The following is a 57,671-nucleotide window of genomic DNA, read 5'->3' as shown; positions in this document are numbered from 1 at the left end:
AGTGGTCTTGCCGACGCCACCTTTGGCGGACATCAATGTGATGACTTGCATGCAGGCCCCCGTCAGCTGCGACGCTTACGTTGGCGACGGTAACCCAGCATTGCAAAGGCGGCGATGGCGAGCAGCCCGGAGATTGCAACTGCCAGCGGCTGATCGCGCAGGAACCAACGCACTTTGCTCACAACCGGCAACCCGCCCAGATAATACGTCGGAGTGACCTTGGCCGTTTCAATGTTCTGATTAGTGATCAGTGAGAAGTCTCCGCGAATCTGATTCCAGCGATCGGGATCACTCATCGCAGCCGAGATTTTTGCCAGATCCTGCGCCCGATCGGCATACAGGAACACGGCATTGCGGCCCTTCTTTAACGGCGACTCAAAACCCATCGCCACGGCAATGGAACCGGCGCGTGCAAGGTTAATTGAACCGAGCGGTGAAAGCTCCCGATCGGTATCGGACTCTTCCCAGCGGTACTGCGGACGCCAGCTACCGACGGCTTCACGTAAGCGACGTTGTCCGGCCACGTTGGAGATCGGCAGCTTCTCGGACCATTGTGCGATCAGGGGCTGACTGTTGCCGGAACCAATGACGAGCAAGTCCTTGTCAGCCACCTTGTCCACACCGGTGGTATCCGTTACCACGTGGCGGAGCACCGGATAACCGGTAGACTCACCCATCAGCTGCATCGTCTTAAGGTAGAGGCCGAGTTCCGCCTCGTTCGGGTTTGACGGCAACACGACGGCGGTCTCAGACAAGTCCGCCATCTTCGTAAACGGGAAACCCATGCTGCTGAACATCTGCAGATCGGGCATGGCGGCGTAATGGGGGAAGCCGGAGAAGTCCACCCACGATTCGCTGTCTACCGAACCGACCATTGCTGCCAACGGCACATTCTGGCAATCGCCACCGCCGCGAATATCGAAGTTGAAGCCAAAGGTCAGCTGGTCGCGGCCTTGCGTTGCATAGGCAGGCAGATGGAAGTCGAGTGTGCGCAAGGACACCCCGTCGATCGGCTTGAGCAGTCGCGCGTTCGGTAACGGTGCCGGCTTGCCCTCTTCGGTTTTTTGCTTGATGGTGCGGTCGGTGAAGGTGTGATCCGCCAGCGAAATGCTCTGCAGCGCCTGTCGGTTCAGCGCGATATTGAGATTGGAGTTGTCGAGCGTCGGCAACTGCGTTGCGCGATAGCGGATCTCTGCCGGTGCACCGAGCGTACGCCACGTAAAGATATCCGGTGGCACGCGGTAATTTACGCGCACGATACCGGCAATCTGGTTTTCCAGGTTCAGATCGTTCTTGGCAGCCAGCTCGCCGAACTTGACCTTGCGATTGGTTGGAATCCATGTCGGCGCATCGTAAGGCTTGCGCGCGGCTGGCAGGTGGTCACCCGTTACGATGACGCTGGTGCCGGACAGACTACGCGAATCGGTAGCCAGCGCACGAGCGGCACGAACCAGACCTTCGTCATCGGCACCACTGACGACCAATACCCGGGCCGCGGGATTGTTTGGGTTCGGAACCAGCGAGATACCGGAGCCGGAAGTCGAACTGATGCCGGCAAGCATTTCGCCACCGCGCAGGAACAGAATGGCATTGGTCGGCGGTAGCGAATTGCGCAGGGCCTGCAGATCTACCGTACGCGAGGCCGAAGCCGCACCGACCCAGGACGCCACGATGCCCGCAGCACGCACCGTTTCGGGGCCCGGGTTGGTCGCAAAGACCATCGGAATCCGAACCGGCTCAAAACTTCCGCGCGGCGCGAACAGATCGGCGATCTGACGCAAGTCGTTGATGCCCGGATTACGCGGCACCACATCGAGTTCCAGGCGGGTCTGCTCGTGGATAACCATCCACAGCGTACTGTTGTACGGGTTTTCGCACTCGAGCGTGTAGTGGCCGACGAACTGGAACCGCAATTCGTTGTTGCGCGCAAAGATCGAAGGCGGAATCGGAATCTCACGCTGATTATTGAGGTTCTGTCCCGGCGGCGTGCCGAACAGTCCCACGTTCTGACCGTTCACGGCAACGACCAAATGACTCAACTCCGGTAGCAGCGCCGGCGAGTAGTCGTAGCCCATTACCAGACGTGCACCGACCACGGCTTCATCGGGCCGCAGGCGGAAGGTAAAGTAGCGATCGGTTGCGGTACCGGTTAGCCGCGGAGCGCCCCAAGCACCCAGCTCCCTCAGGCTGATGGACACCGTGCGATTGCCGGGCACGCCCGGCCATGCTGGTACCGCTTCGGTAGTCCCGCTTGCTAGTGCCGAAGGCGCAGCCAACGCCGGCGAGACTGCAGGCGCATTCACGCTCGCATCTGTCGCCACCGGTGGCGCCGTCGCTGCGTCCGCTGTTGCGGTCGGCGTCGGAACGGCTTGCGCCGCGGCCGTTTGCAGAACAAGGCCAATGGCGCAGACCAAGGTGGCCATCCCTAAAACGGGGGCGGCAATCTGACGGCGACTGAATTTACGTTTGATGGGCATGGGCAGGAATCAGTTTACGAAGTGGCGCGGGAGGATTGGGAATCGTCGGGCCGCGATAGTGGATCCGTCAGAAATCTCAGACCCATGAGTTGCAGGAACCATTGACCCAAACGGGGTGGCGGCAACCACACCGGCCGGCGAATCGCCTCCCATCGCTGCGCGTATTGCAGATTGCGGAAGGCACTAATATCCTCCGGCTCCGGAGTGAACTCCACGATGCGCCCGGAATCGTCCGGCAATAGTGTGCCGTGAAATGCGGCCTCGTGCGCATTTGGAAACAGGACTTGTACACGTCCCTCCAGGGCAGCGCTGTCGGCCGGATCTCTTAGTGCCAGACGTAGCGGCAATTTGGGAAAGTTCATGGCTCGTGCCCGCAGCAGATGCCCGCCGGCTGTGCGAATCGCTGCCGGCTGGCGCTCAATGCCGTTCAAACCGTCGGCCAGTCGTCCACGCTCGTTGTATACAGCCCAGTCCGCAATTGTCAGCATCAGCAGACTGACACTGCCCAGCAGACTCAGCCACATCCATGGGCGGAACGGACCTTCGACCATGGGTAAACGGATCAGTGTCGCAAAGAAGCAAAAGCCAACCCCGATCGCCATTAGCAGATGGCTCGCCCTAAAGGCCTGCAATTGCGGATACGCATCGTTCAATACAGACCGCGTGGCACTTCTGGCCATGGTCAGCGTAACCAGTGGCGGCAGAATCAGGGCCAGGAATATCAGACGAATCTCGCCCCAAAGACCCCGGTGCAGCGGACCTTGAGAGCGGTTATTGGCAATCAGACCTAATGCCACCAGCGGCAGTAAAAAGGCCAAATAAGACGACAGATGCGAGTTAATCGGAAATATTCCGAGCAGTCCGACCAGCAGTAGATTAGTCAGAACAATGAACCATGCATAGGGCTTGCCCCCTTGCATGATTTCATTGAGTCGATGCAAGCGCTCCCGCGCCCTCAGCGCCTGTTCCGGAACCGACGTTTCCACTCGTGTCCACGAAGGCCCGACTTGTGCGTTCGGGTTATCGAGCACGGACTTACCCACGGTTGCCACCGTGCCACCGGTGTCCTCGAGGGACTTGGCCGCGAACGGCCGGCCGGGCTCCACCTTGGACCACCACAGGCGGCGTACCATCGCCAATTCCTCGCCGTCGCCCGGCTCCATGTTTTTGCGGACCGTGGGCCCGTCGGGTGGCATGTAACGGTGATCCATTGTGTGCAGAACTGCGAGCTTGGGGTCGCGATCCATCCATTCGACCCAATTGCGCAGTACTCGCGGGTCGCCATGCAGTGAACTCACATGATCAGTGAACATGATCGCCACGAATTCGCCGTTGCTCTTGGGCAGGCCGACATAGAAACCGTCGGTCAGCTTTTCAGAGACCGAGCCGCCGTGGACGATCAATGTGGCCCCCGCCTGCGTGATGACTTCGCGGTGACGTAAATCGGAACAGGCGACAAAGAATCGCAACCGATCGGCCGGCCAGTCCTGCTGCCGGAATTCGTGGATCCAACCGCGGACCTGACTCACGCTCAACAGGGTTTCCTGATGTGCGATCAGCACGACATCAATGTAGGGATCCTTGTCCGATGCCGGCAGACGGGGAGCTCGGTCTAGCAGGAACGGAAATGCGGTCTGCACCATCTGCAGGCCGAACGCCACGATCAGAAACAGTTCTGCATCCCACAGCAGCATTGAAGGGATGCCGTAGTAATCATCGGTCAGGGTGAACTGAAGTCGCCAGGTCAGATATCGCAAACCGGCCAACATCGCGAGCCCTGCCACCATCAGGAACGCAAGACGTCCTGCCAGGCGCCGCAGCAGCAATGAAATCACGATACAAATCCCGGCAAAGATCAGCTGACCTTTTACTGAGTAATCTGTGGTCACCGTCAACAGCAGCAGGACGGAGCCGATGACGCCCAGCAGCAGGTTCAGCGGTCCGCCGTAACTGGTCGTATTCCCCACGGCGTGCCTTTGCACCCAGGCATTGATGAAGATCGCTGTGTACTCGCGCGTCGGCGCGAAACGTTGGGCAATTCCCCAGCGCTCCTGCCATAAACGCACCAGTGCCATCGGCGCAATCATCGTTCGAACATTCGCTCCAGTCGAGTTGTCAGTAGATCGAGATCACGACCCGCTTGAGAGTTAGGAGCATAGCTGCGCACAACACGATGAACGGCTAAGGCCTCGGGCACGGACTCGTCACGATGGATCATCATGGGCAGAAGCCTCGAACCGAACCGCGTAACCAGCATGTTGACGAGGTCTGCCGCCAGCGGATCTCCCGCTTCGAACTGATTGATCAGATAGTGGCAACGCAGCTCCGGTCGCCTTGCCTGAGTCTGGGCCACGACCTCTTCCATGTCATTGACGGTCGCAAGCGATGCTAAATCCGGCAACAGAACGGCCAGCAAATGATGCGCGGCCTGCAGGACCTGCTGCAGATAAATGGAGTGACCCGGCGGCGAATCGATCAGGACGATATCAAACCGCTTACTCAGGCGCGCGACGCGCGCGGCCAGACCTTGAGGCCGGCTGCGTAGCAGGTCCTCGAATGCCAGACGCTCGTGTTCTTCGGACCGCCCATACGGGAAAATGCGGATTCCCGTATGTGGAACCGCCCAGCCCTCGCCAATGCCTTTGCCTTGCAGCGCACTTTGAATGATGCCGGGCAGATTGCGATTGTCATCGGCAAAGTGCCATGCCAGACCGTTTTGGGGATCCATGTCGACGACGGCGACACGATGTCCACGCCGATCGAATGCGGCGGCCAGATTTGCGGTCAGCGTCGTTTTTCCAACACCGCCCTTCATGGAAACGACGCCGATAACGTTCATTTTCGCCCGAGCCGTGTCAGAAAGCCGCGCGCTGTCGAGGCACTTGCGGGGGGCGTCGAGGTGGATGGCGCGTTCGGATCGGCAGCAGGTGCTGCCGGTGCGGCACCGCTAATCCGGCGGAACAACGCCGAGAGACTGGATGGCGTCGATGAGGGACTCGGCGTAGGCGGTGATGGCATCGCCGGGGTTATCCGCGGGTCCGCTACCGACGGCGCCGGCGTGCGCATCGGCTCTACGGCCTGGGCTTCCGGCACCGGCACCGGAACTGGGGCTGGGGCGGGCTTTGCAAACGGATTGTGCGGATGGGCAGCGACCGGCGCCGGAGCAGGCTGAGGAAGCGGGGCAGGCCTGGAAACCGGCGCGGGCTGTGCAGATGCCGCGCGCACCGAGTCAGGTGCCGGCACGAACGCAGGCTTTTGCATGAAGTCTGTCCGGGCGGATGTCGCCGAAGCCGTGGACTGCATCGCCGGCAATGGCGTTTCGACCACTTTTTGCATTTGCGTTTGGGTTTGCGGTTCCGGCGCGTCGTTACGCGCGGCCAGGCGGGTTTTCAGCAAGCCCTCAGCCAGCAGATCGCCGCGCGTTTGCTCGTCCTCGACTACTTCTGGCAGCTCAACATCTTCGGGTACAGACCAAGCCGCTTCGCGCTCGGCATCGGAAAGTCGAGGTGCAGCAGGCTGATCTTCGCGCGATAGCGACTGCAGCAGCGGCCAAGCGGGTGCACGCTCTTGCGGTTCGACGGATTGTCGTTCCTCAAGAGGTGGAACAAGACCGAAAAATTCCTTGGAACTGGGCATGAAGTGATTCCTACGCGCCTTTACGCCGACAGACGCAGGGTGAGAGCAAAATGATCATCGGAAGCGCCTTCAATCCGGACTTTCATGGAATCGTCGGCACCAAGCTGCTTAAAGATGGCCTCGTAGAACCCCTCGAGCAAGCCGCAGGACCAGTGCAGATGCGGCGCTGCCTTGTCGTCGGCAATCGGCGCACCATGATGCGTGACAAGCAGGCCGCCCTCGACCTCACTCAGCTGCGCCCAGCCCCAACGGTTTGCAGACCAGAATTTGTTGACCAGCTCGTTTAACGCCGCCAAGTCCTGCGCGGCTGGAAACTGATCTGCCGCATCAGCGGCCCAAACTTTTCCGAACAGATGACACCAGGCGCGTAGCGTACCGGGCTCGGCACGCTGTTCCAGCTCGCGGAAAATAGGCAGGAGTAGCGACTCAGGTAATGCGAAGGCCCGATCTCGAACAAACGCCACCATCAGCGGATAAGCGCCATCTCTGGCGGATGTATCGCTCATTTGGTCCTCCTGGAAAAATTGACCTGATATGCATAATTGCCCGGCTGCAACGTCGGGAAAACGAGCTGGCTGGTGTAGTCATCTACCCGCTTCACAACGGGTTGTACGGCGCCCACCTTAGTGACACGGATGGTTGGCACCGTGCCACGCGCCGGCACCATGACGAGCACGGTGACGCCGCTGACCGGAGCATTTCCCTTAACCGAAATATCCAGTTCCAGGCGCAAGCCCTGCCGACTGCCCACAACCGCGACATTGCGGCGGGCACGCCACCATTGCTCAACTTGAGCGCCACTGGCCAACCACAAATCCCCGGACCGCTGATACTGCAGCAGACGATCAAGATAAGGAGCCATGGCCTGATTTAGCGGCTGCCCGGGCGACATATTCTGGCTGTGCACACTCAAGGTACCCAGACCACCATCGCGCCGGTTGTTGTCCATGTCATCGGTCAGCGCCTTAAGCAAGGCCTGCGGATCTTGAGTGAGGGAAAGCTGGTTGAGGTCATCGCGCTGCGTGCGCGGCATGACCACCAACTCATCGTCCGGACTGACGTCTTTGGCTTTCAGGAAAAACGGGAGTGCCGCTTCGGCCCGCGAAGGATCCACCAGGTGATAACGAATCCCCATCTTTTGCAGGAGTCGCTCGGTGATTGGCTCATAGGCTTCTGTCGGGGCCCGAAACCCGCGCGCTGATCGGGCCAAGGCCGGATCCAGACTGGCCAATTGCTGCCTCATGAGAGTCAGTCGATTTTGCTGCTCGGCCTCAGACTGCTTGGCGAAACCGATATGAATATCACCGTGATAGGCAATATCGAAGCGATCATTTGCCAACCGACGAACCGTCTTAGGATCCTTGATCGCCTCGCTCGTCAGCAGGAAGAACGTGCCGGGAATACCGCGCGCCTTGAGCATGTCGGCCAGTGCATTGGCGGCACCGAAAAGGTGCTCGGTGTCCATTTCAACCAATTGCGCCGCGTGATAGCCATTGGGCCAGTTAGCCAATGCGATCATTGGCTGCCGCTGCAGCCACAGCAATGCATCATCAAGCGTGGGGTAAATCAGATTGAGTGACGCATCCCACGACGTCTCCGCGAACGCAAAGCCAACCGTCCGGCTGGTGCGGGACTCGGTATAGACGACAGCGCCCTCGCTCGGATAGCCGGGCGTCTCTACTCGGTACCAGTCCGTCAGACGGGCGGCAATGTGATCGCCACGGAAGCGCAGCATCGGCTCCGAAGCCGGACTCAGCCACACACGTTGAGCGGGGGCCTGACTGAGCGTCAGCGGCGTCTCTGCGGACATCGTGACTTGCCGCCCGGAACCTTGGAGTTTTTCACGCTCGCCGAGCACCACAATGCCCAGCGACTGCAGAAAATCCCACCCGGTCCACTCGCCATCGGAATTGCGCGTACCGGAGGCCCAGGTCGTCAGGACACTGACGCCCGACTCCTGCAGACCGGCCAGTGTGCGTCGCTCATCAGCGCCAATCGCAATCGCAGACGGCAGGATCACCACGGTATTGGCGCGCGGTCGTACCTGATCCAGATCCGAGATCTCGGTGTATTCGCGGCCGCGCGCCTTAAAATACTTGCGCCACGGCTGAACCAGCACCTCGTAATTGCCGCCGATCGTGTCGTAGTACTGTTTGTTCGTTTCAGAGACGAAAAGATAGACCGTGCCCTCGGCAACGGCGGCGGCATTAGACTGGGCACGATCTCCGAACACCGGAGCACGCCAGCCCAGGTGCGACATCATCAGCAAGTAGACAAGCACAGGCAGTACCAGACCCAAGACCGACAAATAGGGCATCAGCATCCATTGCGGAATGCGCCATTTCGGCGTTCCGATTACAGAGCCCTGACGGGATGGATTCATGACCGCAGCCATCATTCAAATCCCGTTCCCGGCAAATCCAGATCTTTATCCATACGGGCGGGAACGTAGCGGCTAAAGAAAATCGGCTCGTCCTCGGCGCCGGTATTGCCCAGATCGAGATTTAAGGCCCGACCGGGCTTGCGGTTTTCGCGGATCTTGAATGCGGCGTAAGCAACAAAGCCCATGATCACGGTGGCAATGGTGGTCGCCAGGATCACGGTTGCCAGAATGGAAATCAGGTCCACTTACAAATGTCCTTCTCGTTCAAGTTTGCCCCAGGTCATGGTCGTGCCGCGCCATTCCTCAATTGTAGCCAATACCTTGGCCACATCGATGATATTGATGTACAGAAGGCGAAACAAAATGGCATAGGGAATGATTTTCGGATCTTCCTTTTCGATGATTACGCAATAGCTGGCAGCGATCAGGTCCAGCAGGGTCAACTGCAGCCACCAGAAGAACAGCAGCGTGATCAGCCCGTACTCAAAACTGACGTACACGAAGAACAGGTTGGACAGCACGTTGGAGAAGGGCCAGACCACGCCTTCGAACAGCATGTACCAGAGAATCCAGAAGTTGACGCCGGCACGTCGCGGACTCCAGAGTGCCCAGCCATGCCTGGTAGTGGCCTGCAGAATGCCGCGCGTCCAGCGATACCGTTGCTTGAGCAGGTTAAGCAGGCTCGAAGGCGTCTCTACCCAAGCCACCGCTGCGGGCTCATAGACAATGTGCCATCCGTGCATCAGCAGCTTCAGGGTCAGGTCGCAGTCTTCTGCAAAGGTGTGGTGATCATAGCCGCCGACTTCGCGCAGCACCTCTTTGCGGAACATGCCCAAGGGCCCCGGAATAATGTTCACGACATGGGCAAAACTCTGCGCCTTGCGTGCCATTGCCAGGCCCTCGATATACTCGAGTGCCTGGATTCTGGACCATATGTTGTTGCGATTGATGACCTTGACGTTGCCGGCCACAGCGCCGACACGTGCATCGGCAAAGTGACGGACGCAGGCCCGCAGGGTATTGCTGGACAGTTTGGAATCGCCATCCATGCACAGCACGAATTCACCGTGTGCCATGGAAATGCCTTTGTTCAGGGCCTGCGCCTTGCCGGCATTGGGCTGGGTCAGCACGCGAACGGGTACGTCAGCCGAGGTCTCTGAAATCCGCAGAGCTTTGTAATAGGTGTCATCCGACGAGCCGTCATCAACGACGATGATCTCGTAATTCGGGTAATCGAGATTCAGTAGTGCCTTAAGTGCTGCCTCAATGAGAACGCCTTCGTTATAGGCAGGCACGACCAGCGAAATCATCGGCAGCGAAAGATCGTTGGCCTCGGTGGCACTCGAATCGCGGCGTGACACGATGTTAATGTGCTCAAGATACGAGAGCAAAATGGTGATGCTGTAGCGCAGGATCAGCACTACCAGAATAAACAGCAGGTAGATGGCCACCATGCGCAGCACGGTGTTTTCGAGGATGATGGTGAGCGAACCGCCGTCGCGCTGCAGGGTCAGAATACTGAATCCCAGTACCAGCAGGGACGACAGCACGATAAGACCAATGAAACCGAACGCGATCGTGCGTTGTCGCCTCACCAGCGCCGCTCCAGGAACAGCATGCCCGTGTGGGCGCGATACGGCTTCGCGTCACGGGTATTGGAGATGGCCCATGCACGCATGCCGGTGGACCAGTCTGCATTCAACTTGTAACTGGCATTGAACGAAGCGCCCCAGCTCTTATCGGCCTCACCCCAGAGACGGGTGCCGCGCTGCACGCTGGCCGACAGCGACCAGCGATCATTGCTCCATTCGTAATCGAGGCCGACAAACGCAGTACCGTATCCGTCGGCAGGTGACCAGTACTCGGCTACATTGGTCCTGGCCTCGCGGAATTCCATGCCGATGACCGGCTTGATGTGCTTGGAGATCACATGGAACGGCGGCGCCAGTCGCAAAGTGCCGGCGCTGACATTGTTGCCGTCGGAAACGCGATACTGATCGAACCCAAACGAGAACTGCCCTACTACGCTCGGGAACTGTCCGGTAGCACCGACATTCCAGGCGGTAAGACGCTTATCCAGTGCTCGCGGGTTCAACGACTGATCACCCCAGTTCACCACACCCGCATGCACGCGTAACGGCTTGTCGGGGATAGGCGAAACCGTCACCAGACCGTAGATCCGATCGGATGCCGTGACCTCGATCAGCGGATCCATGGGCAAATCGTGGGCGTGCAGGCGGCCGGTCAATTGCATCTGACTGGCCTGCGGGCCACCCGGCAACTCGGCGCGGACGCCCCGCCCTTCGAGTTCCCAAACTCGAGCCCCGTCTTTCGTATTCCAGCGGTAGTTGACCGTAAGGGCCCGGGTTTCTACGTTGTCAACGTCGCCTGAAGTGTCCAGCGTAACGCGCGTGCGCGGACGCAAGGACTCCTTCGCCAAGGCCATACCTTCGAGCGCGTCGTTATTTTCCGAATCGGTAGCCAACACCTCGCGGTACATTGGCAACGCGCGATAGTCTTTGCCACGCCAGCGCATCACGTTGGCCATGGCGGTTAGCGCAGCCAAACGCATCGGTGTATCCAGCAGGGTCTTGTAGATGGCATCCGCAGCCTCTGTGTTGCCGGTCCATGCCAATGCGTTACCGACAATCAGTCGGAATTCGGGATCTGCATCTGCCGATTTCACTAGCGGCAGGCCCAGCTTGGCGACTTTCCGGTAATCGCCGGCCAGATTGGCGTTCACGACGGCCTGTTGCGGGCGAGTCCGCTTAATAGTCGAGTAGGGATCTTCATGCTGCGGCACGTACTCGAACGCACCCATCTGCATTGGCTTGGGCGCTTCGGTGGCAATGCGAATCGGCGCGGCTTCGGCCGTGACCTTGTAAACCTCGGGCTCGGGGCTATTGCCCTCACTACGTTCCGACACCTGCACCCCTTCGGACCCTGTCAACGCCGAGTGAGTACTGCCGGCCGTTGGCGCGGGGAACGCCGAAGGCGTAGTGGGCACATCCATGATCGATGGCACTGCGCCAACCGTAGCGGGCACATCCATGATCGATGGCACTGGGCCAACCGTAGCGGGCACCTCCATGATCGACGGCACTGCGCCAACCGTAGCGGGCACATCCATGATCGATGGCACTGGGCCAACCGTAGCGGGCACCTCCATGATCGACGGCACTGCGCCAACCGTAGCGGGCACATCCATGATCGATGGCATTGCCGCGGGTGCAGCCGATGGCGTGGCGGGCACATCCATGATCGATGGCATTGCCGCGGGTGTAGCCGATGGCGTGGCGGGCACATCCATGATCGACGGCACTGCGCCAACCGTAGCGGGCACATCCATGATCGATGGCATTGCCGCGGGTGTAGCCGATGGCGTGGCGGGCACATCCATGATCGACGGCACTGCGCTAACCGTAGCGGGCACATCCATGATCGATGGCACTGCGGATGCGGGCGCGGGCGTTGGAATCGAAGCTGCTACCGCGGGCTCCACACGAGTCGCCTTGACAGGCGCATCCACGACGGCTACCGATGCAACAGTCGGCGCTGCAATCGCACGGCGTGCGGTAACAGCCGGAGCGGCTGCAGCGGTCTCTTTGCGAACAACGCGTCGCGCCGCCGATTTCGGCGACAGGGCTGTCACGGCCTTTGCAACGTTCGGCTTCGCCCGCTGTGTGGTGACCGCCTTGGTTTGTTTGGACGTAACAATAGCGCGCGGGCGTGCAACGGAAGCGACCGTGGGCTTACTGACTGCGACCTTTGCAGGCTGAGTTACCGGTGCTGCCGGAGCCACCTTTGTCGGAGTCGCAGAGGCTGCGGGCGTGGCAGCGGTAGTCGCCCTGCTCTTTTTGGAGCGAATCAGCGGCGAGGAAATCGACATGGTGGCATCGGCACCGCCGACTCCGCCATACATACTTTGCACCACCGGCACCACGCGCGAACGTGCACGCGAGTCGGCCTGCGCATACTGCAGACGATATTGCCTGACGTTATCGGCAACCCATTGCTGCTTGGCATCGGCAGAACGCAGACGCGTCGAGCGTTCGGCCACTTGCCCCCGCGGCTTGGCCGAGGGAATCTGACCGTACCACGACTGCACATCCACCGCTTTAGCACCGGCAATCACCGGCGCGGACAGCAGTACCACACCGAAAAACTGCGAAGTTCGGATCGCAGCGGTCGATTGATCGACAACTTTAAGGCGGGTAGTCAACGATTTGTTGTTGCTGTCGCCGATCATTGCGAATCCAGAGTCTCGACTGCGGTGTGAAAAAGCGATGAGGGTATGAAACGTCCTGATAAGTGGTCAGAGAAAGTCGTCAAATTCGGAGCGACGCGCCTTGAGATTGCGGAACACACCCGGCGTCGGTGACGGTCGGGGACTGTTGCGCGTTTCAAACTCACGGATATTGACGACTTGATTCTCGATCGTCGGGTTTGCCGGCAGCACCATGCCGTTGGTTTCCGGATACGGCCCCTCCGCATCGCGTGGAGTGCGCTTCCAACTGGTGACCTCGTAATCGCCTTCGGCATTCAGCTCGATGCGAAAGCTGACACCGGACGCCACACCACCGTTGAACTGCCAGTACGGAAAACCGATGGCCAGGCCGTCGGAGGATTCGCTCAGCGTTGCCATGCCGGACATGCTGTCCAACAGCGCCCGTGGCGTAACCCACTTGCTACCATGCAACTGCGAGAACACCATGATGACGGTCAGGCCATTACGCTCGCCCCACTCGCCAATCGCATCGAGTTGTTGCGTAGCCAGATTCAGGTCATACAGATTCAGCAGCGAGCTGGCGTGATCGAACAGCACCAGACTGCCGTATTCAACGCCGAAACGATCCAGTTCCTCAAGCATGGGACCCACACCGACCTGGAACATCTTTTTCTGAAACTCGGACTGCATGCAGTACACATTGAGCATGCGTCGATCCAACGCGTCGTTCAGATCGAATTTGGGCGGCGTGCAAAGCCGCTCGAGATAATGCTCGGGTCGCGCGGCCTCGATAATAGTGCAGGGAACACCGGCACGAATGGCCTCGGCAATCGTATTGTTCAGTAGCGGATACCGGATCGAAGGCAATTCGGTCACCAGCGAGTACAGATGCCCCGGCTGCATTTGACCCGCCACGGAATGTTCCAGACGACTGACACCGAGCGTCAACCACGAGGTGGCCGCCGGTATGGTTGAATCGTCCGCGGTTGAGTGACTGTTCAAGTTGATCGCCCCACTCTGTGAATTCAACTGTTCAATACAAAAAAGCTAGGTCGAACCCAGGATCCCCGCCGAATTCACCTACTGACACATGGTCATCTTGTTCAATCCTTATGATCATGTCAAGGTTTAATTTACTGGACATTTACAATTGGACCTAAGTCATTGGAATTTCTAACTTTATAGCCGATTTTTTCATCCTAGGCGTCACTGCCGCGTGAAGAGGTCTGAAGGTCCAAAAACGCAGCACGGCGGCTGAAAACTCTCAGCCGCCGTGTCGGGCGTTGATCACCGGCCGAGAGGACAACCGGCCGAATTGCGGAGCAGATTACTCGATATCGAGGAACGAGCGCAGTTGCTCGGAACGGCTAGGATGACGCAGTTTGCGCAGTGCCTTGGCCTCGATCTGACGGATGCGCTCACGGGTGACGTCGAACTGCTTACCGACTTCCTCGAGAGTGTGGTCGGTATTCATATCAATGCCGAAGCGCATGCGGAGCACCTTGGCCTCGCGCGGGGTCAGGCCGGCCAACACGTCACGAACCGTTTCGGTCAGATTGATATTGGTGGTGGCTTCGATCGGGGACTCGACGTTGGTGTCCTCGATGAAATCACCCAGATGTGAATCTTCATCGTCACCGATCGGCGTTTCCATGGAGATCGGCTCCTTGGCGATCTTCATGACCTTACGGATCTTGTCTTCCGGCATCTCCATTTCCTTGGCGAGCTCTTCGGGCGTGGCTTCACGACCGTACTGCTGCAGCATTTGGCGGGAGATGCGGTTGAGCTTGTTGATCGTTTCGATCATGTGCACCGGAATACGAATGGTGCGAGCCTGATCGGCGATCGAACGCGTAATGGCCTGACGGATCCACCAGGTGGCATACGTGGAGAACTTGTAACCGCGGCGGTATTCGAACTTGTCGACGGCCTTCATGAGACCGATATTGCCCTCCTGGATCAGATCCAGGAACTGCAGACCGCGATTGGTATATTTCTTGGCGATCGAGATCACCAGACGCAGGTTGGCCTCGACCATTTCCTTCTTGGCCAGGCGTGCTTTTTCCTCACCGACAAAGAGCTTGCTGAGAATGCGCTGCAGCTCCTCGACGTTGACGTGCATGCGCTGCTCGATTTCGATAATGGCGTTCTGCTCGGCAAGAATGTCCTCGCGGATATCACGCAGTGACGACGACCACTTCTGCTTGCGCTTGATTAGATCATCGGCCCAATGCAGGTTGGTGGCGTTGCCCTTCCAGGTGCGGACGAAATCGGTACGCGGCATCTTGGCGACGCGAATGGCGTAATCCATGACGCGCTTTTCGCAGACTTCGATGGCCTTGCGCTGATCACGAACGTTATTGACCAGCACGTCGGTGTAGGCGAGCGGCAACTTAAAGGTGGCAAACAGCTCGGCCATTGCAGCGCGCTCTTTCAGCGTGATCTTGGAATCAAAACCGTTCTTCTCGAAGGACTTAATGAACTTGGCGTAATGCTCACCCAAGTCAGACATGGCCTTGGCAACCTGTTCCGGATCCGGACCGCTCGGCGTGTCATCGGCAGTTGTGGCGGTGTCATCAACATCGTCGTCACCGGCAGCGGCGGCGGCAGCGGCGGTGGCTTCGGCGGCAGCCGCAGCGGCGGCAGCGGCAGCGGCCAAATCGGCCTCGCTAGTCGGATCCTGGAAGCCCACGATGACTTCGACCAGACGCTTTTCGCCGGCCTTGAACGCATCGTAATCGGCCAGCACTTGCGCGATGGTGCCGGGGAATTCGCCCAGCGCCTGCTGCAGTTCGGCCAGACCTTCTTCGATGCGCTTGGCAATGACGATTTCGCCTTCGCGCGTCAGCAGATCGACGTTGCCCATTTCGCGCATGTACATGCGCACCGGGTCGGTAGTACGACCGCCCTCGGCATCGAGACCGGTCAGCGCAGCCGCAGCTTCTTCGGCAGCGGTTTCATCGACTTCGGTCGCGGTGGCGCCATCGGACAGCAACAGCGTATCGGCATCCGGCGGTGCATCGAGCACCTGAATGTTCAGGCTGGACAGAACGCCAAGCACTTCCTCGAGCTGCTCGGGCTCGACGACGTCGTCGGGCAGCAGGTCGTTAATTTCGGAGTGGGTGAGGTAACCTTGCTCTGCGCCCTTGGCGACGAGCAGTTGGACTTCCTCGGTACGAGCTTGACGATTGGTGGCCATGCGGCGTGGAATCCCGATTAGACAATCAAGTGAACCGCCTATTATACCGCCCGGGGTGCCATCTAGGCCAGACTCAGGGGCGTAATAGGAAGGTGACCGGGCCGTCATTGACCAGGCTTACTTCCATATGGGCACCAAATTGCCCAATTTCCACCCCTGTGGGCAATTTTTCGCGACAGATCGCCACCAATTGGTCGAAGAGGTCGCGGGCCTGTTCAGGTTCGGCCGCCGGCGTGAAGCTGGCCCGCATTCCGCTACGGGTGTCGGCCGCCAGGGTGAACTGGCTGACCAGCAGCAACTGACCGCCCGTATCGAGCAGCGATTTGTTCATGCGACCGGCCTCGTCGCTGAACAGGCGATAGCCCAGCAGACGATCGCGAAAACGCGGCAGGCTCGACGCCTCGTCGCCACGCTCGAAACCGATCAATGCCAGCACGCCCGGACCGATGGCACCCACGGTCGCGCCTTCGACACGAACGGACGCCGATTGCACGCGCTGCACTAAGGCCAGCATCAGAGACTCCGGATCCACAAGTTGGTATTCATTCTGCCATTACACTTGGACGAGTGAACACTCTGATCGCCCGCTTGCTTTATGTCGCTGCCGCTTGCATTGCCCGTATACCGTGGCGGCTGCAGCATGCCTTCGCGATGGTGCTGGGGCGGCAGCTGTATGCGCGCAATTCGCGAATGGCCCGAGCTACCGTACGCAATCTCGAACTGATTGGCGCCGCCGGCGATGCAACCGGCAAGCGCCGGGACGCCATCGCCATTTTGCAGACTACGGTGATGCAGGCACTGGAAACCCTGCGGGTCTGGACGCGACCGGCAGCGCAGAATCTCAAGGGCATTCGGCAAGTGCATGGCGCCGAGCTGTTTCAGCAGGCCATTGCCGACGGACGCGGCGTCATCGTTGCCGCGCCCCACTACGGCAATTGGGAGCTGCTCAATCAGTGGCTGGCCGAGACCACGCCGCTGGCAATTCTGTATGCGCCGCCGTCTCATCCTGCGGTAGATGCGTTCTTGAATCGCGTGCGCGCGGATCAGGTCGATCGCGTGACGCAAGTGCCTGCCGATGGCCCTACCGGCGTCCGTACCTTACTCAAATGGCTGAAAAATGGCGGTGTCGTCGGCATCCTGCCGGACCAGCAACCGAAACTTGGCGAAGGCGAGTTCGCTCCGTTTTTCGGCTACCCCGCACTGACGATGTCGCTGCTTTCACGCTTGGCCGCCAAGACCGGCGTCCCGGTACTGATGGCGTACTGCGAACGTGTGGATGAGCACAACCCGACCTTTGAGATTCATGTCGAGCCGGCGGCCGACGGCATCCACAGTAACGAGCTCGATGTCTCCGTGGCGGCGCTCAACGCCTCGGTGGAACGAATCGCACGTCGTGACTTTCGACAGTATCAGTGGACGTACAAACGCTTTACAAAACAGATAGATGACCAGAACCCTTACTGGCCGGACTGCTACTGATGGATGCAATGGAATTACCCCGCCCCGAATGGACACCCTTGCCGGCACGCGCCAAGGCCATGTTTCTGTTCGACAACGTACTGCTGTATGGCGGCATTGCAGTGGCGGTAGCGATGGCTACCGGTATTCCGCTGGTCATGGCCGCCGATTGGAACTGGTATGCACCGATCGCCGTCGGTATTGCGCTGGCAGGAATCGGATTCGGTATGATTCGCGGTCTCAAATCGCATCGCAACTTTCGCTGGCGTCTGGATGACGAAGGCCTGGGCGTGCGCTCCGGCCATCTGTGGGAGCGCGAAGTCCGCATGCCGATTCAACGCGTCCAGCATCTCAACCTGATGCGCGGACCATGGCAGCGGGCGCGTCAGCTGGCGAATCTGACCGTGTACACCGCGGGCACTTCGCACTCGTCCGTCAAACTGCGCAACATGGACAGCGAAACCGCCGAAGCGATTCGTGCCTACCTTTCTGCACGCATTGACTGGGTGGATGAGTGAGCACTCCGCATCCGGTCCCGCAGACCGGCTCGATTCCGGAACTGACCCGCGCGCTGTATCCGCACTCGTGGGTGTTTTCAGTGATCCGCGGTTTGCCGCAGTGGATCCCTGCACTGTTCGCAGCGGGCGTATTGGGCAAAACCACCAGCTTCGGTGATCGCGCATGGCTGATTGCCGCCGTGTTCGCGGCCATCCTGATTCTGAACTGGTGGCAGCTGCGCTTTACGCGCTGGGACCTGACACAGAAGGCAGTGCTGCTGCGCCAGGGGATGTGGGACAAGGAAACCAAAGTCATTCCGTTTAACCGCATCCAGAACGTCAAGCTAATCCAGAATCCGCTACACCGCGCATTTGGAGTCGCACGTGTGGAACTGGAGTCCGCCGGCAGCCGTAAGCCCGAAGCGATCCTCAACGTGCTGCGCTATGCCGATGCCGTGAATCTCTCCGAGTTAGTGCAGTCGCAAGGTCGCATTGTCGCGAGTGTGCCTGCTACCGATGGCCAGCCCATGCCAAGTGCACCGCTTAGCGGAACGCTGCTGCTGCGAATGAACTTGGCCGAACTGATCCGTTACGGCCTGGTATCCAACCGCGGCCTGATTGTATTGGGCGCGGCGGTCGGTGGTGCCTCGCAGTTTATGGATGATGTCTGGGAATTTGTGCTGCGGCGACTACTGAAAGGCCTGGATCTGACCGGTCAGGTCGATCGCTTCACGCACCTTTCGATGCCCGCGATGCTGATGGCGGCATTGAGCGTGGTGATGCTGGTAGTCGTGTTCGTCAAGTTGCTGTCGATCGTATTGGCGTTATGGACGCACTACAACTTTCAGCTCGTTGAACAGCCGCGTCGCCTGCAGACCGAGCGCGGTTTGCTGAGCCGCTGGCACGATGCCATCGTCAAGAGCCGGATTCAGGCCTTTCGTATTCGCGAGACCATCTGGCATCGGTTGCTCAAGCGCCGAACTGTAGATGTAGACACATTGGCCGGCAGCGAATCCGGCACCTCGGAAGACGGCATGCCAAAAGCTGTCAGCAATCATCTGTTACCGGTTGCTACGCCAGCCCAGGTGGCACAGATCATCGAGCACCTCGCGCCCGCGATTCGTATCGACGGCAGGCAATGGGAGCATGTCTCTATGCGTAATGTGTGGCGTCAACTGGCCGAATGGGCACTGATCATCGTGCCGGTGCTGTGCACTACACAGATCGTTGCGCATTTCGTGGAGCCTGCTCGCCTCTTCATCAATACACCACTGTACTGGGCGAGCCTGGTCATGCTGCTGTTCGTCGCCGTCGCGCAATCCTGGTACAACGTGCGTTACGCCGCTTTCAGCCTCGATGCGCAGAGCTTTGGCATCCGCAAAGGCTGGATTTCAAAAACGTGGCACCTTGCCGAGATCCGTCGCGCCCAGGTGGTCTCCATCAAACGCAATCCGCTCGATCGCCGATTCGGCACGGCCTCACTAGTGATGGACACACCCGGCGCCAGCCGTGGCGTGCTGCAGATGGATTACCTGCCGTTCGAGCGCGCCCTGGATTTGCGTGACACCTTGCTTGGTGCAATAAACAGATCGGTGATCAGGTCGGAGTAACGCCGTGTCATGCGATCACGGCCATGTTCACGAAACGCCTGATGGTGAGCATTCACACCGAGCTGGCTCGCTAAGGGCACATCCGTCAGCACTTCCTGCAATGCATCGGCCAAAGCATGCGGATCGGATTCGGCAACCAGCAAACCCGTCACGCCATTGGTGATGACCTCGCGGACGCCCGGCACATAACTGGCGACCACGGCATTGCCGGCTGCCATGCCTTCGAGCAGCGCTAGAGGCATGCCCTCCCAGTGCGTGGACAGCACACAGATCCGATTGGACTTGAGCAGGCCAGGCACATCGCGATGGATGCCATGGAAAATCACCTGGGACTGTAGGCCGCACTTGCGCACCAGACGTTCAATCGGGCGCCGATGACGGTCACCACCGCCGCCTGCCAAATGCACCGTGGGCGTCAGTCCGCGCTGCTTGAGCAAGTGCAGAGCCCGGATCAGCGAATCGTGATCCTTTTGCCGCGAGAATCGGGACACCATCACGATGCCCGGCTCGCGCTCATGAAACGGAATTTCCAGAGCGCGTCGGAACGGCGTCAGATCAATCCCGTTCGGAATCGCCACCGTGCGATCGGCCGGCATGCCCATCTGTATTAGGGTATCGTGGACTCCCTGCGAGACGCCGACAAACGCGTTGGTGACGGGAACCAGTGCAAGAGTCTGCGCCAGACGCCGCGGCGTATATCGCTCGCGCGTGTTGTGCTCCACGTGCACGATGCGCGGAACGCCTGCCTGTACCGCAGCCATGCGTCCCCAGATATGTTCGCTAAAACCGTGCGCTACCAGTACGTCCGGCTCAAACTCGCGGCAAATCGCTACCAGCTGTTCAATCACACCGCGATGCGTCCATGCCTGCACGGTGCGCAACGGCACCCCTTGCGCCTGCAGTTCTTCGATTCGACCCGGCGGTGTTCGGCGCTTACGGTTCAGTACGAGTAAGGGCTCCATGCCCACCTCGTTGTCTTCCAGCGCCGCACGGACCAGTTGCACGGCCACTTGCGTCGCACCACCACTGAATCCTCCGGTCACAAAATGCAGAACCCGGATGCCGCGCTCGGTATCTACCGTATTGATCGAAGCCATGGAATCGCTCATTCGAATGCACCTTCAAAACCCTTGGTGCGGTCCAGCTCGACATCGCGCATCTCCTGCGCGCTCGCCGCACAAGCGTGCGTCGCCGGCACCAGATACCAGTAACGGCGGTTGTATACACCCATGAAATCGGCTTGCGCGCCCTGCATGCATTGCGGCAAGGCTTTGCGCTCACTCAGCAACCAACGCCGCGAAGGCTGCTCCTGCGCCCACGCTGCTGCATCCTGCCATTGCGCCAGCGGCGGCCGTAGGAAGCCGAATGTCCGCGTGCGGTTATGCCTCATCAGCAGGTTCTGTTCCTTCCATGCCACCAGACCCAATTCGGCATCAGCAGGAATGCGTGCGGCGACATCGCGCATCAGACCCCGCGCCGAACTGTCGTCATTGAGCAAGGGATATGCAAACAGACTTAGTCCAATCCACAGCGCCGACAAGGTCGCAGCCAATGGCGCGAACCTGTGCAGGCGACGCAGCAACAAACTACCGCCCAACGCCGCCGCACCGCAGGCCAGCAACACATATCCCATCGGGACCGCGTTACCGGCCAAAGTGTTCGGAGGCGACATCCAACCGAATGCAAGCGCGGCGCCACCCAACAGCAGGAATGCAATCAGCACGGCATTAAAGCCGCTCACCAGACGCGGCAAGCCCTTGCCGGCAGCCATGCGTTGCACGAACGGGGCCACCGCCAGACAGAACATCGGCAAGGCAGGCAGGACATAGACCTCGCGCTTGCCCTTGCTCAGGCTGAAAAAGATCACTACCAGCACGACCCACAGCAGCGGCAGCAGAATGCGCGCATCGCGCTGTTGCCAGGCCGTGCGCCAGTCGCGCCACACGAACGGCAAAGCCAGACTCACTGGCAACCATTGCAGAAGCACCACTTGAATGAAGTAGTACCACGGCTGCTGATGCAACCACGGATTGGTATAACGGCCGGCGGTCTGCTTAAACAGAATGTTGTCGGCGTAGGCGCGGAACATCGGATCATTGCCGCCGTAGGCCACCGTTGCCATCGGTATCAGCCACAAGGCAATCGGCACCACCAACGCCACGGGACCGAGCAGCCATCGCATCGGCGATCGGGTCGAAGGCGCCATGGACTGCCAACGTGCTCGCGTGGCCCACACTGCAATTGGCAAGACCAGCAACGGCAAAAAGCCAACACCCTTGGTGATGATGCCGATTCCGCATGCCGCCCAAGCCAGACACCACAAGGCGAGCGATGGCCGTTCGAGATAGTGACGCAGGAACGCCCAGATACCGATCGTCACCCACAGCGTGATCAGCGGATCGATCTGCGCCCGCTTGAACTGAAAGGTGAACATGACGGCAAACAGCAGCAGCCACGAGGCAATCGCGCCGACATGCCAAACGGAACTCGACGCGTCCGACCACAGTCGGCGGCCGAGATCCCGAACCAGACCCAAAACGATCAGACCAGAAACCAACGAGGGCAGCAGAAACGCGATGCGCACCGAGCCCGTCAGTCCATACAGCAGCGCCTGGATCCACATGAACACCGGCGGCTTGTCGGGATAGAGTTCGTCGCCGCGCATGGGAAACAGCCAGTTGCCGGACTCCACCATCTGCTTGGCCACGAGCATGAAACGCGGCTCATCGGCCGGCCACGGGTCGCGCAGGCCCAGCCCTACAAACAGAATCACTGTGGCACAGAGCCAGAACAGCGTGCGCTCCGAATACCGTTTATTTGTACTCATGCAGCCTCTCCGGGATGGCTCTTGCGCAGCCGGGCGTAAAAGAAGCCGTCAGCATCCAGATCACCGGGTAGCCGCTGGTGACCGCAATACCGGTCCTCGGTCAGGATGGGCATGCCGTAGACATCGGCATCGTACGGTGGCTCACAGCTCGCATCGGCATGGCGGCGCACGAACGCAGCGATTTGCTCGGCATTTTCTGCCGGCAGAATCGAACACGTGGCGTAGACCAGCACGCCGCCGGGTTGCAGCAAGTTCCAGGCATGGTTCAGCAGCTCCCGCTGCGTCGTAACCAATGCCTCTAAATCGTCGGGACGGCGATGCAGAAGAATATCGGGCTGACGCCGCACCACACCGGTACCCGAGCACGGCGCATCCATCAGAATCCGATCAAAGTGCCTACCGTCGGCAAACTTACGCGCATCTTCAAGCAGCACCTCGACGCCGGGCAAGTCGCCGACCGTGCGCTGCAAGGTCTCGCGGATCTGCTGGACGCGACGCGCATTGTTATCAGTCGCAACCAGTCGCTTGGGAGCAAAACGCTCCAGCAGCGATGCGGTTTTGCCCCCGGGCGCTGCGCACGCATCGAATACGGACATGTGCTCTTCGACATCGAGCAGCGGCGTCACCAGTTGCGCCGACAGATCCTGGACGGAGACATCGCCTTCGGCAAAGCCCGGCAGCTGCTGCATGGAGAGGGATGTCGTCAGTTGCACGGCGTAGGGATCAGCAGCCACTGCCCGGGCTTCGATATCGGCATCCGCAAGGCGTTGCAGGTAGGCCGCACGCGTGCCGCGCCGCGCGTTGACGCGCAGGAACAGCGGTGCTTGCTGCGCACTGCGGGCAAATACCTCGGCGGCCTGATCCGGATACGCTTCTATGACCGCATTGCGCAGGAAATCAGGCCATTCCCACATCGCGTCCTGTTCGGGTAAGCCTTCGCGCTGCAGGCGACGCAGGATTGCGTTGACCATGCCCGACTGTCGCGTGCGCCGCATGGCATGTGCTGCATCGACGGTGGTAGCCAATGCCGCATGAGTGGGCAACTGCAGTTCCAGCAGCTGCGCCATGCCGACATAGAGCAAGGACCGCAGATCGGTATCACGTCGACCCAGAGGTCGCGCCATCATCGAATCAAGCCCCAGAGCATAGCGGCGTGCATTGCGCACCACAGCCATCAGGATGGCTTCGGCCAACGCCCGATCGCGGCTATCGTCCAGTTGCGACAGTGACTCCTTGAGTACCGCCTTTAGAGAACGGCCATCGAACACAATGGCCTGCACCATGCGGGCCGCCAATATCCGTGTCTCGACACCATTGCTCATTGGGATTTACTGCACTGTGCGTCGAGCGTTGACGTAGTCGGGCGCCGAGATCGGCTTGCCGCCATCGCGTTGCATACGGATGATTCGCAGGGCATCGCGACCGCAGCGCACATCAATCCCGCCTCGCGTGATGGCCAGCGTTTCGCCCGGACGCTCCGGGCCATCGTAAGCAATGGCAATGGCCTCGTGGATGCGCAAGCGCTCACCGTTAATGGTGGTCTCTGCCACCGGCCACGGATTGAAGGCGCGCACCAGGTTGGCGATCTCCGTTGCAGGGCGACCCCAGTCAATGATGGCTTCCTGCTTTTCGAGCTTGTGCGCATAGGTCACACCCTCGGACGATTGCGGCGTCGCGGCCGGCCGAATGCCGGCACGCAGCAGTGCCAGACCGTCGTGCACGATCTGTCCGCCCCATTCGGCGAGCTTATCGTGCAGCATGCCACCGGTTTCATCGGGGTGAATCACCACCGGCACCGACATCAGCACCGGACCGGTATCCAGACCTTTTTCCATTTGCATCAGGCACACGCCCGTCTGCGTATCGCCGGCTTGAATGGCACGCTGAATCGGCGCGGCACCACGCCAGCGCGGCAACATCGAGGCATGCACATTCCAGCAACCGTCAGGAAACATCTGCAACACCGACGAAGGCAGGATCAGCCCATAAGCCACCACAATCATCAGATCGGCCTGATGCGCGCGCAGTTGCTCGCGCGTTTCCTTGTCGCGGAAATTCAGCGGCTGGTACACAGGAATGTCGCGCTTAAGCGCTTCGGCTTTCACCGGCGACGGCAGGATGCCGCGACCGCGACCAGCAGGCCGATCGGGCTGGGTGTACACCGCGACCACTTCGCCCTGACCGCAGGCGGCTTTCAGAGCGGGTACGGCAAATTCGGGCGTTCCGGCAAACACGATACGCATGAAGCAAACAATCCTTGACTGAAATCGGTAACGGCTACCGACGGCCGTTATTTGAACTTGGCGGCCTTGGCCAGCTTCTTGCGCACCATCTCGCGTTTCAGCGGCGACAGATAATCCACAAACAGCTTGCCGTCGAGATGATCCATTTCATGCTGGATACACACCGCCAACACACCATCGGCCTTCATTTCGAAGGCATCGCCATTGCGGTCCATCGCCCGCACGGTGATCGAGTTGGCGCGGGCCACATCGGCAAAAATGTTGGGCACCGACAGACAGCCTTCCTGATAGATCTGCTCGCCGTCGCGCTCCGTAATTTCGGGGTTGACGAATACCAGCGGCTCGTCGTGCTCTTCGCTGACGTCAATCACCATGAACCGCTGATGGACGTCGACCTGACTGGCGGCCAGACCGATGCCGGGCGCATCGTACATCGTCTCGAACATGTCATCGAGCAGCTGCTGGAAGGCCGGCTCGCGGACCTGCTCAGGAGTCAGCGGCGTGGCGACGGTTCGCAAGCGGGGATCGGGGAATTCAAGAATTGGGAGCAAGGCCATAACGCAGCAAGGTTCTTCACGGATTAACGGGATATTGTAACGCCCGTCACCTCGGTGCGCCCGTTCGTCGGCGTGAGGTCGGACTTGGCCGCGCGAGCCCACCAGCCCATGACAAGGTGGCCCCTTTCATTGGCAACCGACTGCGAGCCCATCGTGCCGAAACCCGACCATGCAGAGACCGTACTGCGCATTCTCAGACTGCGCGGGGCGTATTCCTATCGGCAAGCCCATTTAATGGACACGACGGAGCCACCCGATCTGGCGCGGCTGCTAGCGGCCACCCCCGGCAAGTTTACGGATCCGCATGGGGCCCTGACCAACACCCCCGAATTCATGGAATCGCTGGCGGGGGCCCTGCGCTGGCTCGAGCACCCTAACCACCACCTGATCACCTGCAGGGACCCTTGCTACCCGCCCCTGCTAAAGCGCGCCAACGGCCCGCTGGGCCTATTTGTCGATGGCGAACCGCTCCTGCTGCAGCAGCCGTCGCTGGCGGTGATCGGCTCGCGCAATCCGTCGGTCGATGGCATTGCCAACACCCGCGATTTCGTACGCGCACTGACCACCACCGGCCTAGGCATTGTCTCCGGGCTGGCCGCCGGCATCGACTCGGTGGCCCATCGTGAGGCGCTGGATTGCGAGGCCACCACCATCGCCGTGGTCGGCACCGGCCCGGACGTGGCCTATCCCTTGGCTCATAGGGCCCTGCAGGAGCAGATCGCGGCCGCGGGCGCCGTCGTCACCGAGCAGTGGCCGGGCTCTCCGCCGCGCCGTGAGCACTTCCCGGCCCGCAACCGCATCATTGCGGGCCTGAGCCTGGCCACGCTGGTGATGGAGTCGGCCATAGGCTCGGGCACGGTCATTACGGCCGAGGCGGCCGCCAATCTGGGGCGCGACGTGTTTACAGTGCCGGGCAACATCCACAACCCCCTGTACCGCGGCAACCACGCCCTGCTCCGCGGCGGTGCCATTCTGGTCCAGTCCGCCGAGGAACTGCTGCCCGACCTGAACTTTATCGTGCAAGGCGCCCTAAGCGATTTGTACGAAACCCATACGAAACTGGTAGAGCGTCTCGCACCGGCGCCTTTCCGGTTCCCACTTGAAAAGCCGCTGGTCGGCCCCGACTACTACAGCTTGTGGGGCGCATTGGGCGAAACCCCTAGGGATATGGGTACACTGTCGTCCATGACGGGATTGACCACGGCCAAACTGTCTGTCATGTTGATGGAACTGGTGACGCTGGGACAGGTCATTCGCAACAACGGTCGTTATCGGTTGTCACTCCACCCCACAGCCCCCCAGCGTGCCCGGAGAGGAACATGAAGGAAAGCATTTTAGACGTACTGTTGTATCTGTTCGAGCACTACCTGAGCTCGGATTCCGACCCGGTCCGCGATCGCAATCAGCTGATTGCCGGCCCTCTGGTCGAAGATCTCGGTCGCGCCGGCTTTTCCCCGCAGGAGATCAAGAAAGCCTTCGACTGGCTCGATGGCCTGGATCGCCAACGCCCCGCCGATGCCGTCGTCGAGCCCGTTGTGGCCGGCCCGACCCGTGTGTACCATGGCCCGGAACTGGAAAAGTTCGATATCGAATGCCTGAATTTCCTGATGCGGCTGGAACGCACAGGGGTACTGAACGCAGCCCAGCGCGAGGTCGTCGTGGACCGCGCCATGGCCCTGGACCAGGACCCGTTGGAACTTGACGATCTGAAATGGGTCGTACTGATGGTACTGTTCAACCAGCCCGGTAGCGAAGCCGCTTACGCCTGGATGGAAACTCAGATGTTCGCGGACGATCCGGAATGGCTACACTAGGCTGAACAAATCCCCCCACCCCCTTGACAGAGGCGGCGGGTCTGCTTCAACAATAAATATATAAGAGTGACGCCCACCCCCTACGGTGGGCGTTGGTGTCTGGACGGACCGAGCTAACCCGCGGTTCGCCGATCCGAGGAATCAATGGCAACTAACCTGCTGATTGTCGAATCGCCCGCCAAGGCGAAGACCATTAATAAGTACCTGGGCAAGGACTTCGAGGTATTGGCCTCGTACGGTCACGTCCGCGACGTGGTACCCAAAGACGGCTCCGTCGATCCTGACAAGCACTTTGAGATTCAGTGGCAACTGAATGACAAGAGTGCCAAACACCTCGACCAGATTTTCAGGGCAGCCAAGACCGCCGACAACATCTATCTCGCCACCGACCCAGATCGCGAGGGTGAGGCCATCTCATGGCATCTGTCCGAGATCATGGGCAAAAAGGGTCTGCTCAAGGGTCGCAACGTCAAACGTGTCGTCTTTACCGAGGTCACCAAGTCCGCCGTACTGGATGCCGTCGCCAACCCGCGCGACATCTCCGAATGGCTCGTTGATGCCTACAAAGCGCGCCGTGCCCTGGACTATCTGGTCGGCTTCAAAATCTCGCCGCTGCTGTGGCGATATGTGCGCGGCGCCAAGTCCGCCGGCCGGGTGCAATCGCCGGCCCTGCGTCTGATTGTTGAGCGCGAGGCGGAGATCGAGGCCTTCGTGTCGCAGGAATACTGGAGCATGGAGGCGCAGTGCCGTCATCCTAGCCAGGATTTCACCGCCCGCCTAATCCGTCTCGACGGCAACAAGGCAGAGCAGTTCAGTCTGACCGATAGCAAGGGCGCTCATGCGGCCCGCGATCGCATCCTGCAGGCTGCCGATGGCCGTCTGCGCGTCACCGATGTCAGCAGCAAGGAGCGCAAGCGTCGTGCGGCCCCGCCGTTCACCACTTCGACCCTGCAGCAGGAGGCCGGCCGCAAGCTCGGCTTCCCTACCCGCAAGACCATGCAGGTCGCGCAGAAACTGTACGAAGGCATCCGTATCGGCGAGGAAGGCACCGTCGGTCTGATCAGCTACATGCGTACCGACTCGGTGTCCCTGTCGGGCGAGGCGCTATCGCAACTGCGCGATGTGATCGCCCGCGACTACGGCATCGAGAACCTGCCGGACAAGCCGAATTTCTACCGCAACAAGAACAGCAATGCCCAGGAGGCCCACGAAGCGATCCGCCCGACGTCGGCTCTTCGTCGTCCTGAGCAGATTGCGCAGTATCTGTCGGATGACGAGCGCAAGCTGTACTCGCTGGTCTGGAAGCGCGCAGTGGCCTCGCAAATGATTCCGGCCACCATGAACACGGTGTCCATTGATCTCACCGCAGGCACCGAGCATGCGTTCCGCGCCTCGGGCACCACCGTGGTGGTCGCCGGCTTCCTGAATGTGTACGAAGAAGGTCGCGACGCCCGCAAGGCCGATGAAGACGATGACGGCCGCAAGTTGCCGGCGCTGAAGGTCGGTGATGCGGTCGATCTGCAGGATGTGGTGACCGCTCAGCATTTCACCGAGCCACCGCCGCGCTTTACCGAAGCATCGCTGGTCAAGGCGCTCGAGGAATACGGCATCGGTCGGCCTTCGACCTACGCATCGATCATTTCGACGCTGCTGTACAAGGACTACACGACGCTGGTCAACAAGAGCTTCCGTCCGACGGATCTTGGCCGCGTGCTGACCATGTTCCTGACCGAGTACTTCACCCGCTACGTGGACTATAACTTCACGGCAGGCATGGAGGATGAGCTCGACAAGATCGCCGAAGGCAAGGCGCAGTGGCTCGATGTCATGGCCGGCTTCTGGAAGGAATTCGGCGAGAAAATCCGTGAGATCACGCTGATGATCAACGGCCGCGAGGTCAAGTTCCCCGGCATCGTGGAGCTCGGCACCGATCCCAAGTCCGGCAAGCCCTTGAGCGCGCGCGTCGGTCAGTACGGCGCCTTCGCACAGATCGGCACGGTCGAGGACGAGGAGAAGCCCAAGTTCGCTTCGCTCCGTCCGCATCAGAGTATTTTCAATATCACGGCAAGCGAGGCGCTGGAACTGTTCGGTCTGCCGCGCGAGTTGGGCGTGGTCGATGGCCAATCGGTGATTGCGGCGGTGGGTCCGTTCGGTGCCTACGTCAAGAAAGGCGACACCAACGCTTCGCTCAAGAAAGAGGATGACCCCTACACCATTGAACTGGACCGCGCTCTGGTCCTGATCAATGAGAAGGAAGATTTCATCCGTAATCGCATCATCAAAGAGTTCGATGGCTCTGCAATTCAGGTACTCAACGGTCGTTTTGGCCCGTACCTGAGCGATGGTGCCCTCAACGGCAAGATCCCCAAAGATGTCGATCCGACAAGCGTGACGCTGGAACAGGCGCAGGCGTGGCTGACCGAGACGGGCAAGCCGGCGCGACGTGGTTTTGGCCGCGGCGCCAAAAAGACGGCCGCCAAGAAAGTGGCCAAGAAGGCAGCGACCAAGACCGTTGCCGCCAAGAAAACAGCGGTAAAAAAAGCGGCAAAGAAAACAGCGGCGAAAAAGGCAGCCAAAAAAGCGGTAAAGAAAACCGCCGCCAAAAAGGTTGCGAAAAAGGCCGCTAAGAAAGCCGCCGAATGATGCCGAATCTGCCGCGCGCTTCGGTGACGCAGTGTGCGGCGATCATCGCCTGCGGCGGCTTGGTGCTGTACCCGACCGAGGGCGTCTGGGGCCTGGGTTGCGACCCGAGTAACGAGGCGGCTGTACGACGTCTGCTGGCGCTCAAGCAGCGTGACGAGGCCAAGGGCCTGATCCTGATTGCCGGCGCCACCGCGCAGCTCGATGCCTGGGTGGACTGGTCGTCACTCGATGTCGAGCAGCACGCGCGGGCGCTGCGCACCTGGCCCGGCTTTCATACCTGGATCGTGCCGTGCCGTCAGGCAACCCCGACGTGGATCCGCGGACGGCACGACAGTGTCGCGGTGCGGGTGACCGCGCATCCTGCCGTTGCCACGATGTGCTCACAGTTCGGCAAGGCCATCGTATCCACATCGGCGAACCTGGCGACCAAGCCCTCGCCCCTGCACCTGCGCGAAGTGTCTGCTGAGATTCTGGCCGGCGTGGATGCGATCTGCGAGGGCGAGACTCTGGGTTATACCTCGCCGTCTCAAATTCACGATGCCGCGTCCGGCGCGATTGTGCGCTAGAACCCTGCGTTAGAACCCGTAGCGCAGGAACCCGCCGTCGACCGCGATGCATTCGCCGGTCACATACGACGAGGCCGGCATGCACAAGAAGGCGATCGCGGCAGCCACCTCTTCGGGCTCACCGACGCGACCCATGGGCGTGCGCAACAGTACATCATCGAGATAATCGGGATCGGCCAGCTTGCTCTGCGTGCGACGCGTGCGGATGTACCACGGTGCAACCGCGTTGACGCGAATACCGTCATCAGCCCATTCGACTGCAAGATTGCGGGTCATCTGGTGCAGTGCCGCCTTGGTCATGCCGTACACCACGCCGGTGCGCACATGGGTAAGTCCGGACACACTGCCGACATTGACGATGGCCGTCGCCGCGTGCCGCGTCAGCAAGGGATAACACAGGCGCGACATCTCGAACGCCGAAAACGTGTTGAGCTCGAACAGCGCGCGCCACTGATCCTCGGTGTACTCGGTCGCCGGCAGACTTTGATTGCCGCCCGCATTGTTGATCAGCAAATGCAGACCGTCACCGAAATCCTCGACCCAGTCGATCAGATCGTGCCGCTCGCTGTCCACCGACACGTCAGCGGCAAACACATCAATGTCGGCCGAAGGCATTTCCTCGAGTAATTCCTGCCGCACGCGATCCAGTGTTTCGTCGTCACGGCCGTTGATCAGCACCGTGGCACCGAGAGAAGCCAACTCACGCGCGGTGGCCAAGCCAATGCCGGCGCTACCGCCGGTGATCAGTGCAGTTTTGCCGTCCAGGCGCCAGCGATCATCGGTCATGGGGACTCCGGGCATTCACGGTTAAGGAGAACAGAAGCAGTGCGCCACGCCTGTCACAGGGCGGCCGCGGTTGTTGGTGCTCACGCGTTGCAGGAAGCGCAACTCGGCCTCGGCCTGCGGTGCCGCCAGGCGCAGCAGATCGCGCGCCCAGTCGTTGCCGGCCAGGGCCAGGCGCACGCCATGCGGCAAGCGGCTCAGCAGCCCGGAGAACGGCTCACGGCGTTCCTCGATCCAGAGGGTCGAATACTGGCCGCGCTTGCCGAGCTTGGCAAGTGCCGCGGCGTGGTCGACGGCATCGCGCAAATTGCCGAACGCATCGACGAGACCGCGTTCCTTGGCTTGCGCGCCGCTCCACACGCGGCCCTGGGCCACGGCATCAATGGCCGCCGGCGTCTGCCCGCGCGCCTTGGCGACGCGGCCGGTGAAGTCACGATAGCCCTTTTCGATCACCGACTGGATCACCGCGCCCGAGGCCGCATCCAAGGGACGCGACGGATCGAATGCGCCCGCGACCGGGGTGGTGCCGACGCCATCGGTGTGGACACCGATCTTGGCGAGCGCACGGGCGACATTAGGGATCACGCCGTAAATACCGATCGAACCGGTAATGGTCGACGGATCGGCGTAGATGCGATTGGCATTCATGGAGATCCAGTAACCGCCCGAAGCGGCCACATCGCCCATTGAGACGACGACCGGTTTGCCTGCCGCGCGCAGGGCGGCGACCTCGCGACGGATCTGTTCGGACGGGAACACCTCGCCACCCGGCGAACTGACCCGCAGCACGACAGCTTTGATGGCCTCGTCTTTACGGGCATCGCGCAGCAGCGCCGCCGTGGACTCGCCGCCGATGGCACCGGGCGGCTGTTCGCCCGCCACGATGTCCCCCTCGGCCACCACAATACCCACCCGCTTCTCACTCAGCAGTGACGCGTCGGGATCGGGTTCGATCTGGGCCAGTTGCAGATAATCATCGTAGCCAATGGCGCGATAGCCGACGGTATTGTCTTCGTCCCTGATGGCCTTGGCGGCAATCGAGGCATTGAACTCCTCGCGCGTTTGCAGTGCATCGACCCAACGGTTGGTCAGTGCGTAACGGGCCAGATCGCCTTGCGCGGCGACGATGCCTTCGCGGGCGTTGTTGATCGAATCGCGCAGTTGCGTTTCAGGAATTTTGCGATCGCGCGCAACCTCGGTCAGATAGCGCGACCAGATATCGTTCATCCAGAACAGATCGGCCTGCTCGGCCGCGGCTGACGACTCATCGAGCACATAGGGTTCTGCGGCCGATTTGAACGTGCCGACTTTGAACAGCTGCATATCAATGCCGAGCTTGTCCTGCAGCAGCTCGCGGTAGTACTGCCGATAGCGACCGATGCCTTCGAGCATCGGGCCGTTCATGGGATCCAGGGCGATGCGTTCGGCCGTGGCGTTGAGCAGATACTGCTGCTGATCACCACCCTCGGTAAAGGCCACGACAGGCTTGCCTGCAGCGCGCAACTCGCGGATCGCCGCCGCCACTTCGCGCGTGCTGGCCCAACCCGCCAGTTCGAGACGATCAACATCCAGCACCACTCGCTCAATACGCGAATCCGTTTTGGCCTTTTGCAGCACTTGCAGCACATCACGAAGGCGGATCTCACCCTCATCGCCACCCAGACTCATGATCGAAGCGAGCGCGGGATCCTGTGTGAACTGTTCGACCACCTTGCCCTGCGGGTTGAACACCAACGTGGTGCGATCCTGCAGTCGAACCTCACCGCCACTTAGACTGAAAACGATCATCAGGAACAGCAGCAACAGGAACAGCGCAATCAGGCCAAATACCAGACGACGAATCGCATTGAGACCGCGCCACATGCGATGCAGAAAACGGCCGAACGGGCGCTCACGGAATGGACGCGGCGATGTAGGTGGAACAGCAGATACCGACACAGGGACTACTCTAAGTGAACTGTCTCTATCGTAACGGACCCGGCCTTAAGACGCAGTTGAAAGATGCCGGCGGATCGTGGCGCGGGCGCGGGTATTCAGCAAAATCGCTGCCAGTGTCAGGCCGCAAATCAGACCGATCCACATGCCTTTCGGACCCATGCCGTAATAGAAACCCAGCAGGATCCCAACCGGCATCCCGATCATCCAGTACGAGAACACGGCCATCCACATCGGCACTGTTGTGTCCTGCAGGCCGCGCAAGGTCGCTGCAGAAATCACCTGCACGCCATCGGGGAACTGGAACGTGGCCGCAAACAGCAGCAGGCTCGATGCCAGCGTCAGTACCGCCGTGTCCTCGGAATACAGCGAGGCCAACTGATGATTGCCCAAGATCATGATTGACGCGGACACCAGTTGTGTCATCAGCACGATGGCCAGACCGGCATACATCGCGCGCCGGATCGCCGCGTAATCGTTGCGACCCAAGGCATGACCGACGCGCACGGTCGTGGCTTCGGCGACGCCCAGCGGAATCATGAAACATAAGGTCGCCACGCTGATTGCAATCTGATGCGCCGACGACTGCAATGCCCCCAGCCTGCCCATCAGCACGGCCGTCGTGGTGAATAGCCCGCCTTCCATCAGAACCATCACGCCGATCGGCAGTCCGACGACGAGCGTGCGACGAATTACCGGCCACTGCGGCCAATCCCACTGTTTGAACAGCCGCAGTTCGTGCAGACGTTGCGAACGCAGCAGCACCAGCAAAAAGCCCAGCGCCTGAATCCACATTGACAGCGCACTGGCGTAGCCCAGGCCTTTGGCCCCCATCGAAGGCAGCCCCAGCAGCCCGAACGTCAGTACGTAACCGACCGGTGCCAGCACCGCCAGACCCAGCAGGCTCAAGTACATGGTGGGACGCGTCCAGTGCAGGCCTTCGGCCAGATAGCGCATGCAAAAGAACAGGCACAGCCCGGGCATGCCCCAACGCACGGCATGCAAAAAGTCGCGGGCACCGGGCACGATCAAGGGATCCATACCGACCACACCTAGCAGCGCCGGCGCAAAGGTCAGATAGAAAAACAGAACGGTAGCGATACCGATCGCCAACCACAGCGCCTGCCGGAACAGCGGGCCGACCCGGGAGCGTTGACCACTGCCATCCATTTCACTGACCATTGGCGGGATGGACATCAGGACCCCCAGCGGCAACATGATGGCAAACCACATCATGGCGGTTGCGACCGACACGGACGCCAAAGTGGCCGTATGGTGGTGGCCGGCAATGACGGAGTCCACAAACGAGATCATGGCGGTCGACACATGGCCGACAATCAGCGGGGCGGCCAAGCGGGTCGTAGTGCCCATTTCGCCACGCAGGCGGCGGCGGTTGGTGCCGGAATCAGAGGTTGCCGTCATGGTTGCGCGGGATCCGGCCCGAGGTGCGTAACAAGGACTACCATTTTAGCCCTGTGCGGTTCAGAAATCGTCACGAAATCCGGCGGAATATACCTTGACATTTCAAAACCAGCTGTTTTTTCAGCACCGAAAGTTGTTTGTTAACTCGGCTTGGTTATTCACAGCATGCAACAATTCGTAATAATCCACTCGTCGATTCATATCCGGCGCAATTCCGCCAATGTTTCACGGCTAAGGCATTGTTTTTACTACTCTTTTCCTAGTTGGCTATTTTTTAGCCAATCACGCTGATCGGGCGAAATTAAGGGAATTCCGAAGCGAAACCCGAGAGAATGCACAGAGTTATCCACAATTACTGTGGATAAGCCGAAAATCTCTTCTAAACCAAATAGTTACGCACACTTCATGACCCCAGCGTGCAATTGTTGTTGGCAAATCGTTTAGGTTTCGTCAGGTTGGCCCTCTCCCGTACACTGTGGCGATGCCCGCAACGGAACTGCCCCCAGCTGAAACACCCGTCGAAACGGTCTGGAAGATCGTCGTCAACGTGCCTTTGTGGGGCCAATTTGACTATCGCCCAGCCGACGGCACGTCGGTCAGCCCGGCGGATATCGGCAAGCGGGTGCGGGTCCCGTTTGGGCGCGGTGGCCACGAGCGCATCGGACTGATCACGGCAATCGGACCGGCCGGTGTGGAGCAGGTTCTGCCCGCCACCTTACTCGACACCGAGGCGCCGCTGTTGCCCGGCGAGCTGCTGGAGAGCCTGGTCTGGCTACACCGCTACACCGTCTCCCCGCTGGGCGAGACCGTCTGGCAGGCCCTACCCAAGCCCATGCGCGATGGCGACCCCGCCACGCTCGAACCAGTGGCCATGCTGACCACCACCGGCGACCCTGCCACGCTGCGCGGCGGCAAGTACAAGAGCGCGCTGGAGTCCCTGCTGACGCAAGGCGTACTGCCCGAATCCGAAGCACGCGAGCGCCATACCGGCGCCGTGGTGAACGAGCTGCTACGCCGCGATCTAGTGCGTCTGGAGCCCGTGTCCATCAGCGAGCGCCTGGCACTTGCCGATGCCGCCGGCCGCCGCTGGCGGGACGAACCGGAGCACCCCCTACATCGCCTGCAGTTGACCCAACAGCAGCACGATGCCGTCCACGCGATCGCGGCCGACCCCGACGCCTATCATGGCTGGCTACTCGAAGGTGTGACCGGCAGCGGCAAAACCGAAGTCTACTTGCGCCTCATCGCGCAAACCTTGGCCGCCGGACGGCAGGCCTTAATCCTGGTACCCGAAATTGGCCTCACCCCGCAGACCTTGCAGCGCTTTGAACAGCGCCTTGGGGTTCCGGTCGATGCCTATCACTCGGGCCTGAGTGACAAGGACCGTGCGCAAGTGTGGTTACGTGCCCGCGCCGGTCTGGCCCGGGTGATTGTCGGCACACGCTCGGCCGCCTTTTTGCCCTTGCCCAATCCCGGCCTGTTTATTGTCGACGAAGAACACGACGGCAGCTTTAAACAGTTCGACGGCATTCGCTATAACGCCCGTGACTTTCTGGTGCAACGTGGGCACCGCGTGGGCAGACCCATCGTGCTGGGCAGTGCGACGCCCTCGCTGGAATCGCTGCACAACGCACAGTCCGGACGCTATGGCCTGTTGCGCCTGACCGAACGGGCTCACGGCGGCGCCACCCATCCGCAGATGCACATTGTGGATATGCGCGGCGTACCGCTCGAGGCCGGTCTCAGCCCCGTCGTACTGAAGGCAATCCAAGTCCATCTGGAACGCGGCGAGCAGGTGCTGGTGTTCCGCAACCGTCGCGGTTATGCGCCCGTGCTGTTGTGCCACGACTGCGGCTGGAGTGCCCAGTGCCAACAGTGCGACGCGCCGATGACCGTGCACCGGCAGGGCCGTCGCCTGCAATGCCATCACTGCGGTGCATCCTGTACCGCACCGCCAGCTTGCCCGGACTGCGGTGGCTTGGCGTTGCATCCCCAAGGCATCGGCACCGAACGGCTCGAAGAATTCCTGAGCGAACGATTCGCCGACCTGGCACCCGTAGTACGTATTGATCGTGGCAGCACCCGCACCCGCGACGGACTGCAGCAGCGCCTGGCCTCGGTCGGAGACGGCGCCGGCCTGTTGATCGGCACGCAAATGCTGGCCAAGGGCCACCACCTGCCTAACCTGACGCTGGTAGTTGTCGTCGGCGCTGACGAAGGCCTGTTCAGCACCGATTTTCGCGCCGGCGAACGACTGGCCCAGCAGCTGATCCAGGTGGCCGGCCGTGCCGGCCGCGCGGACAAGCCCGGCGTCGTACTGATCCAGACCCATCATCCCGATCACCTGCTTCTGCAGCGACTGCTCGCTGCCGATTACGACGCCGTCGCGCAAACCGAGCTCGACGAACGCAGCAAAGCGTCATGGCCGCCCTTTGTCGCATTGGCTCTAATCCGCGCCGAAGGCCGTCACGTTGCCGACGTTCGCGAGTTTCTGCAAAGTGTGGCCAATGCCTTCGGGCCGTATCCCAATGTCATGGTGATGGGCCCACTGCCCGCCCCCATGCCCAAGCGCGCCGGCTACCTGCGCGAGCAGTTGCTGCTGCAAGCCGACTCGCGCGCCGACTTGCACTTTGCCCTGCAACGCGTCATCCCCACGGTGTATGGCGCACCGCTCGCAAGAAAAGTTCGATGGTCTTTAGATGTGGATCCCTACGATCTCTACTAAAATGAACGTATGACTAGCGCACTCTCCCAACTCCGCCAACTGTCCACCATCGTTGCCGACACCGGCGACATCGAGGCCATTGCCAAATTCCAACCGCAAGACGCAACAACCAACCCCTCGTTGCTGCTAAAGGCGGTGACCCTGCCCAAACTTGCGGACACCGTGCAGGCCGCCATCGCCTCGGCGCAGGGTAGCAACGACCGGGAACGCGTACTCGATGCGTCCGACCGTCTTGCAGTGGCTGTGGGTAGCGAGATCGTCAAGTTGGTCAAGGGCCGCGTCTCCACCGAGGTCGACGCGCGTCTGAGCTTTGACACCCAGGCCAGCCTGCTCAAGGCCCGCCGCCTGATCGAACTGTACGAGGCCAATGGCGTCTCCCGCGACCGCATCCTGATCAAACTCGCAGCCACCTGGGAGGGCATTCGCGCCGCCGAACAGTTAGAGCACGAAGGCATCCAGACCAACCTGACGCTGCTGTTCTCGTTCGCACAGGCCCGCGCCTGTGCCGATGCCGGGGTGTTCCTGATCTCGCCGTTCGTCGGCCGCATTCTCGACTGGCACCTTGCCAACGGCATGGAAAAACCGAACCACGCCATGCAGGATCCGGGCGTGCAGTCGGTGCATCGCATCTGGGATTTCTACAAGCAGCACGGCTACCGCACCATCGTCATGGGCGCCAGCTTCCGCAACATTGGCGAGGTGCTCGCCTTGGCCGGTTGCGATCGTCTGACCATCTCGCCGGACCTGCTCAACGATCTGCAAGACAGCTCGGAGACAGTGCAATCGCATCTCACGGCACCGTCCGCAGTGCAACCGGCACCGGCCGCACTGACCGAGGCCGAGTTCCGCTGGGAACACAATCAGGATCAGATGGCAGTAGAAAAGCTGTCCGACGGCATCCGCAAGTTCGCCGCCGATCAGGTCAAGCTCGAGGCACTGATTGCCGCCCACCCGGCGTTTACCGCCGGCTGAGCACCCCTGTCCATCAGAACGAAGGCAGGAACGGGCCTTCTAACCACAACCAGCGTGCCATCCACGAGGCGACGGCGCCAATCATCACCGTGAGCGGCAGTCCGATCACCAGAAAGTCGCGGAATTTGTAATGGCCCGGCCGCAGGATCAGCAGGTTGCCGTGATGACCGATAGGCGTCAGGAACGAAGCGACCGCACCCAAGGCCGTTACCACCACAAAGGGCGTGACCGGCAAACCCAGACTGGCCGCTAGCGATAGCGCGATCGGCCCTAGCAGCACGGTGGTCGCGGCGTCAGACAGAATCTGCGTAAGCAGTCCGGCCATCAGAAACAGCATCATCAGAATGGTCAGCGTCGGCCAGCCCTGCACCAGATGCGTCAGGCCATCGGCAAACAGTTTGGCCGTGCCCGTGTCTTCCATGGCAATGCCCAAGGGGATCACGCCCGCGATCATCACAAAGATGCGCACGTCGATCTCGCGGTAGGCCTCGTTAATGCCGACACAGCGCGAGGCCACCATGGCCACGGCACCCAGCAGGAAGGCCAACGGCGGATCCAGCAATTCGGTTGCGGCGGCAAATATGGTGGCACCCATGATCGCCAACGCGACCGGTGACAGGATGCGACGCTTGGCCTCGCCCGCAAATGGAACCAGCATCAGAATGCCCTGGTGACTGGCCAACTCCGCCAGGCGGGACGGATAGCCCCACAGCACCAGCAAGTCGCCTTCCTGCAGACGTTCCTCAGCGTAGCGCTGTTCGCGCAGATGGGCCCCGCGCCGCCACAGTCCGGCGATCACCACCCCATTGCGCTGCGCGAACTGCAGTTCGCGCGTGCTGCGGCCGATGAACTCACTGCCGGGTGCCACCACGGCCTGGACCAGTTGCGGCTGGCCTTCGCCCTCACCGTCACCGGCCAACAGACCAAAACGCGCCACCGCGTTCAGATCAATGCCCCGATCGGCCTGCAGTGATGCGATGTGGTCAGGACTGGCATCCACAATCAGAATGTCGTGGCGGCTCAATGGGCTGGTATCGGTCAGATCATCGCGCAGGACATCATCGCGCAGCCAGCCGACCACTTCAAAGTCCTTGCCCATCGCGACTTTGAGCTCGGCCAGAGGCCGCGTCGCCCATCGCGACTGCGGCCCGATCACCAGCTCACTGCGATAGCGATCCAGCCGGAACATATCCGCATCATCGGCCTCGCCCATGTGTTTGGGCAATACAAAACGCATCAGCAGCATGTAGGCCGTGGCCATCAGTACCAACGCAATGCCGATCGGCGTTACGGAAAAAATGCCGAGCGATTTGGCGCCGCTGCGCTCAATCATGTTGTTGGCGAGCAGAAAGGCCGGTGCACTGACCAGGGTCAACGTCGTACCCAGCGAAGCCGCCAGCGACATCGGCATCAGCAGTCTGGATACGCTCAGACGTTTCTGCCGCGCGAACTTGCTGAGAATCGGCACCATCATGGCAGTGACCATAACGTGATGCGTAAACGCCGCCATGGCCGACACAATCGGCATGACCACAGCGATACTCTGCAACTCGCCGTTACCGCCGAGCTTGGACACCCACTCACCGATCTTCTCGGTGATCCCTGTGGCCGCCAGGCCCGCACTGATCACAAACACCGACGCCACGATGATGGCCGGCTCACTGGCAAAACCACTCAGTGCCCGCTTGCTGTCCAGGATGCCTGTCACGACCAGGGCCAGCAAGGTGATCATGGCCGTCACATCAACCCGCAACTTCTCCGTGACGAAGAGGTAAAGGGCACCGGCCAGAATGGCCAGAAAGGTCAGCTGTTCAATGGTCATACGACCATTATGCGGACTTGAAGGCCAACTGCCCCATCACGGCATCGATCTGCACGGTATCGCCGGAGGCAAATTCACCTGCCAGAATCTTCTGCGCCAGCGGATTCTCGATCTGCTGCTGGATCGCACGCTTGAGCGGTCGTGCGCCGTACACCGGATCAAAACCGGCAGAGCCGAGCAAGTCGAGAGCCACTTCGGAGATTTCCAGACCGATGCCGCGATCAGCCAGTCGCTTGCGCAGACCGCTGAGCTGGATCGCCGCAATCGAACGGATCTGTTCCGGTGTCAGCGGATGGAACACGACCAGATCATCCAGTCGGTTAATGAATTCCGGCCGGAAGTGACCTTGCACGACCTCCATCACCGCGTCCTTCATTTGCGTGTAATCACCACCGTCCTGCGCGATTTGCTGGATGCGTTGAGAGCCCAGGTTCGAGGTCATGATGATGACGGTGTTGCGGAAGTCCACCGTGCGACCCTGACCGTCGGTCAGACGCCCATCGTCCAAGACCTGCAGCAGAATGTTGAAGACATCCGGATGCGCCTTCTCCACCTCGTCGAGCAGGATCACACTGTACGGACGACGACGCACGGCCTCGGTGAGATAACCGCCCTCTTCGTAACCGACATAGCCCGGAGGTGCACCGACCAGTCGCGAGACCGCATGTTTTTCCATGAATTCCGACATATCAATGCGCACCATCGCATCGGGACTGTCGAACAGGAATTCGGCCAGTGCCTTGCTCAACTCGGTCTTACCGACACCGGTCGGACCCAGGAACAGGAACGAGCCGCTGGGCTTATTGGGATCGCTCAAGCCGGCACGCGAACGACGCACCGCATCGGCCACTACGCGGATGGCTTCCTCCTGCCCCACGACACGCTGATGGATGTGTTCTTCCATGCGCAGTAACTTGTCGCGTTCGCCTTCGAGCATCTTGCTGACCGGAATGCCGGTCCAGCGCGAAACCACTTCGGCGATCTCTTCGTCCGTGACCTTGTCCTGCAGCAGCTTGAATCCTTGGGTTTCCATGGCATTGGCTGCCTCGAGCTGTTTTTCCAGCTCCGGGATGGTGCCGTACTGCAACTCGGACATGCGCGTGTAGTCCTGCTTGCGCTGCGCCGCCTCGAGATCTACCTTGGCCTGCTCGATGCGCTCCTGAATTGCAGTCGCTCCCTGCAGTGCCGCTTTCTCGGCTTTCCATATTTCTTCGAGATCGTTGAACGCGCGCTGCAGCTCATCGATCTCGGCATCCAGATCGGCCAGACGCTTTTGCGAGGCCTCATCTTTTTCCTTCTTGAGCGCCTCACGCTGAATCTTGAGTTGAATCAGACGCCGTTCCTTGCGATCGAGTTCCTCGGGCTTGGAATCAATCTCCATGCGAATGCGCGATGCGGCTTCGTCCATCAGGTCGATGGCCTTGTCCGGCAACTGCCGATCACTGATGTACCGATGCGACAGCGTGGCCGCGGCGACAATCGCCGGATCGGTGATCTCTACGCCGTGGTGCAAGGCATATTTGGGCTTTAATCCACGCAGGATGGCAATGGTGTCCTCGACACTCGGTTCGCCAACCAGCACTTTCTGGAAGCGCCGTTCCAGCGCCGCATCTTTCTCGACGTACTGGCGGTATTCGTTCAACGTGGTCGCACCGATGCAGTGCAGCTCGCCGCGAGCCAGTGCGGGCTTGAGCATATTGCCTGCATCCATGGCGCCCTCGGCCTTACCGGCACCGACCATCGTATGCAGCTCATCAATAAACAGAATGACTTGACCTTCGTTCTTGGCCAGATCGTTCAGGACGGCCTTGAGGCGTTCTTCAAACTCGCCGCGATATTTGGCACCGGCTATCAGTGCGCCCATGTCGAGCGACAGCACGCGTTTGGAGCGCAGGGACTCGGGCACCTCGTGATTGACGATGCGTTGGGCCAGGCCTTCGACAATTGCGGTTTTACCCACGCCCGGCTCACCGATGAGCACGGGATTGTTCTTGGTGCGGCGCTGTAGAACCTGAATGGTGCGGCGAATCTCTTCGTCACGGCCAATGACCGGATCGAGCTTGCCGTTCTCGGCGCGTGCGGTCAGGTCAACGGTGTATTTTTCCAGCGCCTGGCGCTGGTCTTCGGCATTTTCGGACTGCACAGTGTCTCCTCCGCGTATGGTATCAATGGCTTTTTGCAGGCGCGCCAAATCGGCGCCTGCGGCTTTGAGCAGTTGGCTGACGCTACCGGCCTCTTTGAGAGCAGCCAGCAGGAACCACTCGCTCGGCACAAAGGCATCGCCGGCCTGCTGCCCGAGCTGATCGGTCGTGCCGAGCAGGCGTGCCAACTCATTGCCGATATTCGGTGCACCGCCGCCGCCTTTAACAGTCGGCAGTTTGTTTAGCGCTTCGCCGAGGCGCTGCTTTAGCACCGGGATCTGCACTCCGGCCTGGCTGAGCAAGGGCGCCGCACTACCGCCGTTCTGGTCGAGCATGGCTGACAGCAGATGCACCGGCTCGATGAACGCATGTTGGCGCCCGACGGCTATCGCTTGCGCATCCTGCAGCGCCTGCGTGAAGCGCGAGGTCAATTTATCCAATCGCATGTGCACGACTCCTTTGTGAGTTTGTCCAACTACTATGCGTTACGTGGGGTTAAGTCGGCGCCAGTGCAAGGCCGGCCATTGCCATCGTTGGCTAATTTTCAGGCGCAACGCCAAATCAGACTGGCCATACGGCCGGTGCGCTGATCTCGTCGGTGCGAATAGAAACGGTTCGCATCCGCGATTGTACACAAATCGCCTCCATGGATCTGATCCGCGCGGACGCCAAGCGTCGCCAAGCGCAGCCTTGCCAGCGCGTACAGGTCCACATACCAGTGATCATCGCGCGAGCATTTGAATGCCGACGCGGCCTTCCAGTCCTGACTGACAAAGGCATCAAACACGTCAACACCGATTTCGTAGTGTTGCGGACCCGCTGCCGGACCGAGCCACACCAGCAGATCCGAGGCCGGCACCTGCATCGCCTCAACCGTCCGTTCAATCACACCGGCCGCCAAGGAGCGCCAACCTGCGTGCGCGCCACCGACCACCGTGCCGTGACGATCGGTCAGCAACACCGGCAGGCAATCGGCGGTTTGAATTGAAATCACCAAGTTCGGTTCGCGCGTAAAGGCGGCATCTGCAGTGGGCAGATCGTTCAGCTGGTCCATTCGTTGCAGCTCAACCACCTCAATGCCGTGCACCTGTTTCAACCAGAACGGCGCACTCGGCAGCTTGGCTTGCACCTGCAGGCGTTCGCGATTGACCTGCACGGCCTGCGGGTCATCGCCGGTCGGGCTGGCGCAATTGCCCATGTTGAACCGATCAAACGGCGCAACGGACACGCCATCGCCATCGCGTGTGGTGGTCAGGGCATGCACGCCGGTCGGCGCGGGCCATTGGGCTGTGATCCATCCGCTCATGGGCATAGTGTAATGCCGCGGATTGCGCTTCCGTCACATCCAAAGCAACGCACGCCCTTACCATAGGGAGATGGAACGCACTCTGTTGTTTGATTTTGACAGCACCTGGACGCGGGTCGAGGCACTCGATCTGCTGGCAGAGCAATTGGCAGACGAAGGCCGTCTGAGCCGGGCCGCCGCGATCGAAATTGCACAGGTCACGGAGCTCGGCATGAGTGGCGCCATTGGTTTTGGCGAATCCCTGCGTCGGCGCATGGCCGTACTCGACATCGGGCTTGGCGACATCACCGCACTGGCCCAGACGCTCAAGGCGCAGGTCTCCGACTCCATCGTCGCCAACGCCGACTGGGTTCGTGCCAACGCCGCGCGCATCCGCATCGTCTCTAACGGTTTCGTCGAGTTTATTGCGCCAGTCGTAGCCGAACTCGGCATCGCCGAAGACCGGGTCGTTGCCAACCGCTTCCTGCTCGATACAGACGATCGCATCATCGGCGCGGATCCGGCCAGCCCCTTGGCTGCCGACAACGGCAAACCCATCGCTGTGCGTGCACTCAACCTAAAGGGCGACGTGTGGGCCATTGGCGATGGCTTTACCGATTACCAGATCAAACAAGGCGGCGCGGCCACCCAATTTGTCGCCTTTACCGAAAATGTTCGCCGTCAGCACGTCGTTGATCTGGCAGACTTTGAAGCTCCCTCTCTCGATGTCCTCATCGCACACGACACCAGGCCATGACCAAAGCACTTTCCTATCCCAAATCCCGCATGCGCATTCTGCTGCTGGAAAACGTGCACCCGGTGGCCGTCGAACTACTGCAGCAGCAGGGCTATCAGGTTGATGTCCGCAAGCAGGCCCTGAGCGAAGACGAACTCATCGCCGAGCTGGCCGATGTCTCGCTGCTGGGCATTCGGTCCAAGACGCAGGTGAGCCGACGCGTGCTGGAGCAGGCACCGCGCTTGCTCGCCATTGGCGCCTTCTGTATCGGTACCAATCAGATTGATTTACAGGCCGCAACCGAATTGGGCATTGCCGTGTTCAATGCGCCCTTTAGCAATACGCGCTCCGTCGTCGAGCTCGCGCTGGCAGAAATGATTCTGCTGATGCGCGGCATTCCGGACAAGAACCGGATGCTGCACGCCGGCCAATGGGACAAATCCGCCGCCGGCTCCCACGAGGTTCGCGGCAAGACACTGGGCCTGATCGGCTACGGCAGCATCGGTACACAGCTCTCGGTACTCGCCGAAGCCATGGGCATGCGCGTCCTGTTTTTCGACATTGCGGAGAAGCTCGCACTGGGCAATGCCGTTCAATGCCGATCCATGGCCGAAGTTCTGGCCAACGCCGATATCGTCTCGCTCCATGTGGATGGCCGTGCCTCCAACACCAATCTGATCGGTGCCGAACAGTTGCAGACCATGCGTAAGGGCGCCCTGCTGATCAACCTCAGCCGCGGCCACGTGGTGGATATCGAGGCCCTTCGCGACGCCGTCGAGACCGGCCAACTTGGCGGTTGCGCGGTTGATGTATTTCCCTATGAGCCGGCCAGCAACGATGAGCCGTTTGAATCGCCCTTACGTGGCCTGCGCAATACGCTGCTGACGCCGCATGTCGGCGGATCCACCGCCGAGGCGCAGGAAAACATCGGTCGTTTTGTCCCCGGGAAACTCAGCGATTTCGTGGACACGGGCGCGACACAGAACGCGGTCAATTTCCCCGAGATCATTCTGCCAACCTTGGCCGATGCGCATCGGGTCCTGCATATCCATCGCAATGTGCCGGGTATTCTGGCACGTATCAACAGTATCCTGGCCGAGCGCGGTGTGAATATCGTCGGGCAATATCTCAAAACCAACGACACCATCGGCTACGTGATTACCGATATCAACGCCGATTACGACGAAGGCGTGCTCGCCCAACTGCGCGCGCTCGAACACACGCTGCGCGTGCGGGTGCTGTATTAAGTCACACCGTTGAATGCGCTGCAGCGCTGCAATCCTGCAGCGTGCAGTCTCAACCTCAGTCTCAGTCTTCGTGCTGGCGGGTGTCGTCGCGCAGCACCGACAGGAGCTTGAGCATGTCGGCCGGCGGCGGCGCCTCGCAACGCACGGGTTCACCGCTGATCGGATGCGCAAACGACAGCACCTCGGCATGCAGTGCCTGACGACGGAAGCCACGCAACTGCTCGATCAGTTCGGGCGTGGCGCCGCGCGGCAATTTGAGCGGTCCGCTGTACAGCGGGTCGCCGATGATCGGATGCTTGATGTGCTGCATGTGCACGCGAATCTGATGCGTCCGCCCTGTCTCCAGGCGGCACTCCAGCAAGGTGTGATTGCGGAAACGCTCACGCAGTCGGTAATGGGTGATGGCATCGCGACCGTCATCGCGCACGGACTGACGGATACGGTCGCGCGGATGACGATCTATCGGCGCATCCACCGTGCCGCCACTGACCATGGCCCCGACTACCACGGCCAGGTACTGGCGATGCACATCGCGCGCCGACAGCATCTCGATCAGGCGCGTGTGCGCCGGCAGAGTCTTGGCGACCACCATGACACCCGAAGTGTCCTTATCTAACCGGTGCACGATGCCGGCGCGAGGCAGCTTATCCAGCGAGGCGTCGTGGTGCAGCAACGCATTCACCAGCGTGCCGCGCGGATTACCGGCGCCCGGATGCACCACCAGACCCGCCGGCTTGTTGAGCACCAGAATGTCTGCATCCTCGTACAGAATCTCCAGTTCCATGGCCTCGGGCTCGGAGTGCGTCTGCACCGTTTCGACCGCCGAAAGGGCGACCGACTCGCCACCACGGACCGGGTCACGCGGCCGGACCGTACGGCCATCGAGCGTGAGTTCACCCGATTTGATCCATGAGGCCAGCTTGGAGCGCGAATATTCGCCAAAGAGCATGGCGACAACGGCATCGAACCGCTGCCCGGCCAAGTTATCGGGGACAATGGCGGTGCGCTGAATGGTGGCTTGGGTCATGGTGTTCAGATCGGCAAAAGACGGGCTCAGGACTGGTATTATGGGCTTTCCGTGCTTTAAGCGCCGATTTCGACATCCAAATGACCAAATCCACCCAACCCCTGCGCCTGTTGGCAGTTGCCTTGCTGTCCGTCGCCGTCATGAGCGGCTGCTCTACCATCAAGAACCGCTTTAGCAAGGGCGAATCCGACATCAACGAGGGCGTCGCAATCGGCACCTTGTACGAGCGCGGCCACGGTCAAATGGTCAAGGGCCGTTGGGATCAGGCCGAAGAAACCTACAAGCGCCTCGTCGCGCAATACCCGTACGGCCCTGAGGCCGAACAGGCTCAAATCGAAACGGCGTACGCTCAATACAAGGCTGGCAAGAACGAGGATGCGATCACCTCGATCGACCGCTTCATCCGCACTTACCCCACGCATCGCAGCATTGCTTACATGTACTACCTGCGCGGCCTGGTGAACTCCAACCGTGACACCGTGTTCCTGCGCAAAGTCTGGAATCTCGATGCTTCGCGTCGCGACCTGGCTACGCCCAATCAGGCCTTCAACGACTTCTCCATTGTCGTCAATAACTATCCGAACTCGCCGTACGCTGACGATGCGCGCGCCCGTATGGGCATCCTGCGCGATCTGTTTGCGCGTCACGAGCTCGATGTCGGCCTGTACTATCTGCGTCGCGGGGCTTATGTCTCGGCCGTCTCGCGCGCTCGCGCCCTGCTCGACACCTATCCGCAAAGCCAGTTCGCTGACGATGCAGTGGCTCTGATGGCTGCCGCCTATAAGGGACTTGGCAACACCGCTTTGTACGATGGCGCCATGGGGCAGCTCAAGCAAACCAACCCGACCCACCCTTACCTGAGCGGCCGTTGGCCTGACTTCCCGGGTTCGCTGCGCAAGCTCAACCCGTTCGCCGGCGAAAAATCGCCGGTCGATTCCGTGGCACTGCCGCCACCACCGCTAAATAAGTAAGCCGCCATCACTGCTTGAGTGAGTGGCGGCCCGCTTGCCGTTCTAAAGACCCGCGCTCCGTGCGCGGGTTTTTTATGGCAGGTATTCAGGTTTGATGACACCGCTCAGTTGGGCATAAGGAATCACAAAGTTCTGCGCACCGGCGGCATAGTACGAAACGTCATACGGATCGTAATGGAAGTGCATGCCGTCTTCAGCAAACCGGTACTTTTTGCTGACAAACAACGGAAAGTCCTTGCGATATTGCGCCAGCTGCTGATCGTTCGTCGGGTTCAACCTTTTGATCATGGCCCCGTAGGGCGCGTCGAGCAACTTGAGCAACCGAGCCTCTGCGTTGGGCAGAGTGACATCGGCTAGCTCAACCCGGCGTTTCTGCACGGGATCCAGCACGATGGGTTCCACCGTGCTCATGCCATGCGCACCGCCGGTGAACGTATAGGTAGCAATCTCAAACTGCTGCAGCTGCTTGTGCGCACCAAGGTACTTGGGCTCCAATTTGACTGCATAGGCCATCCCGGGTCGATCCTTGGAATCCGCCGTAGAAGCGGCAACGATCGCATCAACACTGGCCTGCAATGGCGCACTGACCGTTGCTGCGTCCTGCTCAGGACTGGCTACCGAGCCAACGATTGCGGCGATGCGCTGATCAAGCACGCTGTTGATCCACGGATCCGACGTCTTGAGCAACCGGATTTCAATTTGCGGACAGCTGTCCTTGCCGGACAGTTCTGCCGCTGCCGCACACGCGGGCAATTTCAAGTCAGCCTTCGCCGCCTGCACAGCGAAGCGATCGGCCGCCGATGTGGCAGCAGGCGTCGCGGCGGCTGTGGACTCCTTAGCCGCAGTCGCGGAAGGTGCAGCACCCGGTCCGCCGCAGGCGCTCACGGCCGCTGTGACACAGATGGCTAGCAATAGTCTTTTCATTTTGAATTGTTCCTGCAACGTCAAGAATGGATGAGAGTGGGATCCGCCCTTTAGACAGATCCAACAGACAGTCAGTTCAATTCAAATTCGAGATCATTCACCTTGACCCGTTGCCATGGATTCGGCACCAGTTCCACCTTGCCGGCCTCGAGTAATGGCAACAGCGGCACCGAGGAGCCGCCGGCACGCACGGGCACACTTAAAGAACCCATGTACTTGGCCTCGTCATGTTCCCATGTGTACACCGCAGGCATGGTCTGCAAGGCCCCCTCAAACAGCAAGGCTTCGGCCACGCCATCGCGATTGAGATCGAGCCAATAGACACGGCAAGGCTGCGCCGACCAGCAGGCCTGGAGCTTTCGGTGCTCCATATTGTCCGTCCCGGTCTGGCCCTGCAGCCACGCCCACAGTTGCGCTTGCTGCATCGAAGGATTGACCGACACTAGTTGCGGCGCGCCCTTCGTCATTTTGGCCGGTGGTTTGCTGCGCTCGCGAATAGTCGCCAACTGTGCCGGCAACAGTGTCCTGATCGATCGGTCAACGCTCGGATCCGATGCGGTTGCCGATTGCAGTCGGGTCGCTGCGCGTTCGCCCCAACGCCCGGTGCCGGAAATAAAGCCCAAATCCAGTGGCAATGGCTTGCCTGCGGGCGCCGACGGCATGGCGAGCGTACGTGCCGTTTGGCTGGAGGCCTGCAGCCGGAAGGCATCGCCTAACGGACTCGCCAGTACCACAATGCCAATCACCATCAGTACCGCCATCACGCGATTGGTCCCCGCGATGCCGGGCATCCAGTGGCTGTCGGCATTGCGACGCAGCGGCCACAATGAGATCGAATAGCCAATGGCATAGCCCAGAGCAATTAAGGCCACCAGAAAGCCCCAGGCGCGCTCAGCCGTCCATTGGTATTGCCCGATACGTAAGGACAAAGCCCAGATGGCGATCGCCGCGACCGGGATCAGCGCCAACCACATCCAACTCAGAATCAAACCCGGCACACGCGGATACGGACGTTCCTGCGAGCCATCCTGAAATGCAGCATTAGCAAACAGTACCGACAGCGCCACGGTGGCCAACATGGTCCAGGCCGCCGATGCCGATTTGAACAAGGTGCTTACGCCGGTAAACGGCAGACACACGGCCCATACCGTGGCAATTAAAAGGACCAAGGGCAGGAACCACTTGAGCAGACCCAGCAGCAACTTGCGCAAGCTGATGATCATGTCCTCGCGCTGCAGTCCCAGTGTCACCACACACGCAAACACGGTGGTGCTGGCAGGAATGGCAAACCACGATTGCTCGATCAGATCCTGCAGGGCGTCAATGCCGATCAGCTTGAACAGCTGCGCACCCGCAAACAGCACGCCCCAGAACAGGCCGGTCAGACCGACACCGAGACCGCACAGAATGGCATTACGCCAAGTGGTATCAAACAAATCCCGATACGCATGATGCGAAGGATTGGCCCGACGCCAATGCACCCACCAGTGCACCGACACAAACAGCAGCATCAGCGTGGGGAGCAGACCCTGCGGGAACCAGCTCCCCCAGGTGGTCGAATCAAAGACCCAGTGCGTATATTCCTGCAGCGCGACGCCAATCGCAGTCAGCGTGGCGACAATCAGCGCCCGCGGACGCGTAGTTAAACCCGGCACCTGTTCGGTGGCATATACAAGCAATGGGATCCCCGCCAGCAGATCGACCACTAACCGAATCGGCAAGCTGACATCACCTTGCAGATCGGCAGTACGCCAGATCGCGGCAAACACAACCCCCTGCACTAGCCCCATTAAGAGCAAATGCAGGCCATGATCACGCAGTCGAACCATGATCGCCCTCTAGCGATACCCGTTGGTTATAGGGTAGCGCCGTTCGCGACCGAACGCGCGGTGACTGACCTTGGGACCCGGAGCCGCCTGCTGCCGCTTCCACTCGCTGATGCGCACCAGATGCAACACACGCTGCACGGTTTCCGCCTGGAATCCGGCGGCGATGATCTCATCGGCATCCTGCTGCTGCTCCAGATGGCGCTGCAAGATGGCATCAAGCACGTCGTAAGGTGGCAGCGAGTCCTGATCCTTCTGGTTCTCGCGCAATTCGGCACTGGGCGGACGCTCGATGACACCGACCGGAATCACCGGTGCACCGGCACGCGCATTAAGCCACCGTGCCAGCTCAAACACCTCGGTCTTATAGACATCTTTGATCACGGCATAGCCGCCGCACATGTCGCCGTAAATCGTGCAGTAGCCTACCGCATACTCGGACTTATTGCCGGTCGTCAGCACCAGCCCGCCCATTTTGTTGCTCAATGCCATCAGCAACGCACCGCGAATCCGTGACTGCAGATTTTCCTCGGTGGTATCGACTGCATGCCCCTCAAACACCGGCGCCAATGTGTCCAGAAAACCCTGAAATGGCAGCTCCACCGGCAGCGTCATCAGACTCACGCCCAGGCGGTCACATTGCTCCTGCGCCAGATCGTTGGATAAATCCGCCGTATAGCGCGAAGGCATACGCACCGCCGTCACGTTTTCAGGCCCCAGTGCCTCGGCCGCAGCCACCAGCACCAGCGACGAATCAATGCCGCCGCTCAAACCCAACCAGACCTTTTTGAATCCGTTCTTGAGGCAGTAGTCACGCGTTCCGCGTACGATGGCGCGCCACATCAGCGACACAGCGCTTTCATCGGTTTCTTCGGGCCATTGCACCTGCGTGAACTTGCGCGTGCCCGCGTCGAAATCGGCCACCAGCAGCGCATCGGCAAACGATTCAGCAGCGGTGTGCACGGTGCCATCGCCATCGGCCAGAACGCTGGAGCCATCGAACACCAGCCCGTCCTGCCCGCCAACAACATTGAGATAAGCAATGCCCGCACCGCTCTCGGCGACGCGCGTGGCCAGCAGACGATCACGCTGAGCATGTTTGTCGCGCTCAAACGGCGAGGCATTGGGCACCAGCACCAGCTCCGCACCGGCCTGCACCGTGCTCGCCAACGGCTCGGCGTACCAGATGTCTTCGCAGATAATCAGGCCCACTTTGACGCCGTTTACATCGAACACACAGTCGCCACCATCGGGGTCGACCGCAAAATACCGCGCCTCATCAAACACCGTGTAATTAGGCAGGAAGCGCTTACGGTAGGTCGCCTCAACTCGGCCGTCGCGCAGTAGACTGGCGGCGTTGTACACCACACTGCCCGCCGTTTCCGGCCAGCCAATCACTACCGAGATACCGCTAACCTCAGCGGCGAGTTCCTGCACCGCCTGTTCACAGCGCCGCAGATAGCCGGGGCGGCCGTACAGATCCTCCGACACGTAGCCGCACAGTGCCATCTCGGGCAGTAGCAGCAGGTCCGCCTTGTGCACATCGCGCGCGGTGGCGATGAGATCACGGATCGTGGCGAGGTTACGGTCCAGCGCGCCGACATGAAAATCGGTCTGCGCCATGGCAATGCGAAGGGTCTGGCTCATTCAACTATTGTAGCCACTCCGCCTAGATCCTGGCGCAGCAGCAGGTGCATGCGCAGACCCGGATTCAGCTCACTCCAGTGCCAGACGCCGCCAATTGCCAGTAGGCGCTGCCGCAGATTGCGCAAGCCGTTACCCTGCGTGAGCATATGGACGCGCCCGACGCCGTTGTCGCGCACATCGGCAAATAACCACAGCTGACCGGAGCGCTCTGACAGGCGCAACCGTACCGAACACTCAGTCGCACCGGAGTGCCGGACGATGTTAGTCACGGCCTCCTGCACGATGCGGTACATCATCAGCTCTTGCGTATCCGCCAAATGGCTCAGCAGGCGCGCGTCGCCCTGCATTTCCGTAGTGAATTCGAGACCGGCCGCGTTGGCAACACCACGGACCGCGCCGCGGTCAATCGCCGCAAACAACCCGACTTCATCCAATACGGATGGACGCAGACGCTCCAACACACCTTGAATATTGTTGCGCATCTGATCGGTCAACGACTGCAGCGTGTCAAACGGTGGCATGCTGCCGTTCTGCTTGGCCACGCGCAAATACGCCTGCAAGGCCGTCAGACTCTGTCCAAACTCATCGTGCAACTCAAGAGCCAGTTCACGGCGCTCCCCGACCTCGACTTTCTGCGCGTTAAAGGCTGCCGACACCAGCTGACTTCTTAATTCCCGGTTGTCCTGTAACTCGCCCTCGAGCTGGATACGTTGTCCAACCAACTCATCGCGCGCTGTACCGAATAGCAGACCCATTACGCCGGCGACCGAGACAAAGGACTGAATGACTACGGTACTTTGCAAACCGCGATCATAGAGGGCCTCGACCTGCAAACCTACACTGACGATTGCCAGCGAGATGGCGGCGCCGCGCCAGCCATGACGGATGGCCATGACGACTACACCGACGAGCAACAGACGTCTTAGAATCTCTCCGCCATCACCGCCAATTGCCGATGCCGAGCTCAGCAAGACGGCTGTGATTGGAAACATCCACAGTACGGCCTCTGCAAGGACGTCGCTCAGTCCGTTGCGGTAGATGCGCTCGATCAGCATTGCCGCCAGAGGCGCCACCAGCATCACGCCGATAAAATGCCCGAAGAACACGCTGAACACGTGGGGCAACAGCGGATCATGGACGTAAAGAACATAAAAGGTATCTTTCAGCCCGCCTAATACCGCGGTGATCAGCGCAGCGACATGCAATTGCACCATCCCGACCGTTTCTCCCAGCTGATCAGGGCGGACTTTTCGGTACTGCAGGTAGAGCACGCCTAGCAGAGCACAAAGGATGTCCAACTGACCCAAAACGACAGTGACCCAATCGGCATTCAAGGTAACCCGCCAGGACAGAATGCCCGGCGGATAGTCATAGCCGTATTTGTGCGGAAAGAACGTCCAGTTGATCCAGGCCCCGTTCATTCTGGCCAATATGAAGGCGATCACCACCCAGACACGCAAGCGCCCGGCAAGTATCCACAGCATGGCAAACGCCAGGCCAATGTGCGGGAGCCAATTGGAATAGGTAATCTGGATCAGCAGCGGGTACACCACCATCACAAAAGCGATGATGGCCAGCGGCTCCAACCAAACCCGAGTCCGGCTCGGGGCAGTGGAATTCGTCACAGCGGATTTGCTGGCCCACACCGGCACGGGAAGCAAGTTCTTGTCCTGTCGTTAGCAAGGTCTAGGGGCCATCGTACTGCAGACCGCTCCAAAGCGACCAATGTGCGGCCATAGCGCTGCAATCCGAGACAAATTCTCTGCAAACTTTGGCACCTGCAGTGTCAGAATTGGCCCATGCATCGAATTGTTCTGATTGATGACCACCACATCGTTCGCGAGGGGTTTAAGTACCTGCTCGAGAACCATGACAACTTGTCCGTGGTTGGTGAGGCCGCAACGCCCGAAGAGGGTGTGCGGATCTGTCAGGCAATACAACCGGATCTAGTGATGCTGGATCTGAGTCTGGGCAACAACAGCAGTGGATTGGACCTGATCCCCAAACTGCTTGCCGTGTGCCCGGAATGCCGAATCGCCATCGTCAGCATGCACAACGATCCGGCGTTGGTGTCGCGCGCAATGAGCCAGGGGGCTTGGGGGTTCATCAGCAAGGCCGGAGCACCGGCCTCGCTGGTGAACGATCTTCAGCGCATCGCGTCCGGTGAACGGGTCGCGCCGCACGGCATATCAAACACGCCCACGCGGCGGGTGGATTTGTCCGAGCGGGAGCTGATCATTGTCAAAGGCATCATTGAGGAAAAAGTGCCCAAGGTCATTGCCTATGAGTTGGGCATCAGTGACAAAACGGTCTATCGCCAGCGCGCCAATCTGTTCGAAAAGCTCGGCGTTCGCAGCACCGCCGACTTGAAACGGTTGGCCAATGAACATGGCTGGCTGCTTAAGTAACGCGATCCGATCAGGCCGAATGCCACGCCGGTCGGCTATCCTAATCGCATGACCGCACTCTCTATTCTCGAACTGGCCCGCATCACGCAAGACACCGATGCCGCCGGAGCGCTTCACAATGCACGCGATCTGGCGTTGCTGGCCGAGCAAAGCGGGTATCGTCGCGTGTGGGTGGCCGAGCACCACAACATGGCGGGTATCGCCAGCGCCGCGACATCCATCGTGATTGCGCATATTGCCGCCGGCACCCATACGATCCGAGTAGGCGCGGGCGGCATCATGCTGCCCAGCCATGCGCCCTACATCATTGCTGAACAATTCGGCACATTGGAACGCCTATTCCCCGGCCGCATTGATCTGGGCCTGGGACGCGCACCCGGTACCGATCAGGTCGCCATTCGCGCCATGCGCAGGCCACCCGAGGCATCGGACCGGTTCCCGCAGGATGTGATCGAGCTGCAATCCTATTTCGCACCCGCCCTGCCCGACCAAAGTATCGTCGCAGTGCCTGCCGCCGGAACGCAGGTGCCGCTGTGGATTCTCGGCTCGAGCACCTATGGCGCCATGCTGGCCGCAGAACTCGGGCTGCCGTACGCATTTGCGTCGCACTTTGCCCCACAGATGCTGATGCAGGCACTCGAAATCTACCGCAGCCGCTTTAAGCCCTCTGCACAGTTGGCCAAGCCGTATGCCGTCGCAGGTATCAATGTCATCGCAGCAGACACCGATGCCGAGGCCACACGTTTAGCCACAACGCAGCAAATGTCGTTCACCGATTTAGTCAGTGGCCGTCGCGGTTTGAGCAAGCCACCCATTGATGACATCAACACGTACTGGACCGACGCCGGCAAGGCTCAGGCGCAGTCGATGCTGTCGCGCTCAATCTACGGCTCCGTCGCTACGGTCCGCGCCGAACTGCAGGCATTTGTCGCCGAGACCGGCGTAGATGAAGTGATGGTGGTATCCGACGTGTACGACCATCAGGCGCGCCGACGTTCAATTGCAGGCATCGCCGAAGCGATGGGCTTGAACGCTTAAGACTTGCGCTTGCTCAGGCGGCGCTTGTTGGCCATCGCGGTGTCGTAGACCGGCTTGAGCCCGGCGGCGGCGACATCGTTGAGATCACCCATGATCTTGCTCGGCGAGATGCTGCGGCCGGTTGTCACGCTCTGCATCACTTCGAGACTCCAGCGCCACGGCAAGGTCGCCATTTCGCTGTACATGCCAATCCACGAGGCCGTGAACGCCTGCGCCTTCTCGGCGATCATGCGCTCTGTTTCACGCTCCGACGGATTCAGCAGACGATGCGTCACGATGGCCGGCACGGCTACCGACAGTTCGCTCAACTGATTTTGCAGCTTGCGGGCGTTGCGGGGTGTTTTCATCCGCCTATTATGCAGCCCAATGACGATGCCAAACAGATAACGCCGGCGACAAACTCTGAATAGCCCCGCAAAAAAACCGGCCCCGCATTGCTGCAGGGCCGGCAAAAATTTTTGATTTTTGATTTCTCCGTGTGCGCCTGTAGGCGCAAACGAATTAGCCGTTCAGGCGCTTCGCAATGGCAGCACCCAGATCGCCTGGCGACTTGACCGTGGTCACACCGGCCTTTTCGAGAGCGGCGAACTTGCCTTCGGCCGTGCCCGAACCGCCGGATGCAATTGCACCGGCATGGCCCATGCGCTTGCCCTTAGGAGCGGAAGCACCGGCGATAAAACCGACAACCGGCTTGGTCACGTGCTTAGCGATGTATTCCGCAGCGGCCTCTTCAGCGCCACCGCCGATTTCGCCGACCATGATGATGCCTTCGGTTTGCGGATCGTCCTGGAACCACTTCAGCGCGTCGATAAAGTTGGTGCCGTTGATCGGGTCGCCGCCGATACCGATACAGGTGGACTGACCCAGACCGACATCGGTGGTTTGCTTGACGGCTTCGTAGGTCAGTGTGCCGGAACGCGACACGATACCGACCTTACCCGGCATGTGGATGTGACCCGGCATGATGCCGATCTTGCATTCGCCCGGAGTGATCACGCCGGGGCAGTTCGGACCGATCAGCACGGTGTCCGAATGCGACTTCAGCACGTTCTTGACGCGCAGCATGTCGAGGACCGGAATGCCTTCGGTGATGCAGACGATGACCTTGATGCCGGCAGCAGCGGCTTCGAGGATGGCGTCAGCGGCATACGGCGGCGGCACGAAGATAACCGAAGCATTGGCACCGGTTTCATTGACGGCGTCGGCGACCGTGTTGAACACGGGACGATCGAGGTGTTGCGTACCGCCCTTACCCGGGGTCACGCCGCCTACGACTTGCGTGCCGTATTCGATCATTTGCGTGGCGTGGAAGCTACCCTGCGAACCGGTGAAGCCCTGCACGATCACTTTGGTGTCTTTGTTAATCAGAACGCTCATGGATGTGTGCTCCGGTAATTAAGCGGCAGAGGCCGCGGCAACGGCTTTCTTGGCGCCGTCGTTGATGTCATCGGCCGGCGTGATGGCCAGACCCGAGTCGCGCAGCATGGCCTTGCCTTCTTCGACGTTGGTGCCTTCGAGACGGACAATGACCGGCACCTTGACACCGACTTCCTTGACGGCAGCGATGATGCCTTCGGCAATCATGTCGCAACGGACGATGCCGCCGAAGATGTTGACGAAGATGGCCTTGACCTTGTCGGACGACAGGATCAGCTTGAATGCTTCGGTGACCTTTTCCTTGTTGGCACCGCCGCCAACGTCCAGGAAGTTAGCCGGCGAACCGCCGTTGAGCGAGATCACGTCCATGGTGGCCATGGCCAGACCGGCGCCGTTGACCATGCAGCCGATGTTGCCGTCCATGGTCACGTAGTTCAGATCGTATTGCGAAGCCTTCACTTCGGTCGGATCTTCCTGACGCACGTCGCGCATTTCGACCAGATCCTTGTGACGGAACGATGCGTTGTCGTCCGAGTTGATCTTGCCGTCGAGCACAGCGAGGTTGCCGTCGGTCAGGATGGCCAGCGGGTTCAGTTCGACCAGCGCCAGATCCTTTTCGTTGAACAGCTTGTACAGGCCGGTCATGATCACCGACAGCTGGTTGGTTTGCTTGGCGTTGAGGCCCATTGCAAAGCCCAGGTCACGGCATTGGTACGCTTGCAGACCTTCGACGAAATCCACGTTCAAGGTGTGGATGGCTTCGGGCTTTTCCTGCGCGACCTGTTCAATGTCCATGCCGCCTTCGGCCGAAGCAATGAAGGTGATGGCGCGGCTATCGCGGTCGACCAGCACCGACAGGTACAGTTCCTTGTCGATGTCCGTGCCTTCGCAGACCAGCACGCTATCGATCGGCAGTTCAACGCCGGCGGTCTGGTACGTAGCCATCTTGGTGCCCAGCAGGGTCTTGGCAATGGCGTGCACTTCGTCATGGGACTTGGCGAGTTTGACGCCGCCGGCCTTACCGCGGCCACCCGCGTGAATTTGAGCCTTTACGACCCACAGGTCTCCGGGGATTTGCTTGGCTGCGGCAACTGCCTCATCCGGCGTGCGCGCGACGATGCCCTTGGGCACAGCGATTCCGTAGTCGGCAAAGAGTTGCTTTGCCTGGTATTCATGAAAGTTCATGGGCCACCAAAAAGTGAAGGGGAACCCGGGCACATTGCGACCGGGGCCCATTATTATCGCCG

The 57,671-nt window shown here is 60.3% G+C and carries 46 protein-coding genes (1 of these 46 running past the window's edge); 14 read left to right on the top strand and 32 right to left on the bottom strand.

What is annotated here, in order from left to right:
• The 13 genes from bcsQ (V3390_RS04330) to dtd all read right to left on the bottom strand — a co-directional run.
• Positions 1 to 51, bottom strand: the beginning of a protein-coding gene (bcsQ, locus tag V3390_RS04330) for a cellulose biosynthesis protein BcsQ (protein WP_331689140.1). The gene continues 699 nt to the left of window position 1, outside the view; the window shows 51 of its 750 coding nt (coding positions 1-51); its start codon is at positions 49 to 51; its stop codon lies beyond the left edge, outside the window.
• An 11-nt stretch (positions 52 to 62) separates the two neighbouring features.
• Positions 63 to 2,477: a cellulose biosynthesis cyclic di-GMP-binding regulatory protein BcsB gene (gene bcsB, locus V3390_RS04325; RefSeq protein ID WP_331703500.1), complete on the bottom strand. Its 2,415-nt coding sequence runs from the start codon at positions 2,475 to 2,477 to the stop codon at positions 63 to 65.
• A gap of 14 nt (positions 2,478 to 2,491) precedes the next feature.
• Positions 2,492 to 4,552: a glycosyltransferase family protein gene (locus V3390_RS04320; RefSeq protein ID WP_331703499.1), complete on the bottom strand. Its 2,061-nt coding sequence runs from the start codon at positions 4,550 to 4,552 to the stop codon at positions 2,492 to 2,494.
• Between the two features lie 8 nt (positions 4,553 to 4,560).
• Entirely contained in the window at positions 4,561 to 5,382 is an 822-nt protein-coding gene (gene bcsQ / locus V3390_RS04315; RefSeq protein ID WP_331703643.1) for a cellulose biosynthesis protein BcsQ, read from the bottom strand.
• Positions 5,313 to 6,113, bottom strand: coding sequence for a hypothetical protein (locus V3390_RS04310; protein WP_331703498.1), 801 nt, complete (start codon positions 6,111 to 6,113; stop codon positions 5,313 to 5,315). The genes bcsQ (V3390_RS04315) and V3390_RS04310 overlap by 70 nt, the downstream gene beginning before the upstream one ends.
• A gap of 20 nt (positions 6,114 to 6,133) precedes the next feature.
• Complete coding sequence (bcsD, locus tag V3390_RS04305; protein WP_331703496.1) at positions 6,134 to 6,619, bottom strand: cellulose biosynthesis protein BcsD; 486 nt, start codon at positions 6,617 to 6,619, stop codon at positions 6,134 to 6,136.
• Positions 6,616 to 8,496 carry a polysaccharide deacetylase family protein gene (locus V3390_RS04300; protein ID WP_331703495.1) on the bottom strand — a complete coding sequence of 627 codons (1,881 nt, stop codon included), beginning with the start codon at positions 8,494 to 8,496 and terminating at the stop codon, positions 6,616 to 6,618. Before V3390_RS04300 ends, bcsD begins: the two co-directional genes overlap by 4 nt.
• Positions 8,497 to 8,507: 11 nt before the next feature.
• The gene (locus V3390_RS04295; RefSeq protein WP_331689134.1) at positions 8,508 to 8,741 is read right to left on the bottom strand and encodes a hypothetical protein; all 234 of its coding nucleotides are present in this window, start codon (positions 8,739 to 8,741) and stop codon (positions 8,508 to 8,510) included.
• A complete protein-coding gene (locus tag V3390_RS04290; RefSeq protein WP_331703494.1) occupies positions 8,742 to 10,091 on the bottom strand; it encodes a glycosyltransferase family 2 protein in 1,350 nt (449 codons plus the stop codon). It lies immediately after the preceding gene.
• A complete protein-coding gene (locus V3390_RS04285; RefSeq protein WP_331703493.1) occupies positions 10,088 to 12,745 on the bottom strand; it encodes a tetratricopeptide repeat protein in 2,658 nt (885 codons plus the stop codon). Before V3390_RS04285 ends, V3390_RS04290 begins: the two co-directional genes overlap by 4 nt.
• A gap of 66 nt (positions 12,746 to 12,811) precedes the next feature.
• On the bottom strand, positions 12,812 to 13,726 hold the full coding sequence (locus tag V3390_RS04280) for a BcsE family c-di-GMP-binding protein (protein WP_331703492.1): 915 nt from the start codon (positions 13,724 to 13,726) through the stop codon (positions 12,812 to 12,814).
• 325 nt (positions 13,727 to 14,051) lie between these two features.
• Positions 14,052 to 15,923, bottom strand: coding sequence for an RNA polymerase sigma factor RpoD (rpoD, locus tag V3390_RS04275; protein WP_331703491.1), 1,872 nt, complete (start codon positions 15,921 to 15,923; stop codon positions 14,052 to 14,054).
• A gap of 73 nt (positions 15,924 to 15,996) precedes the next feature.
• The gene (gene dtd, locus V3390_RS04270; protein WP_331703490.1) at positions 15,997 to 16,437 is read right to left on the bottom strand and encodes a D-aminoacyl-tRNA deacylase; all 441 of its coding nucleotides are present in this window, start codon (positions 16,435 to 16,437) and stop codon (positions 15,997 to 15,999) included.
• A 53-nt stretch (positions 16,438 to 16,490) separates the two neighbouring features.
• Between dtd and V3390_RS04265 the strand changes: the two genes are divergently transcribed.
• Genes V3390_RS04265 through V3390_RS04255 form a run of 3 tightly spaced genes read left to right on the top strand, consistent with a single transcriptional unit; the run spans position 16,491 to position 19,488 of the window.
• Positions 16,491 to 17,402 (top strand): LpxL/LpxP family acyltransferase, encoded by a 912-nt coding sequence (locus V3390_RS04265; RefSeq protein WP_331703489.1) that lies wholly within the window; start codon positions 16,491 to 16,493, stop codon positions 17,400 to 17,402.
• Between the two features lie 8 nt (positions 17,403 to 17,410).
• Positions 17,411 to 17,899, top strand: coding sequence for a PH domain-containing protein (locus tag V3390_RS04260; protein ID WP_331703488.1), 489 nt, complete (start codon positions 17,411 to 17,413; stop codon positions 17,897 to 17,899).
• Positions 17,896 to 19,488 (top strand): PH domain-containing protein, encoded by a 1,593-nt coding sequence (locus V3390_RS04255; RefSeq protein WP_331703487.1) that lies wholly within the window; start codon positions 17,896 to 17,898, stop codon positions 19,486 to 19,488. Before V3390_RS04260 ends, V3390_RS04255 begins: the two co-directional genes overlap by 4 nt.
• On the opposite strand, the gene V3390_RS04250 is transcribed toward V3390_RS04255, so the two are convergent.
• The 5 genes from V3390_RS04250 to def are packed head-to-tail and all read right to left on the bottom strand — an operon-like array spanning position 19,407 to position 25,115.
• Positions 19,407 to 20,597: a glycosyltransferase family 4 protein gene (locus V3390_RS04250; protein WP_331703486.1), complete on the bottom strand. Its 1,191-nt coding sequence runs from the start codon at positions 20,595 to 20,597 to the stop codon at positions 19,407 to 19,409. The genes V3390_RS04255 and V3390_RS04250 overlap by 82 nt on opposite strands.
• Positions 20,594 to 22,315 (bottom strand): ArnT family glycosyltransferase, encoded by a 1,722-nt coding sequence (locus tag V3390_RS04245; protein ID WP_331703485.1) that lies wholly within the window; start codon positions 22,313 to 22,315, stop codon positions 20,594 to 20,596. The genes V3390_RS04250 and V3390_RS04245 overlap by 4 nt, the downstream gene beginning before the upstream one ends.
• Positions 22,312 to 23,637 carry a 16S rRNA (cytosine(967)-C(5))-methyltransferase RsmB gene (gene rsmB / locus V3390_RS04240; RefSeq protein ID WP_331703484.1) on the bottom strand — a complete coding sequence of 442 codons (1,326 nt, stop codon included), beginning with the start codon at positions 23,635 to 23,637 and terminating at the stop codon, positions 22,312 to 22,314. The genes V3390_RS04245 and rsmB overlap by 4 nt, the downstream gene beginning before the upstream one ends.
• A 6-nt stretch (positions 23,638 to 23,643) precedes the next feature.
• Positions 23,644 to 24,558: a methionyl-tRNA formyltransferase gene (gene fmt, locus V3390_RS04235; RefSeq protein ID WP_331689122.1), complete on the bottom strand. Its 915-nt coding sequence runs from the start codon at positions 24,556 to 24,558 to the stop codon at positions 23,644 to 23,646.
• Positions 24,559 to 24,605: 47 nt separating this feature from the next.
• Positions 24,606 to 25,115 carry a peptide deformylase gene (gene def, locus V3390_RS04230; protein WP_331703483.1) on the bottom strand — a complete coding sequence of 170 codons (510 nt, stop codon included), beginning with the start codon at positions 25,113 to 25,115 and terminating at the stop codon, positions 24,606 to 24,608.
• A 129-nt stretch (positions 25,116 to 25,244) separates the two neighbouring features.
• Here def and dprA point away from each other — a divergent pair, with 129 nt between their 5' ends.
• The 4 genes from dprA (at position 25,245) to tsaC (ending at position 30,138) form a co-directional block, all read left to right on the top strand.
• The gene (gene dprA / locus V3390_RS04225; protein ID WP_331703482.1) at positions 25,245 to 26,438 is read left to right on the top strand and encodes a DNA-processing protein DprA; all 1,194 of its coding nucleotides are present in this window, start codon (positions 25,245 to 25,247) and stop codon (positions 26,436 to 26,438) included.
• A complete protein-coding gene (locus tag V3390_RS04220; protein ID WP_331689119.1) occupies positions 26,435 to 26,929 on the top strand; it encodes a DUF494 family protein in 495 nt (164 codons plus the stop codon). Before dprA ends, V3390_RS04220 begins: the two co-directional genes overlap by 4 nt.
• Positions 26,930 to 27,073: 144 nt before the next feature.
• Positions 27,074 to 29,572, top strand: a complete 2,499-nt coding sequence (locus tag V3390_RS04215; protein ID WP_331703481.1) for a DNA topoisomerase I — start codon at positions 27,074 to 27,076, stop codon at positions 29,570 to 29,572.
• On the top strand, positions 29,569 to 30,138 hold the full coding sequence (gene tsaC / locus V3390_RS04210) for an L-threonylcarbamoyladenylate synthase type 1 TsaC (RefSeq protein ID WP_331703480.1): 570 nt from the start codon (positions 29,569 to 29,571) through the stop codon (positions 30,136 to 30,138). Before V3390_RS04215 ends, tsaC begins: the two co-directional genes overlap by 4 nt.
• A gap of 9 nt (positions 30,139 to 30,147) precedes the next feature.
• Here tsaC and V3390_RS04205 read toward each other — a convergent pair whose 3' ends face one another.
• The 3 genes from V3390_RS04205 to V3390_RS04195 form a co-directional block, all read right to left on the bottom strand.
• Positions 30,148 to 30,924 (bottom strand): SDR family oxidoreductase, encoded by a 777-nt coding sequence (locus tag V3390_RS04205; RefSeq protein WP_331689116.1) that lies wholly within the window; start codon positions 30,922 to 30,924, stop codon positions 30,148 to 30,150.
• A 21-nt stretch (positions 30,925 to 30,945) separates the two neighbouring features.
• Positions 30,946 to 32,784, bottom strand: coding sequence for a signal peptide peptidase SppA (sppA, locus tag V3390_RS04200; protein WP_331703642.1), 1,839 nt, complete (start codon positions 32,782 to 32,784; stop codon positions 30,946 to 30,948).
• Positions 32,785 to 32,904: 120 nt separating this feature from the next.
• Complete coding sequence (locus tag V3390_RS04195; RefSeq protein ID WP_331703479.1) at positions 32,905 to 34,278, bottom strand: MATE family efflux transporter; 1,374 nt, start codon at positions 34,276 to 34,278, stop codon at positions 32,905 to 32,907.
• Positions 34,279 to 34,759: 481 nt separating this feature from the next.
• On the opposite strand from V3390_RS04195, the gene V3390_RS04190 reads away from it, so the two are divergent.
• A complete protein-coding gene (locus V3390_RS04190; RefSeq protein ID WP_331703477.1) occupies positions 34,760 to 37,003 on the top strand; it encodes a primosomal protein N' in 2,244 nt (747 codons plus the stop codon).
• Between the two features lie 9 nt (positions 37,004 to 37,012).
• The gene (gene tal, locus V3390_RS04185) at positions 37,013 to 37,975 is read left to right on the top strand and encodes a transaldolase (protein ID WP_331689113.1); all 963 of its coding nucleotides are present in this window, start codon (positions 37,013 to 37,015) and stop codon (positions 37,973 to 37,975) included.
• A 13-nt stretch (positions 37,976 to 37,988) separates the two neighbouring features.
• Here the strand turns inward: tal and V3390_RS04180 are convergent, their stop codons facing one another.
• From V3390_RS04180 to pgeF, 3 genes are all read right to left on the bottom strand, one after another.
• Positions 37,989 to 39,797, bottom strand: a complete 1,809-nt coding sequence (locus V3390_RS04180) for an SLC13 family permease (protein WP_331703476.1) — start codon at positions 39,795 to 39,797, stop codon at positions 37,989 to 37,991.
• Between the two features lie 7 nt (positions 39,798 to 39,804).
• A complete protein-coding gene (gene clpB / locus V3390_RS04175; RefSeq protein ID WP_331703475.1) occupies positions 39,805 to 42,384 on the bottom strand; it encodes an ATP-dependent chaperone ClpB in 2,580 nt (859 codons plus the stop codon).
• Positions 42,385 to 42,482: 98 nt separating this feature from the next.
• The gene (gene pgeF / locus V3390_RS04170; protein WP_331703474.1) at positions 42,483 to 43,244 is read right to left on the bottom strand and encodes a peptidoglycan editing factor PgeF; all 762 of its coding nucleotides are present in this window, start codon (positions 43,242 to 43,244) and stop codon (positions 42,483 to 42,485) included.
• Positions 43,245 to 43,314: 70 nt separating this feature from the next.
• Here pgeF and V3390_RS04165 point away from each other — a divergent pair, with 70 nt between their 5' ends.
• The gene (locus V3390_RS04165) at positions 43,315 to 43,980 is read left to right on the top strand and encodes a haloacid dehalogenase-like hydrolase (RefSeq protein WP_331703473.1); all 666 of its coding nucleotides are present in this window, start codon (positions 43,315 to 43,317) and stop codon (positions 43,978 to 43,980) included.
• The gene (gene serA / locus V3390_RS04160; protein ID WP_331703472.1) at positions 43,977 to 45,206 is read left to right on the top strand and encodes a phosphoglycerate dehydrogenase; all 1,230 of its coding nucleotides are present in this window, start codon (positions 43,977 to 43,979) and stop codon (positions 45,204 to 45,206) included. The genes V3390_RS04165 and serA overlap by 4 nt, the downstream gene beginning before the upstream one ends.
• A gap of 61 nt (positions 45,207 to 45,267) precedes the next feature.
• Here the strand turns inward: serA and rluD are convergent, their stop codons facing one another.
• Positions 45,268 to 46,233, bottom strand: a complete 966-nt coding sequence (gene rluD / locus V3390_RS04155; protein ID WP_331703471.1) for a 23S rRNA pseudouridine(1911/1915/1917) synthase RluD — start codon at positions 46,231 to 46,233, stop codon at positions 45,268 to 45,270.
• Between the two features lie 80 nt (positions 46,234 to 46,313).
• Here rluD and V3390_RS04150 point away from each other — a divergent pair, with 80 nt between their 5' ends.
• Complete coding sequence (locus V3390_RS04150; protein WP_331703470.1) at positions 46,314 to 47,204, top strand: outer membrane protein assembly factor BamD; 891 nt, start codon at positions 46,314 to 46,316, stop codon at positions 47,202 to 47,204.
• A 72-nt stretch (positions 47,205 to 47,276) separates the two neighbouring features.
• Here V3390_RS04150 and V3390_RS04145 read toward each other — a convergent pair whose 3' ends face one another.
• From V3390_RS04145 to V3390_RS04130, 4 genes are all read right to left on the bottom strand, one after another.
• A complete protein-coding gene (locus V3390_RS04145) occupies positions 47,277 to 48,128 on the bottom strand; it encodes an RsiV family protein (RefSeq protein WP_331703469.1) in 852 nt (283 codons plus the stop codon).
• Positions 48,129 to 48,199: 71 nt separating this feature from the next.
• Positions 48,200 to 49,957, bottom strand: coding sequence for a hypothetical protein (locus V3390_RS04140; protein WP_331703468.1), 1,758 nt, complete (start codon positions 49,955 to 49,957; stop codon positions 48,200 to 48,202).
• 9 nt (positions 49,958 to 49,966) lie between these two features.
• Entirely contained in the window at positions 49,967 to 51,601 is a 1,635-nt protein-coding gene (locus V3390_RS04135) for an NAD+ synthase (protein ID WP_331703467.1), read from the bottom strand.
• A complete protein-coding gene (locus V3390_RS04130) occupies positions 51,598 to 53,226 on the bottom strand; it encodes a histidine kinase (RefSeq protein ID WP_331703466.1) in 1,629 nt (542 codons plus the stop codon). Before V3390_RS04130 ends, V3390_RS04135 begins: the two co-directional genes overlap by 4 nt.
• 174 nt (positions 53,227 to 53,400) lie before the next feature.
• On the opposite strand from V3390_RS04130, the gene V3390_RS04125 reads away from it, so the two are divergent.
• Positions 53,401 to 54,009: a response regulator transcription factor gene (locus V3390_RS04125; RefSeq protein WP_331689101.1), complete on the top strand. Its 609-nt coding sequence runs from the start codon at positions 53,401 to 53,403 to the stop codon at positions 54,007 to 54,009.
• Between the two features lie 48 nt (positions 54,010 to 54,057).
• Positions 54,058 to 55,047 (top strand): LLM class flavin-dependent oxidoreductase, encoded by a 990-nt coding sequence (locus V3390_RS04120; RefSeq protein WP_331703465.1) that lies wholly within the window; start codon positions 54,058 to 54,060, stop codon positions 55,045 to 55,047.
• Here the strand turns inward: V3390_RS04120 and V3390_RS04115 are convergent.
• From V3390_RS04115 to sucC, 3 genes are all read right to left on the bottom strand, one after another.
• Positions 55,044 to 55,394, bottom strand: a complete 351-nt coding sequence (locus V3390_RS04115) for a hypothetical protein (protein ID WP_331703464.1) — start codon at positions 55,392 to 55,394, stop codon at positions 55,044 to 55,046. The genes V3390_RS04120 and V3390_RS04115 overlap by 4 nt on opposite strands.
• A 154-nt stretch (positions 55,395 to 55,548) precedes the next feature.
• On the bottom strand, positions 55,549 to 56,424 hold the full coding sequence (gene sucD / locus V3390_RS04110; protein ID WP_331703463.1) for a succinate--CoA ligase subunit alpha: 876 nt from the start codon (positions 56,422 to 56,424) through the stop codon (positions 55,549 to 55,551).
• A gap of 18 nt (positions 56,425 to 56,442) precedes the next feature.
• Entirely contained in the window at positions 56,443 to 57,609 is a 1,167-nt protein-coding gene (gene sucC, locus V3390_RS04105; RefSeq protein ID WP_331703462.1) for an ADP-forming succinate--CoA ligase subunit beta, read from the bottom strand.
• Positions 57,610 to 57,671 lie beyond the last annotated feature (62 nt).

It is taken from the genome of Aquilutibacter rugosus, assembly GCF_036541335.1.
GTDB lineage: Bacteria > Pseudomonadota > Gammaproteobacteria > Xanthomonadales > Xanthomonadaceae > Aquilutibacter > Aquilutibacter rugosus.
The sequence above is the reverse complement of the archived record's forward strand: the minus strand, read 5'-3'. Positions and strand labels throughout refer to the sequence as shown.

What these genes read in the sequence shown, in the direction of transcription:
- pgeF (WP_331703474.1), bottom strand. Translation starts at nt 43,244, where the DNA reads ATGAGCGGATGGATCACAGCCCAATGGCCCGCGCCGACCGGCGTGCAT.
- V3390_RS04205 (WP_331689116.1), bottom strand. Translation starts at nt 30,924, where the DNA reads ATGACCGATGATCGCTGGCGCCTGGACGGCAAAACTGCACTGATCACC.
- V3390_RS04250 (WP_331703486.1), bottom strand. Translation starts at nt 20,597, where the DNA reads ATGAGCGATTCCATGGCTTCGATCAATACGGTAGATACCGAGCGCGGC.
- V3390_RS04145 (WP_331703469.1), bottom strand. Translation starts at nt 48,128, where the DNA reads ATGAAAAGACTATTGCTAGCCATCTGTGTCACAGCGGCCGTGAGCGCC.
- rsmB (WP_331703484.1), bottom strand. Translation starts at nt 23,637, where the DNA reads ATGAGCAATGGTGTCGAGACACGGATATTGGCGGCCCGCATGGTGCAG.
- V3390_RS04285 (WP_331703493.1), bottom strand. Translation starts at nt 12,745, where the DNA reads ATGATCGGCGACAGCAACAACAAATCGTTGACTACCCGCCTTAAAGTT.
- fmt (WP_331689122.1), bottom strand. Translation starts at nt 24,558, where the DNA reads ATGCGTATCGTGTTTGCCGGAACGCCCGAATTTGCCGTACCCGCTCTG.
- V3390_RS04300 (WP_331703495.1), bottom strand. Translation starts at nt 8,496, where the DNA reads ATGAATCCATCCCGTCAGGGCTCTGTAATCGGAACGCCGAAATGGCGC.
- V3390_RS04245 (WP_331703485.1), bottom strand. Translation starts at nt 22,315, where the DNA reads ATGAGTACAAATAAACGGTATTCGGAGCGCACGCTGTTCTGGCTCTGT.
- sucC (WP_331703462.1), bottom strand. Translation starts at nt 57,609, where the DNA reads ATGAACTTTCATGAATACCAGGCAAAGCAACTCTTTGCCGACTACGGA.
- bcsB (WP_331703500.1), bottom strand. Translation starts at nt 2,477, where the DNA reads ATGCCCATCAAACGTAAATTCAGTCGCCGTCAGATTGCCGCCCCCGTT.
- rpoD (WP_331703491.1), bottom strand. Translation starts at nt 15,923, where the DNA reads ATGGCCACCAATCGTCAAGCTCGTACCGAGGAAGTCCAACTGCTCGTC.
- V3390_RS04135 (WP_331703467.1), bottom strand. Translation starts at nt 51,601, where the DNA reads ATGAGCCAGACCCTTCGCATTGCCATGGCGCAGACCGATTTTCATGTC.
- bcsD (WP_331703496.1), bottom strand. Translation starts at nt 6,619, where the DNA reads ATGAGCGATACATCCGCCAGAGATGGCGCTTATCCGCTGATGGTGGCG.
- serA (WP_331703472.1), top strand. Translation starts at nt 43,977, where the DNA reads ATGACCAAAGCACTTTCCTATCCCAAATCCCGCATGCGCATTCTGCTG.
- V3390_RS04150 (WP_331703470.1), top strand. Translation starts at nt 46,314, where the DNA reads ATGACCAAATCCACCCAACCCCTGCGCCTGTTGGCAGTTGCCTTGCTG.
- V3390_RS04190 (WP_331703477.1), top strand. Translation starts at nt 34,760, where the DNA reads ATGCCCGCAACGGAACTGCCCCCAGCTGAAACACCCGTCGAAACGGTC.
- V3390_RS04180 (WP_331703476.1), bottom strand. Translation starts at nt 39,797, where the DNA reads ATGACCATTGAACAGCTGACCTTTCTGGCCATTCTGGCCGGTGCCCTT.
- sucD (WP_331703463.1), bottom strand. Translation starts at nt 56,424, where the DNA reads ATGAGCGTTCTGATTAACAAAGACACCAAAGTGATCGTGCAGGGCTTC.
- V3390_RS04165 (WP_331703473.1), top strand. Translation starts at nt 43,315, where the DNA reads ATGGAACGCACTCTGTTGTTTGATTTTGACAGCACCTGGACGCGGGTC.
- clpB (WP_331703475.1), bottom strand. Translation starts at nt 42,384, where the DNA reads ATGCGATTGGATAAATTGACCTCGCGCTTCACGCAGGCGCTGCAGGAT.
- V3390_RS04120 (WP_331703465.1), top strand. Translation starts at nt 54,058, where the DNA reads ATGACCGCACTCTCTATTCTCGAACTGGCCCGCATCACGCAAGACACC.
- tsaC (WP_331703480.1), top strand. Translation starts at nt 29,569, where the DNA reads ATGATGCCGAATCTGCCGCGCGCTTCGGTGACGCAGTGTGCGGCGATC.
- V3390_RS04260 (WP_331703488.1), top strand. Translation starts at nt 17,411, where the DNA reads ATGGAATTACCCCGCCCCGAATGGACACCCTTGCCGGCACGCGCCAAG.
- V3390_RS04320 (WP_331703499.1), bottom strand. Translation starts at nt 4,552, where the DNA reads ATGGCACTGGTGCGTTTATGGCAGGAGCGCTGGGGAATTGCCCAACGT.
- V3390_RS04115 (WP_331703464.1), bottom strand. Translation starts at nt 55,394, where the DNA reads ATGAAAACACCCCGCAACGCCCGCAAGCTGCAAAATCAGTTGAGCGAA.
- V3390_RS04215 (WP_331703481.1), top strand. Translation starts at nt 27,074, where the DNA reads ATGGCAACTAACCTGCTGATTGTCGAATCGCCCGCCAAGGCGAAGACC.
- V3390_RS04195 (WP_331703479.1), bottom strand. Translation starts at nt 34,278, where the DNA reads ATGACGGCAACCTCTGATTCCGGCACCAACCGCCGCCGCCTGCGTGGC.
- sppA (WP_331703642.1), bottom strand. Translation starts at nt 32,784, where the DNA reads ATGTGGCGCGGTCTCAATGCGATTCGTCGTCTGGTATTTGGCCTGATT.
- V3390_RS04220 (WP_331689119.1), top strand. Translation starts at nt 26,435, where the DNA reads ATGAAGGAAAGCATTTTAGACGTACTGTTGTATCTGTTCGAGCACTAC.
- def (WP_331703483.1), bottom strand. Translation starts at nt 25,115, where the DNA reads ATGGCCTTGCTCCCAATTCTTGAATTCCCCGATCCCCGCTTGCGAACC.
- dtd (WP_331703490.1), bottom strand. Translation starts at nt 16,437, where the DNA reads ATGCTGGCCTTAGTGCAGCGCGTGCAATCGGCGTCCGTTCGTGTCGAA.
- rluD (WP_331703471.1), bottom strand. Translation starts at nt 46,233, where the DNA reads ATGACCCAAGCCACCATTCAGCGCACCGCCATTGTCCCCGATAACTTG.
- V3390_RS04125 (WP_331689101.1), top strand. Translation starts at nt 53,401, where the DNA reads ATGCATCGAATTGTTCTGATTGATGACCACCACATCGTTCGCGAGGGG.
- tal (WP_331689113.1), top strand. Translation starts at nt 37,013, where the DNA reads ATGACTAGCGCACTCTCCCAACTCCGCCAACTGTCCACCATCGTTGCC.
- V3390_RS04310 (WP_331703498.1), bottom strand. Translation starts at nt 6,113, where the DNA reads ATGCCCAGTTCCAAGGAATTTTTCGGTCTTGTTCCACCTCTTGAGGAA.
- V3390_RS04140 (WP_331703468.1), bottom strand. Translation starts at nt 49,957, where the DNA reads ATGGTTCGACTGCGTGATCATGGCCTGCATTTGCTCTTAATGGGGCTA.